Here is a 57,671-nt window from a genome sequence, read left to right as displayed (position 1 = left end):
GCAATGCCACGGAGCGTGTCCGTGGCTTGCTTGTAGAGCAGAGGGTTGGTGATGTAAGTCCAAAGATGGTAGATGCTCACACGGTTGTGGCTCAACACGTTAGAGATGGGATGTCGGTAATACTGCATCCGATGCTCGTGGAGTTGGTCAATGGTCATTGGCATGGTGTGCCTCCTTCCTTTGCTGGTTGCTCGACCTTTGGCATAACCTTGTCTTTTGGCATAGGCTTCACTCTGCTGTCTCTGTAGGATTCCTCCAAGAGTTGTTGCAGGTCGCTTTCCTTGTAGTAGCATCTTCCGCCCATCTTGGCGAAGGGCAGCTTGCCGTTGGAACGGAGCGTCTGCAAGGTACGCTGACTGATGTGAAACATCTCCATCACCTCATAGTTGTCGTGCCACTGGTCGAGTGGGGTGAGGGTAGGAGCTTGCACGGCTTGTGTAGACTGCACACTTTGCACGTTTTGCAAACCTTGCAAACTTTGCAAAGGCTGCAAGGTTAGTGTTGTGGCTGGTTGTGAGTCTTGTATGCCTGTGTCTTCTTTTTTGTACGTGCCATACTGTGCTTCAGGCATCATACTGTTTATTATGTCTTTTTTGTTCATTTTCCGAACCCTAACGATGTGACGTATGGATTCGGTTGCAAAAGAACTTGGTCTATCTTGGGCGACGAAGAAATGTATTCTGGTCTGTTTTGGCCTATTTTGGTCTGGTTGGTCTAAATAGGTCTAGCTCTAAGATTTTTACGGAAAACTAAAATTTTTAAAGAAATTCTCAAAAAAGTTTGGTAGATTCGAGAGAAAGTTGTATATTTGCAGCACAAGAACCCGCCAAGCCTCTTTTTAATGCTTAAATCGGCGGGTCGTTTTATTTTTGTATGTAAATTATGATATGCAGTACAATAAACAATATACAGCCCCATCAGAGCTATTAAGAATAATGGAAGGTAGAGGTTTGGATTGTTCGGATGTATCTGATGCCGAAGCTTTGCTAAAATCAATAGGTTATTACCGATTGAGTGGCTATTTGTACCCTTTTCTTAAAATTCCTAAGGAAGAGCATCTCTTTAAGGTAAAAAGCAGTTTGGGTAAGGCAATCCAACTTTATGACTTTGATAGGGATTTGCGTTTGTTGATATTTAACCAGATTGAGCGTATAGAGATAGCTGTAAGAAGTGCAATTGTTAATATATCGTGTGCAGAGACTAACGATGTGTTTTGGATGACTAACTCTTCTTGCTTTGCTCATCTTGACAAATTTTCTAAGACAAAATCACTGATAGATAAGGAACTACAGAATACACGTGAGGATTTTATAAATCATTTCAATCATGTTTACGACAATCCTTACCCTCCATCGTGGATGATTTCAGAAATCATTCCTTTAGTTGTATTGACGAGAATATATGAAAATATAGCTAGTAACCAGCTACGTAAGAAAATAGCAAGATATTTTGGCTTGACAGTTCCTGTTTTTATTTCTTGGATGACTATAATAACATTGACAAGAAATACTTGTTGCCATCATGCGCGCCTTTGGAACAGATATTTGTCTTTGCGTGCATTGGCAATGAATCGACCAAGCTTTCCGTGGGTGTCAAATGATGTCGTGCAAGGAAAGGTGTTCTTTACCCTTTGTATATTGAAGCATTTTATAGATGTGGTCTATCCTCGAAATTCTTTCAAGCAGGATTTAGTAGAGCTATTAAAGAAGTATCCAATTGTTGATACCAAAGCAATGGGGTTTCCTGAAAAGTGGCAAGAGCAACAGTTGTGGCAATAGCTGTACTATGTGTGAAACAAGTACGGCTATTGCACCTCATTTTTTATATTGGCATATTCTTGCTCTATGTCACCTGAGTATTGATACGGTTTCAGCGACTTGGAATTACGGTTTATTGCAAGTCTGTATTTCTTAAATGCTTCACCGTTTTGCCCCATGACAACCTTGGTGCAAAATTGGTCGTATGCAGTAAGTGTATATCCTGTCTCATATTTGTCCTTTATCCATGAGAAAAAGCCTAGATAGTCGAGCATGGCTGCGGCATGAGCAGGAGCATCAAGCATCTGCTCTATTAGCTTTATAGCTTTTTCTTTTCTTCGATTATCATTGTTGGAGTCAAGGGCGACAATCTTTGGCATTTTCAAGAATTCATATTGTGTAGTGTCCTCTAAGAATCTTTCTGCCTTGCTTAGAGGGCGTTTTTCTTTTTGTTTGTTCTCTTCTGTTGCCACAAGGGCGTCCTTGTGTCGTATGACGATATTCTCCTCTTGGATTTTATCTTTCTCATTTTGATATTTGTCAAATTCTTCTTCCGTTGGAAAGACTCCTTTCCATAGGAAAACGAAATCTCCAAAGTCATCGTCAAAGTCAAGGTTACCTTGGGTATATAACAGGGGAGAGAATGTTAGGATTAAACTGAAGTATAGTTCTGTGAGCATATTTTGTAGTAATACAGCGACGTTTTTATTCTTGCCAGCTTTACATGAATCTATCTCTTTGCTATAGTCTTTGATGGTGGTCATAAGGCTTTTTATCTCTGGTCGGACAAACCGATCGTCTTTCATAATGGAATGTAGTTCCACCAAAGCCCAAATGGTGCGTCGCTTTTCCAAGTCGAGAATGGTCTTGTACATTCTTAGTGTTGGAGTTGAAATTTCTGGGCATGTCATAATGTCTGACAATACAGCTTTATACACTCTCGTATATGAATCTATCTGTGTGGAGCGATTCAAGCAGCTTATAGTATTTCTCTGCTCTCGGTCTTTGTGATATATCTCCTTTACTTGGGTCAGACTATCAAGTGCGTTGATGATGTCTTTCTCCAGTTCTAGCAAATTGCCTCTTTCCTTAGTATGGCGCAAAAGGCGCATCAACAGAGACTGCTTCTCGAATGAAACAGTCTCTGTGATAAGGTTGGGGCGAAGCTCGCCCCTTAGTATTGATTCTGTGATGGGTAAAATCATAGCATCCAAAGATTATTTTTTCCAAACTCAGTTAATTGCCCATTCGGGAAATGTGGTACAAACTTAGCGACCAGTGCTGCATACGCAATGGTGATAGGCATACTTCGCATGGAAACAGATTTCCAGTTGATGCGAGTGGTCTGATAGGTCAAGGTGACAATCTCCTTGACGTCTTGTTCTGTCAATTCCTTTTTGTTCCGTCTTCCTGGCATGATGGAAATCTTGACAGGGAACGGTCTGAGAAACGGCATTTTTTCACCAAATCCACCATATCTCTCATTGTTGTATAAGAGGTATTCGTGGCAACCTTTACGAGTGCGGAGATGTATGTATGTGCCGCTTACTGGCATCAGCACGTTGGTGCACGATGTGTCGAAAGCCATTAAGTCCTCATTGTCCGTCTCTGTGACATGGATTACAATGACAGGACAACTAACTTGACAGGTTCGCAAGGCATCCTCTATGATGTCAGACTCTTCACGATTCAGCTTCTTGTGATAATAGATGATGAGGCGTGAGGGGTGCTTGAACTTTCCGTAGAAGTTCAATATAGCCTTGATAAGGGTGGCTCTCAACTCTTCGAAGTTGCCTTTGAGACAAGCATCAAAGTTGTGTAACTCTCCCTCTTTGTCGAGGCATACTGCTGATCCGATATATTGTTGGTTGATGCCATGCTCTCTGTAAGCACCGATTCCTACAATCATATCATTCTCTTGGCTAGGATAGGCTATCTTCCATGCTTTGCCCCCTTCTTTGCCGGCTATAGCTGCTGCGATGTTGGGCACCATATAATTGATAAAACTGTTCTCATCCACTCTCTTTTTGTGAATCACTTGTGAGCCAATGTTATATTTCATCAAGAGATACTTCATGTCGTAATAGAGGTGGTAATGAGGTGATGAGACATCATCTCTGTCTACGTCTGAAATGATGATAGCAAAGTATTTCTTGTCGTGCTCGAAGTTCATCGCCGTAAGATGGTTCTCTAGTTCCGCCAAAGCATGCTCGTCGTCAGAGAACATAAAGTTCATGCCATTTGCCCAGGCATGATTGCCCATCCATATCGTATGGTATAGATAATTGTTTGTGTCGATGTCATCTGGTGACAGGCGGTTTTTGGGAGCATTCTTGGAATCCTTTCCTTGTTGGAAAATGTAGTACAGACGCCAAAGGGTAAAATTCTGAGAACGTGGACAGATAAAGAAATGTCGATGTTCTGTAGGACGCTCTGCAGCTCCAAATCTCTTGAAGCAGTAGCCTGGACTAACATTTGTCTGGTTGTTGCCAAATCTCAGCATTTTGGCTTTTTCCTCGACGATGTTGATTTTCTCTTCAGCCAGTTGAATGAAGTGGGCGTTGTTGGGCAAATCCACTCCTACGCTTTCAGTGAAAGCTGGAATGTTTATCCATTTGGATATGAAATTTCTTATGCCGTTATATTTAGTAACATATTTGTTGCCATCTCGATGGTAGTGAGTAGGGATTTTGAGTCCGCTCTTGATGCTGTGGTTTACGATGGGGTATATTTTCCCATTTGTAGCCTCCATGTGGTGTTGTCCTATTTCTGATTTCTTCAGAATCATAGTTCCTGCGATGACACGAAATTGCTCATCTTGCAGGGACTGCAAGAGGTAAATAGGTGTTTTCCCGACAAGGGATTTGCTTCCTTGTGTAATATCTAGTTGCCAACCATCCTTTATCTGGTCATTGTATCTTATGGTCAAGCCATATCGCTGGTATGTCCAGTAATTGGTACCCTCGTCCGCTTCCTTGATGTAAACTTCTATGCCACCAATGAAATCCTTCTTGCAAGGACAACCATATTGTCGAAAGTAGCGAATGATTTTTCTATATAGGTATGCCTTGGTCAAGCGAATGTCTTCCTCCGTGTTGAGGTTGTCAAGAATTAGTTCTTTTAGGGAGTTTTTCGTATCCTTCAAGTTGGCTTCTAATTCATCTTCCCAGACAGGGAAGTATACCTCGTCTATGTTTTCAGGAGCATTGAGTTTTTTCCAAATAAGTGTGTCTCGCAATTTGCTGAAATGAACGCTCCCGCTCTTGATAGATTTTTGGAGGTTAGTGCATAGACCTCCTACACCAGCGAAAAGACTGATGGCTGTAGGCTCTTTCTTTACTTTTATAGCGAATGAATTGATTTCCATCCTTTTCTCTTTTTAAAATTTGATACTTGTCCTAGTTTGCCAGAGGCATCCTTAGACGTTTTTATTTTCGCAAAGTTACGGAAAATAGTTGAGATAAAAGCAATAATTGCAGAGAAAATGCAGAGAAAATTGAAAATTAATGAGTTATTCTAAATTTTATTATTAAATTTATTGCAAAATTTGGAATAAAGTACTTCTTTATTTGTAAATGTTTGCTTTTTCTTCGTTCTTTTCCATAAAATATTGTTGATTTTCAAATAATATTTGTATCTTTGCACTTGGATTTGGTTTTGGCCATTTCCAAGACATTTTAGTAAAAACAAAGCATTGACTATTATTTCGCGTTCACAAAGAAAAAGCCTGAGAAACTGATTTCTTTTCCGCAGAAGGAGTAATCGGAATGCTGTTTGCAGTGAAGCCTCTGTTTTAGAGGAAGTTTGCTCGTACACTCATGTGTATTGTTGATGTTCATACCTATACGGTGTGGACATCCGTTCCTACATGAGTGGCGGGTTTTCATTCTCAGGCTTCCCGTGAACGCGAAAGGAAAGGGGTCCGCACCTTTTTCTTTTCTCCATCCATGATGCTCTCTCCTTGCAGCAAGCCGTCTTGATAGTTGGATGCGACTTAAAATAACTATAAGATGGCAGCGATTAATGATTTAATTGCTCGAATACAAGATCCGGAACTTCGCCTTCATGTGGCAAAGGAGGTGAAAGAGCTGACCAAGCATAAAAAGTTTGGACTTGTGTTTGAGAATCATGTGCCAGAGATGACTTTGCTCTATGACTATCCTATCAGCCGTGGATGCAAGGTGATTCGCAAGGTGGATGATGACAAAAGGCTCACAGAGGATATTCTTTGGGAGGTGATGAGTGTGTGCCGTGGGATGGCTACTTGCCACCATTCTATAACAGGTGAGGAACTGCAAGTTTCTTGCCAAGACCTCATTTGTGTGGCAAAGAATGGTGAGCCTATTTACCCTTGCCTCAAATATGTGGACTCTGTTCAAAATGCTCCAGATAGCGGCCTTTGGCATACGTTGATAGAAGCGGACAATTTTTATGCTCTCCAGCTCTTGGCTTATCTTTATCCGCAACAGGTGGATTGTATCTATATAGACCCTCCTTACAATAGTGGTGCTACCGACTGGAAATACAACAACAATTATGTGGATGGAAACGATAGTTACCGTCATAGCAAGTGGTTGGCTATGATGGAGAGTCGGCTGTTGCTTACCAAGAAATTGCTGAATCCTAAGAATTCGGTGCTGATTGTAACTATTGATGAAAAGGAGTATTTGCATCTTGGATGCTTATTGGAGGAAATGTTTCCTGAGGCAAATATTCAGATGGTGAGTAGCGTAATAGCACAAAGTGGTGTGGCTAGAAGTAATTCCTTTTATCGAACAAACGAGTTTCTTTATATAGTACAATTTGGGGATAGTGCTGTTCAAAAATTACCTTTATCCGAAGAATGGGAGTTAGGGAAAAATAAAAGTCAAGGTGCTCAAGGTATAGTTTGGAATCAATTAAGAAGAACAGGAACTAATAGCTTAAGAACAGATAGGCAAAATTTGTTTTATCCTATCATTTTCAATGAAAATGCCTCTCAAATCTTGGACATAGGCGAAGCTATGCCTTTGTCAGAACATCCTTCTTCTGTAATGGAGAAAAAGGCTAATCGTTTGTATTTATGGCCAATTAGACCGAATGGAACAGAAGGAAACTGGCAATTAGGGAAAGATGAATTAAAGGAACGTTTGTCTAAAGGTTATATAAAATGGGGAAAAATTACGAATACGGGTATCTATGTTACTTTTTTAAAAAGGGGAAGCATACAAAAAATAGAAGATAAAGAAGTAAATGTTGTTGGTAGGGATGTTGTAAGTGGAACAGTACTTGTTGATAATTCCAATTATTCTAGGTCTTTTATTCCTGGAACACAATGGAATATTGCAAATCATGATGCTAGTTATAAAGGGACACAACTTTTGTCTAAATTTATCGGTAATCGTTTTCCATTCCCGAAATCCCTCTATGCCGTTCATGACGTCATCCGTTTCTTCGTTGCCAACAACCCAAACGCTCTCATCCTCGATTTCTTCTCGGGCAGTGGTACAACCCTTCATGCTGTTAATCTCTTGAATAAGGAGGATGGCGGACATCGCCGTTGCATCATGGTGACCAACAATGAGGTGAGTGCCGAGGAGGAAAAGGCATTCCGAGCCAAAGGTTTGCACAAGGGTGATGAGGAATGGGAGAAGTTTGGCATCGCTCGCTATGTGAACTGGCCTCGTACAAAATGCTCCATTCTTGGTGTGGATGTGAATGGAAACCCAATCCAGGGAGATTACATTACTTCCAATACGGAAGAGAAGGTGGTAAAAAGAAGTATCAAGCAAATTAGCCTTGACCTTCGTGATGATTCCTTGGGAACAAAATTGAAGAAACAAATCGTTGGCTTGATTGGCGACAAGAAAATGCCACAAAATGCGGTTAAGGCTGAATGCCCATATCTTGTGCCAGAGGATGCTAATAATGCAATCCTCTTCGACGTTACCAAGATAGACGGGTTTATGGAGGATATTCATGAGAGTATTGATACCATCTACGTGGTTACTTCTAATAATAAGGCATTCACCGCAGCCAAGAAGGAACTGGATGAGTTGCCCGAAAAGATAAAGACTGTACCTGTTACGATTCCGATGGCTGAAGGCTTTGTTGCAAATGCGGCTTACTATAAGTTGACTTTCCTTGATAAAGATAAGGTTTCGCTTGGCGCCCAGTTGAACGAACTGCTGCCTATCTTGTGGATGAAAGCAGGTGCCCATGGTGTGTGTCCTACTCATGTGGATGGTGAGTTTATGGTATTTCCCGAGAACAAGATGGCTGTCTTGAACGATGAGTTTGCCATAGACGAGCTGAAAGAGGCATTGCGGGACAAGCCAGAGGTGGAGACCGTTTACATCATCGAAGATAGTGAGGAGAATTATCGCACGTTGGCTGCAAGTCTGAATGTTAAGCAGACTTATCAGCTTTACCGTGACTATCTCGACAACTTTAAGATTAATATAGAAAGAAAACAATAAGGCACGTATGTTAGTAGATTTATTTGAATTTCAGAATAAAGCACTTGGCAGTCTGCGAGAGCGACAGGTGAAGGCACAGCGTCGCTATAAGCAAGATGGTGAGAAGAGCATCATACCTTTTACAGCCCCTACGGGTGCTGGCAAGACCATCATCATGTCTGCATTCATCGAGGCTCTCTATACTGGAGACACCTATCAAGGGACTCAGAATGATGCCATCGTGCTATGGATAAGCGATGCACCTGAACTGAACGAGCAGAGTAAGGACAAACTCTACAAAGTGGCAGACAAGTTGAGAAATCGCCAAGTTGTGACTATAGATGAGCAGAACTTCAAGGCCGACAAACTTCAGTTGGGTACCATTTATTATGTGAATACCCAGAAATTTGGGGTAAACAGCAATCTTGTGAAGTATAGCGATAGCCGTAACTATACAGGTTGGGACTTTATGCGCAACACGATAGAGGAGTATGGTGACAAACTTGTGGTTATCATTGATGAGGCTCATCGTGGTGCCAAGCCCAATGAGATTGGTACGCAGATGAGTATCATGCAGAAGTTTGTTCTCGGTTCGGAGGCAGACAATATGCCGTCCATGCCATTGATAATCGGCATGAGTGCCACCTTGGAACGATTCAATGAATTGGTGAAATCTGCTGATTCTACGCTGTTGCCTAAGGTGGAGGTTACTCCCGATGAGGTGCGTGCGTCAGGCTTGTTGAAGGATGAGATCAAAATACACCATCCTCAGACAGGAGAGGCTTTCGCCGAGATGACCTATCTGGCGGAAGCCGCAAAGGACTGGAAAAGTAAATGCCAGCATTGGGAGGCGTATCGTCAACATGAGGATGTAGAAGTGAGACCAGCCTTGGTGGTTCAGGTAAAGAACAAAAAGGATGATAAGTTGTCTGAGACCAACCTCGATGAGTGCTTGCGCATCATTGAGGCTCATACCGGGATTTCATTGAGAAGTGGTGAAGTGGTACATACTTTCGACACCAAGGAATCCATAACTGTCAATGGGCTTGAAGTGCGTTATCTCGACCCTTCACGAATATCGGAGTCCAAGGACGTAAAAGTCATCTTTTTCAAGGATAATCTTTCCACAGGTTGGGATTGTCCAAGGGCTGAGACGATGATGTCGTTCAAGGTGGCATCAGGTTACACCAACATCGCCCAACTGCTAGGAAGAATGGTGCGCACTCCTTTGCAGAAACGAATAGAGACTGATGATACTTTGAATGAAGTACAGCTTTTCCTTCCTAATTTTGATGCGGTTACCGTAGAACGGGTGAAGCGAGAATTGGAAGGTACGATTCCTACTCATGTGGAAACCAATCCTTCGCCTAAGCAGGTATTGAAACTTAGGGGCAACTTGCCTTGTGGACTTTCACGACAGGAAGTGTTCGAGGCTATCAATGCCGCTCGGATAGATAATTATGCGATACCGCAAAAAAGCGTTACGGATTATCGAAAAGCTCTTTTCAAACTTTGCCATTTGGTGGTTCGCACTCGATTGTGCAGAGATGCTGTCAATAAGCTGAAGAATGATATCGTCGGTCAGATAACTGATTTCGTCAAGGATTTGCAGGATGCTGGGACTTACCAGCAGACGATGGAGAAAATCCGCACCATGAACGATGTGGTGTTAGCTTTTGATGCCTTGGGCAAAAGCGCAAAAGAGGGCGAGGATGGCAAACTCATTCTTTCAGAGTCAGATATAGATACTTGGAGCGAGAATGTGGAAACACGTTTTGGAAAAGACGGCGTGCTGAATGCTTATCGCAAGGCTCGCCTGGATGAGTATGACAATACTGAACTGCGTTTGCAATTTATCCTCTACGCCTGCAATCAGTCGTGTATGGAACAACTTGATAAGTATTGCAAGGAAGCGTTTCATAAGTATGTCAATCAGTATCGTCAAAAATTAGAGACTTTTGGGGAGGGAGTGAAGCGTGAATATGAGAAAATAGTAAAGGTTCATGTTTCCACGTCGCCCTTCGATTTGACTCTACCAGACTTAATGGTTACGAGCAAGCATCCCGATGGAACTGTTTGTACAGACCATCTATATGCGGATGGAGATGGAAAGGCTGTATTTAAGTTGAACGAGTGGGAGCTAGAGGTTCTCGATGTCGAAAGACAGAAGAAAGGTTTTGTTTGTTGGGTTCGCAATATTCCCAACAAGGAAGGTTCTCTATGCTTTCAGTACCGTTTGGGCACAGAACTTAAGGCGCATTTCCCAGATTTTATCATAGTACGTCGTGTGAATGACAACTTTGAATTCATATTGCTTGAGCCACATTATACTGGTTATGCAGACTCAGTGCCGAAGTTGAAGGGAATGGTAGAGTATTCTGAACGTTGTACCACGGTAAGTCGCAATGAGATGGTGCGTATCGTGGATACTGCTACAGGTAAGAAAGTGGAATCGCTCGATGCTGCTTCTTCCTCGGTTCGTGACGACATCAAGTATTTGATTGGACTAGAAGATTTGAACAATTTGTTTAAAAAGTATAAAAATTAGAGAATCAGGAGGCAATGATAAAGTGAGAGTTTTTGCCTCCTGTTTTAGCTTTTTAGTTCTTCAAGCACCCAATAGGCACCACCGTATGCGGAACCGCATGTACGGTGGTGTGAGAGGTCGGTAAATGCGAAAATAGGAGACAAACGCCTACGATTAGTGTTTACCTCCTACTCGATTGTATAAAAAAAGTCCGGCTCTCTCTCGAAAGTCGGACTCTTAAATTTTTGAGTTATTTTTTGGGAAAAGTGGGTAGTGATGGATTCGAACCACCGAAGGCATAGCCAGCAGATTTACAGTCTGCCCCATTTGGCCACTCTGGTAACTACCCAAAAGCTTTATGTCTCAAAAGCGAGTGCAAAGGTAATGCTTTTATTTGATATTACCAAATTTTTTCGGCACTTTTTTCTCTTTTCCTTCAAAAAATGTTCATTTTCCCCTATAAAATAGGTTTTTCCCCTCTCTTTTACTTTTTTACCCTTTTACCTTTACCACATGTCTTCTGCGGTGTTTCCTCGACAGCCTTCTGTGCTTGTAATGCTCATACTTCTTGATGGCAACGAATACCGTGAGGGCAAGGACTACGGCTAACAGGAAGATAACGATGCCGCCGCCCAGATTGTCTCCCTTCACCTTCGACCACATATCCAATACCTCGGGAGTATGATCGCCGGCATCATGAATCATGGCGCATCGGGCTACTATGCTGCTGTCTGGATACATGATAGGGTTGAGATGGGCATTCTTGCCTTCCTCGCCAAAGAAGTAGGCCAGATTTACAGGTTTGGGATAAGCCTCAGTATCGCTCATAGCTTCTAATACCTTTTTGCCTGCCACGCTGCTCACATATCCTGTAGTCTCCATATTAGCGAGTGCCACGTCTTCCTGACAGAGATAGTTGATGAAATAGGCGGCAGCCTTCGGATTGCGGGAATATTTAGGGATTACCCAACCGTCGAACCATACATTGCTTCCTTCTTTCGGTACCTCATATCCCAGTTCTACACCCACTTTTCCGGCTTCTTCAATAGCCCAGACGGCATCACCGCTCCAGGTCATGTTGAGATAGGCTTTGCCTTTGGTCATGGTCTCCTTGCCGAAGTCGGCTTCCCATCCTTCTATGTTTGGTTTCAGAGCTTTCAACTCTTTCTCTACTGCGGCTATGGCAGCGGGTGAATAGTCGTTCATCAACTGTGGTACGGTCACCTTGCCTGCTTCCAGGTCTTTACGATGTGTCCAGATGAGTGCGGTGCCATAGGAGTCGCGGTAGGAATCCTTCATCAGGAGTTTGCCCTGATATTTTCTGTTCCATAAAGTTCCCCAGGTCTGTGCATCATTTATAGGTACGTGTACCTTATTATATAGGATGCCACAGGTTCCCCACATGTAAGGCACGGCATAATGGTGGGCGATGCGGCCATTGTTGGAGGTGGCATCTATCTGCTCAACAATGTATGGTGATACGTTGCTGATATAGTTGGGCGTCTTGCCGAAGGCTGTGTCGATAGGCAGGAGAAGGTCTTTGCGGAGCATGCGCTCGATGATATATTCTGACGGGCATACCACGTCGTAGTCTTCATGACCTCGCTCTATCTTGGTAAGCATCACCTCATTGATGTCGAAGGTCTGGTAGATGACTCGGATTTTCTTGCCGGTCTGCTGTTCATACCATTTCGGGAAGTTGGCAAGAACGTCTTCATCTATATAATCAGCCCAGTTGTAAACCTTCAGAATCTCCTCGCGGTTCTCTTTGTTGTAACAGGAAGAGAGCGGCAGAATCATCAGCAGGCAAAGAAAGGGAAAGACGATGGTCTTAACTCCTTTTACTCCACTGACTCCTAATAATATCTTGTTCTTCATTCTCATTTCTTCTTATTTTTCTCAGAACGTTTGTTGATGATAATCAGCATCACCAGTACCAGTACGAAGATGATGGTACTCAGCGGACGAAGTTCTGGGGTCAGTCCTCCCTTTCTGGCATCGGCATAGATGAATGTGGAGAGGGTTTCCAGACCTTCGTTACCTATCGTGAAGATGGTGACGGCGAAGTCATCGATACTCATCGTGATGGCAAGCATGAAACCGGAAATCATACCCGGCAATATCTCTGGGATGATGACCTTGCGAAGTGCCTGCATCGGAGAGGCGCCCAGATCGAGTGCCGCCTCATAGAGGTTCGGATTCATCTGCTTCAGTCTTGGCATCACACTCAGGATAACGTATGGCAGACAGAAGGTGATATGCGAGAGTACTACGGTAGTATAGCCCTGCGGAATGCCCAGCGTGATGAAGAGCAGGAAGAGCGAGATACCGATGATGATGTCGCCGTTGAGTATCGGAATGTTGTTGACAAACTGTATGGCGTTACGTGCATAGCGGTTGCGCAGGTTGTAGATGCCGATGGCTGTCAGGGTTCCGAAGAGCGTGGATACGGTTGCGGTAATCAGGGCGATGGTTACGGTATTGACCAGTGCCGCTGTGAGCGAATGGTGCGTGCCTTCTGCAAAGAGATTCTTGTAGAGCTGCAGCGAGAAACCCGTCCAGTTGCCCATCACCTTCGCTTCGGTAAACGAGAAGATAATGATGATGAAGATAGGGGAGTAGAGTAGCAGCAGGAGCAACCAGAGATATCCTTGGCAGAATACTTTCTTCATCATATCCTTACTGAATAATGACTGCATCATCTGATACCTCCTTCCTGTTTACTGCCATCACCTGCGATGAGGGTAGAGGCGCCGATGAGGAAGAGCATGATGAGCGAGAGGGCTGCACCGTAGTTCCACATCGAATTGTTGATGTTCTCCTGGATGGTGGTACCGAAGAGCTTGATGTTGTTCATCGTCAGCAGTTCGGAGATAGCGAAGGTAGAGATGGTTGGCATGAATACCATCAGAATGCCACTCGCTACGCCCGGCATGGAGAGGGGCAGGATGACCTTGAAGAACTGCTGCCAAGGCGATGCTCCCAGGTCTTCGGCTGCTTCGATATAGCTGCGGTCCATCTTCTGCAGGGTGTTGTAGATAGGGTAAATCATGAATGGGATGAAGTTGTAGACCATACCGAACAGGAGGGCACCCTCACCCAGCTGAAGGTCGGCAAAATCGAAGAGGGCCACGGTGGCAAGTGTGCGCACCAGGATGTTTACCCACATCGGCAGAATGAAGAGCATGACGATGGTGTTGGCATACTTCATTCTGGTTTGTGTCAGAATATAGGCGGCCGGATAGCCCAGCAGAATGCAGAGCAGGGTGTTGAGAAAGGCGATGCCTATCGAATACACAAAGGTGTTGATGGCTTCGGGGTGTGCCAGGAACTTCTGGAAGTTGTAGAGCGTCAGGGCTCCGTTCTCATCGGTAAATGCGAACACTACGATGAGAAGCAATGGCAGTACCACAAATATCGCTGCAAAGATGGCGTAAGGTATCGACCAGCTTTGTCGCGAAGAGATAAACTTGATAATGTTCAATTTATAATTGATAATTAGGAATTAATAATTTTTATTCAAACGAAATATTCTCCTGAGGAATGGTGATAGCCACATGATCGCCTAAATCCCATACATCCTGTGTATCTACATAGAGCTTCTCGCCCCAGTCGGTATCGATGGTGAGATGATAGTGGTCGCCCTTGTAGAGAATGAAGCTGATGTCGCCTGTAAAGGTTCCTTCGCTCTCGTTGTCGAAGAGTTCTATCTTGTTGAAAGGTACGTTCACCCGGATGGTTTCGTTTCCGTTTTCATCGGTCTGAATCTTGTCCTTTATTTCTTCCGGAATCTCCATCTGGTATTCGCAGCCCAGGAATTCTATCGTTCCGTCGCCGTTTACCTTTGCATCGAAGGTGTTGGTGATGCGCTCCTTCTTCATGATGTGAATATTGTCGGGTATCACGCTCATTCCTATCGTCTGACCTACTTCGAAATGCTTGTAGTTCTGGATGAGAAATTCGTTGCCCTTCTCGGTTTCTGCCAGCATCTCGTAGTGTACTCCCTTGAAGATGGAAGAGGTTATCTTGCCCACAAACTGGGCATGGGCGGTATCGGTGGAAACTTCGATATCCTCAGGACGTATCACGACATCCACTTCCTGGTTGCAGCCGAAGCCCTTGTCTACACAAGGCAGTTCAGTACCTGCCACATTCACCAGACAGTCGTGGACCATCGTTCCGCAGAGAATATTGCTCTCGCCGATAAAGTCAGCAACAAAAGCATTGGCTGGTTCGTTGTAGATATCGGTTGGTGTACCTATCTGCTGTATCTCTCCCTCGCTCATCACTACGATGGTGTCGCTCAGGGTGAGGGCCTCTTCCTGGTCGTGGGTAACGTATACGAAGGTAATGCCCAGGCGTTCGTGCATCTGCTTCAGCTCCAGCTGCATGTCTTTACGCATCTTGAGGTCGAGTGCTGCAAGCGGTTCATCCAGGAGAAGAACTTCCGGTTCGTTGACGATGGCACGGGCGATGGCAATACGCTGCTGTTGACCGCCCGAAAGCGAGTTGACATCACGATATTCATAATCACTCATGTTTACCATCTTCAGGGCACGTTTTACCTTCGGCAAAATCTCTTCCTTCGGTGTGTTCTTGAGCTTCAAACCGAAGGCGATATTGTCGTAAACGTTGAGATGAGGGAACAGAGCGTATTTCTGGAATACCGTGTTTACATTTCGCTTGTAAGGAGGAAGGTTAGTAATATCGTTGCCGGCGATGGTAATGATGCCTTCGCTGGCGGTTTCAAACCCTGCCAAAAGTCTTAATAATGTCGTTTTTCCGCATCCCGAAGGACCCAGAATGGTCATAAATTCGCCCTTTCTCACATAGAGATTGATGTTGTTGAGGGCTGTTTTCTCGCCAAATCTTTTCGACACATTCTTAATATCTATGATATGTTGTGCTGTCTTGTTCATTTTTGTTGTAAATTTGCGTGCAAAGTTACGCATTTTTCGATAAATATTGAAAGAAACAAAGAAAAAGTTGTATCTTTGCAAACGTTTTGTAGTATCTGATATACAGAACTGAATAATTATTGAATAAATATACATACATGATTGTTACAATAGAATGGATGGAGGAGTGGTTCAGTCGGTTCGACCAGGAATATTTCGGGGGAAAGCTGCCTGTTCCTGAACTCGGACTTACTCATGCCAAGACTCGGTTGGGGCAACTTGCCTATAAGCGGGCCTCCAGATGGGGACGCACCAAACTCTACGATTTCAAACTCTCCATGTCTACTTATTATGATATGACCGACAAGCAGGCAAAGAGTGTCTTGCTCCACGAGATGATACATTACATCATCGGTTATACGGGACTGAAAGATACCTCGGCTCACGGGGTTGTGTTCAAGGGGCTGATGGATAAGCTCAACAGCCAGTATGGCTGGGATATCAGAGTATCGACATCCACCAAGGGGTGGAAGGTAAGCGAAACCGTAAAAAGCAGAAAAGAGAAGAAGGGACCGCAAATTTATCTGATGCTTGCCATCGAGATGAATGATGGAAGACATTATCTCTCGAGAGTGAATCCGAGTTTTGCCCGTCGCATCGAAAATCAGCTGAAGACGGTCAGGGAAGTGGTTTCTCATCAGTGGTATACTACGATGGAGAACTATTTCGAAGACTATCCGCAGGTGCGCAGCTTGAGAGGAAGGCGCATCTCGAAGGCCGATTTCGGAAAGTTGCTCAATGTGCTCACTCCCTTTCAACTGTAATGTCGGGCGAATGTATAAGAAAAAGAATAACCAAAACTCATTAAAGATATAAAATGAAAGAAACCTGGAAAATGATAGCCCTGCTGGCAATAGCCATTGGAGGACTGCTGGCTTATGCCTTTATTCCAGAGCAAGTGGCTGAAAACATTCCGCTGAAACAGATTGGAATGGATGCGCTCACCGGTAAAAGCGAGGCAGAGCTTGCTGAAGAGGAAAAGGCTGACAGCATGATAAAGGAACCCGTGGATACGGCGGCGCAGCGAGTACTGATCTTCGGCGACTCGATGTCGGAATATCTAGGTCTGCGACTGGCTGATTATGCCAACAAGAACGGTCATAAACTCACCTGTATTACCTGGGTGAGTTCGGGCACCAGAAACTGGGCTGCTACCGATACCCTGCAGCATTATATCCAACGTATCAAACCTACCCATGTCTTTGTATGTCTGGGCAGCAACGAACTGTATACGGCTGATATGAAGGGATGTGAAAAACGCATCCGTGCCATCTTGAGCAAGATAGGTAATATTCCGACGATATGGATTGGTCCGCCAAACTGGTGTGAGGATAATGGATATAACAAACTCCTCCGTGAGGTGATGGGACCACGAGGCTATTATCCTAGTTACAAACTTACCTTCGAACGCCAGAAAGACGGCCGGCATCCGACTATGGCTTCATCTGCCATGTGGATGGATAAGATAGTTGAATGGATGAATAGCGGTCATTGTGTGCATCCGTTCCGTTTGGAAATGCCGGATAAGCGTGACCGCAGATACAGACAGATTACCATCTTGCCTCCTGGAACCAAACACAGGGCTGACAGTACGGCTGTGAAGAAGGATTCTCTTTCTAGGCCTGTAGAGGGAACTGTGCCTGAAACCACAGAAAGTCCTGCTGCAACCAAGGAACCTGCAACTGCAGGAAAAACGTCTCCGGCTGCTGCTGACAAGACGGTTCCAGCGGTAAAGCATGTAAACCATAAAGATTCCGTATAAGAAAGAGTTCAATAAATAATATCTTCAGAACAGACAAATGAATTATTCAACATTCGAAATAAGTGCCTTGTGGCATTGGATAGAGCGGCTGTTTGTTTATCAGGCAGATTCTCCGCTGATGATGGGCAGCATTCCGTTTGCGCTGCTCTTCATCTTCTTCCTTGCCATTTATATCCTGCTCAAGAGCTATTCGCGCACAGCTATGATGATGTATGTCATCTGCTTCAGCCTTTTCTTTGCCTATAAGGTGAACGGAATGGTGATGTGGATGCTGCCGCTTACGGCTTGCATCAATTATGCCGTAACCCAGGAAATGAGACTGCATGAGGGGAAGGCGCGCAAGGCGCTGCTCACCTTCGTAGTGCTTGTAGACCTGGCTCTGCTGTGCTATTTCAAATATACCAATTTCATCATTGGCGATGTAGTCAACGAGATGTTCAGCACCAACTTCTCCCTGCAGTCTATCGCTCTGCCTGTAGGTATCTCGTTCTATACCTTCCAGGCTATCAGCTATGCGGTAGATACCTATAAGCGCAAGTTTGACATGGAAGTAACGCTCCTGGAGTATTGCTTCTATCTCACCTTCTTTCCGCTGCTGATGGCGGGTCCTATCACCCGTGCCGCCAATCTGATACCCAGACTGAAACGAAACGAACAGGCTTCCAGCAGAATGCTGTGGACGGGACTCTTCCTCATCATGTTGGGACTGGTCAAGAAGAATATGCTGAGCGATTATATCGCACAGTTCAACAACTGGGTGTTTGATGCGCCGCAAACCTTCTCGGGTTTCGAGAATCTGGCAGCGCTCTTCGGCTATCCTGTACAGATTTTCCTCGATTTCTCGGGATACAGCGATATGAGTATCGGTGTGGCAGCCATTCTGGGTTTCTATCTGCCCGACAACTTCTATTTCCCTTACCGTTCACTCTCGGTTACCGAGTTCTGGCGTCGCTGGCACATCTCGCTTTCCTTCTGGTTCCGCGATTATGTGTATATTCCGCTGGGTGGAAACCGGAAGGGAAAGGTGCGCATGTATTTCAACAACTTCCTCACCATGCTGGTGGCAGGCTTATGGCATGGCTCTTCCTGGATGTTCGTCATCTGGGGTGCTCTTCATGGTTTCGGACTTGTGGTGCATAAGTTCTTCAGCCGTCAGTTGGGCATAAGCATTCCCCGTACGCTGGCTGGCAATTTTCTCAGCTGGCTCATCACCTATTTATATATATGCTTTGCGTGGTCTTTTTTCCGTGCCAAGGATTTGGGTGTGTTGGGGAAGATGTATGATAAGGTGGCAAATGATTTCAGCATCGATTATCTGGTGCCTTTCTTCCATGCCCGTCCTGCCTGGACGCTTTGCATCATAGGTGTCATGCTGAGCTATCTCTTTACCGAGCGCCAGTATCACCGTCTTCAGGCGCGGTTCATCCTTCTGCCTTGGGTGGCTAAACTGCTGCTCTTCATCATCTGTCTGCAGATGGTAGTTGAGGTTTCTCAGGAGAGTGTACAGCCGTTCATTTATTATCAGTTCTAGTCTCGATGGTTAATATTAATATATATATTTGAAGTAACAGACATAAACAGAAAAATTGTATGAAGAAACTATTATTCTTTTTGCTCCTGATGACGGCTGTCGTCGGTAGAGCACAGACATCGCTTGACTTGCTGCCTGTAGGCACCGAGGCTCCCGACTTCACGATTACTGACAGTAAGACGGGGAAGAAAATCTTCCAGCTTTCAGATAAGAAGACTCAGAGGGATAAAGACGGAAAGACGGTTCCAGGTGTCTGGACCATGCTCGATTTCTGGGCTTCCTGGTGTCCAGACTGCAGAAGAGACATGCCGATGGTGAAGGCTATCTGTGACAAATACAATACCAAGATCCAGGTAGTGGGTGTTTCTTTTGATACCGATGAGGCGAAGATGAAGAAATATCTGGGTGATAATCAGTATACCTGGTTGCAATACTGTGAGTTTAAGAAATGGAAGGAAACAAAGATTTCCAAGGATTATCACATCTTATGGATTCCTACCTCTTATCTGATCAATCCGGAAGGTAAGGTTGCATTCTCTACCGTGAAGGCGGAGGAGATGATGAAGAAACTGGATTCGCTCGACCAGGCAGGAGCATTGAAACCTGCTCAGGTGCAGACTGCTCTCAAGAAGGTGTATAATGAAAGCATCGATCCGATGGCTCAGATTGATGAGGCTTTGGCTAAAGCCAAGAAGAATGGCAAGTTTGTTATCTGTCAGGTAGGTGGTAACTGGTGCCCATGGTGCTTGAAGTTTGCCGATTTTGTAGAGAAGAATGCTGCGGTCAACAAGATGGTGAATGATCATTTCGAATATATTCATGTGAACTACAATCGCAGAAAAACTGCCGGTGATGCGGCGGTGAAGAAGGCTGAGCAGCTGATGAAGCGACTGAACAATCCTCAGCGTTTCGGATTCCCGGTCTTTGTGGTGCTCGATGAAACCGGAAAGGTTCTCCATATCCAGGATTCCAGTTTCCTGGAAGAAGGTAAGGGATATAACGAAGAAAAGGTGCTCAGATTCCTGAAGAGCTGGACACCTCAGGCTATTAAAGGATAAAGAAAGAGGGTGTGTCATTAACTTATGGCACACCCTCTACCTGTTTCATATCGTAATTTTATGCATTATAAACCTCTTGCTTTCAGGAATCCGGAAGCATCTGGCTTCTCCATACCTGTAAAGTCGGTAAACATTTCCATCTGGTCCTTGGTGTTGCCACGGCTCAGAATCTTATCGCGGAATGCCTGACCAACGGCTGGATCTAAGGCACCATGCTTTGCAAAGTAGTCGGCGATGTTCACAGCCAGCACCTCTGTCCAGAGATAGCTGTAATAGCCTGCAGCATAACCGCCGCCCCATACATGGTTGAAGTATGATGTGCTGTAGCGAGGAGGAATCTGGGTGTTGAGCAAACCGATGTTGTGGAGCTCTTCCTTCTCGAAGGCGCCTGCCATATAAGGTGAAGGCACCTCTTCTTCGCTAATCTTGTGCCAGGCAAGGTCAAGACAGGTAGCAGCCAGATTCTCGCCCAGTGAATAAGCGGTCTGGAAGCTGATGCTCTTCAGCATGCGCTCTTTCAGATCGGCTGGCATCGCAGCTCCGGTCTCGGTATGACGGGCGTAATGGTCGAATATCTCCGGAATAGAAGCAAACGATTCGTTAAACTGGGATGGCATCTCTACGAAATCGCGGGCAACGGCTGTTCCTGAAAGGGTATTGTATTTGCAGTCGGAAAGGATTCCGTGAAGTGCATGACCGAACTCATGGAACAGGGTAGTAACCTCATCCCATGTGATGAGAGATGGCTGACCCTCCGGTGCCTTGGCATTGTTGCATACATTATATATAATAGGCAACTGGCTGCGCTGCTTGCTCTGCTTGGCAAAGGCACTCATCCATGCACCGCCACGCTTGGTAGGACGGCGGAAGTAATCGCTGTAGAAGAGGGCGATTGGCTTGCCGTTCTTGTCGCTCACCTCGAATACCTTCATGTCTGGGTGATAGGTTGGGATATCCTTGCGCTGCTTGAAGTTCAGTCCGTAAACACGATGGGCGGCATAGAATACACCATTCACCTGTACGCTGTCGATGTTGAAGTATGGCTTGATCTCATCATCGGTAATGTTGAGCATCTCCTTCTTCATCTTCGCAGAATAATAGAAGCGGTCGTATGGCTGCAGCTTGAAGTCCTTGCCTTCAGTCTTCTGTGCATACGCTTCTATCGCCTTGGTTTCAGCATCAGCCTTAGGAGCATATTCCTTGATGAGCTGCTTCAGAAAATCATCCACATTCTTACTGTTCTTAGCCATCGTCTTTTCGAGCGAATAGTCGGCATAGTTGTCATATCCCATCAGTTTGCCCTTCTCGGCACGCAACTTGGCAATCTCGGTTACGATAGGGAAGGTGTTGAATTTTGGGTTGGTTCCGTCGGCACGGTGGATGCTTGCCATATACACCTTCTTGCGCAGTTCGCGGTTCTGGAGATTGGTGAGGATAGGCTGCTGGGTGGTGTTGATGATGACGATGCAGTAAGGCGCCTTGCCTCCGCGGCTCTCTGCATCTTTCTTGCATTGTGCAATGTCAGCATCGCTCAATCCGGCGAGCTCTTCCTTGCTGTTTACCCAAACCACGGCGTTGTTGGTAGCGGCAGGAAGAAGATTGCCCCATTCCTGCTGTAACTCAGAGATGCGGGAGTTGGTCTGCTTCATGCGCTCCATCTTCTCGGCAGAAAGAAGGGCACCTGAACGTACAAAACTCTTATAGATAACCTCAGTAAGGCGCTTGTCTTCGCCCTTGAGCTTCTTATATTCGTTGTCGTAAACATACTTGATGCGCTCGAAGAGTTTCTTGTTGAACGAAATTTCATTGTCGAGTTCGGTCAGCAATGGGGTAGCCTTCTTTTCGGTTTCGGCGATGCCCGGAGTTTTGTGGGCACTGGTGAGACCAAAGAAGATGTTAGTCACCTTTTCGAGCAGCGCACCGCTCTCCTCATAGGCGAGGATGGTGTTCTGGAAGTTAGGCTTCTTCTTGTTGTTTACAATCTTCTGGATGTTGGCACGCTGCTCTTTGATAGCCGCTTCGATGGCTGGCAGGTAATCGCTCTCCTGAATCTTGCTGAAGTCAGGAGCACCGAATGGAAGACTGCTCTTTGTTAAAAGAGGATTCTGACGGTTACCGCCCGCAGTCTGTGCGAACGATGAGGCTGGCATCTGCAGGAGTGCTGCGGCCAAGCCCAGGGTAAGGAAAGTCTTGTTAAGTTTCATCATGTTTCTTTGTTTATTTGAAATTCTTTTGCAAAGATAATCATTTATTTCGGATTATCGCATTTTTATTCATATTTCTTATGGAAAACCAGCAGACAGATGGCTCCTGCCAATGCCATCGGCACACCGATAAGGGCAGGGAAGTTGTATCCCAATCCCATCGCAACAGGAATACCACCGAGGAAAGCTCCCATGGCGTTACCCAGATTGAAGGCGCCCTGAATGCAGCAGCCGCCCAGCATTTCGCCACCCTTGGCATGCTTCACGATGAGGAATTGCTCAGGCGATCCGATGCCGAAAAGACAGGCGCAGCAGATGAACATCAGCACCACAGATACCCAGCCGAAAGGGGCGAGGAAGAAGGTGAACAGAAGTGCAGCTGCCGCCAGAAACTGGAGATAACAGGTAAAGCGACCCGGCTTGAAGCGGTCGGCAAGCAAGGCGCTCACCTGATTGCCTACTACCATTCCGCCGCCTGCAAGAATCATCAGCAGAGAGATGCTGGCTGCGCTGAATCCGCCCTCCATCTGAAGCAGCGGCGAGATATAACTGAACCAGCAGAGGATGCCGCCATTGCCCAGGAAGGTGGCTGCGATGATGAGCCAAGGAGCCTTGTTGCGGAGGAAATGGAACTGTGCCTTCATACCGTTGTTTGGCAGTGCTTCTACATCCGGAACCCATCTGTGAATCATGTATAAGGTGATGAATCCGAGCACGATACAGCTGACAAAAGGTACTCGCCAGCTGAACATGTGACTCAGGAAGGTTCCCACCGGCACCCCCAGTAGGTTGGCCACTGGCATACCTGCGCACATCATCGCCACGGCATTGGTTCCCTTACCCTCTTTGGCTATCTTCACCGCCACGATGGTACCCGTTCCGAAGTAGGCGCCATGAGGCAGACCTTCTATAAAGCGGGCGCAGAGTAAGAGCCAGTAGTTAGGTGCTACTGAGGCGATGACAGCTCCGAAGGTGATGAGCGAAGCCAGGAACATCAATATCTTCTTGGGATGATACTTGTGCATGAGTATCAGCGAGAAAGCTCCGGCGCAGACGCCGAGTGCATAGATGGAGATGAGATGTCCTGCTTCCGGGATGGAAACGTTCATGTTGTGAGCGATGTCTGTGATGATGCCCTCGATGATAAATTCAGCGATGCCCAAGGTAAAGGTACCCAGCGCGAGTGCAAATAGTCCTTTTTTCATTTGTTCTTATGAGTCAATATTATCCTTAAAAAATAGTTTCTCTCTTATTTTATGTCTTTGTAAGACAATAGTTTCAGAAATTCGTGTGCAAAGTTACTCATATTCCCTTTATCCTGCAAGTTTTCTCGCAGGAATATAGTAAAGATTAACAGAAAGTGTGGGGGCATTCATGCTCATTCAAGAGCTGTTAAAGGTTATTAAATTATAGGGGTATTAAGTTATTGTTTTGATGGAAATGCTTAATTTTGCAACTTGAGAAAAGAAAGGTGCAAAAAATAGGTATGAAACGTTCGCTCAACATATTGATGGCTTTGATGCTCTCGCTCATGGTGGTTTACTTGAGCGTGGGTACTACCGTCATGCACTGCCTTCACTATGACAAGGTGATGGTGGGTATGGTGACTGACTGTTGCGTGAAACGTAGCATGCACCATGATTGTTGCCTAGGCAAGCTGGGCGCACAGGTGAACAAACATTGCATGGAAGTGGAGCTGGTAAAACTATCGCCTACGGTCTCTATCCAGCACTTGGATTTCGATGCAGCACCAGTGTTTGCAGGCATCGTGCCAGCCCTTTGGCAGACGTTGCCTCGTCCTGTTATCTGTAGCATTCAAAAGGCAAGATATTGGAATCAAAACGTTCCGCATTCGCCTCCAAGGGCTTATCTTGCCCTCCTTAACATCCTGATTATTTGATTTTTCCATATTTGCAAATAGGTTGCAAAAGTTTTTCTGTACTTTTGCAGCCAAGATTGTCGTATGCCTATCCCTATCAGTAAAATCTTAGGGTTGCATACATATATAAAAATGGTAAAATCATCCGAAGCGAAGATTTAAGATTCGGATAAAAGGAAATATATTTATGTATTCAAGATATATATTGCTCAGTGCCTTGCTGGTTATTGGTGCTGAGACTTATGCAAAAAACAATAAGACAGAGGTTGTGTCTCTGTCATCATCATATAATAATTCTGTAGAAAATAACTCTGTAGATTCCTCCTCTCAGGATTCCATCTTCAAGGACGAGACCTTGCAGGAGGTGAAGGTGGTGGCTCGCAAGTCGGGCACTTCCCGATTGGCTGGTGCCGTGAATGGCATCGCCGTGAATAAGGATGAGCTCTTCAAGGCGGCTTGTTGCAACCTGGGCGAGAGTTTCACGACCAATCCATCGGTGGATGTGGCTTATAATGATGCCACGACGGGCGCAAGACAAATCAAACTCCTTGGTCTTTCGGGCACTTACGTACAGATGCTCACCGAGAATCTGCCGAATTTCCGTGGTGCAGCCATCCCATACGCCCTGGGCTATGTGCCGGGACCTTGGATGAAAGGCATTCAAGTATCCAAGGGTAGTGCTTCGGTGAAGAATGGCTATGAGTCGATTACAGGTCAAATCAATGTGGATTACTTGAAGCCAGAGGATGAGCAACAGGTGGAGGTGAACCTCTTTGGCGATACCAAGAGCCGAATCGAAGCAAACGCCGATGCCAACGTTCATCTGTCGGATAAGTGGGCAACGGAGATATTGTTGCATCATGAGAATATCCTCAAAAACCATGATGACAATGGCGATGGTTTCTATGATATGCCAGGCAGAGAACAATATAATGTACAGAACCGTTGGCTGTATAAAGGCAAGCACTACATCTTTCATGGTGGACTTGGGGCTTTAAAGGAGATTCGTACCAGTGGGCAGGATGAGGAACATGTTCATAGTGATGATATTTATCGAATCAAGCTCCATACCAACCGCTATGAGGGTTATATGAAACATGCCTTCATCCTCAATCACGAGCATGGCACCAATATTGCCTTCATGTCCTCGGCTTCGATGCACCAACTCGATGCCCAGTATGGCAACAGGTTCTACAACCTCAATGAGAAGAATCTCTATGGCTCGCTGATATTTGAGACCAATTTTACTCATCAGCACAATTTGTCGGTAGGTTTGAGCGTCAACCATGATTACCTGGGACAGCGCGCCAATGTGAATGTTTCTCCAAGACCGGCAGTAGGGCAAGAAGACTCTCCTTATCTTTTGTCGGAGATGCAGAGAATGAACGAGAAGGAGACGACTCCTGGAGCATACGCCCAATACACCTATACGTTAGGCACGAAGTTGACAGTGATGGCAGGTGTCCGTTTCGACCATAGCTCTATCTATGGCAATTTCTTCACCCCTCGGTTCCACGTGAAGTATTCGCCTGTCGATGCCATCAGCATCCGCTTGTCAGCAGGTAAGGGCTATCGCACGGTATTTGGCTTGGCAGAGTACAACTATCTCTTGGCGAGTGGCAGGCAGTTTCAGATTACGGGTGATGGACTTAAGCAAGAGGAGGCTTGGAACTATGGTATGAGTACCGCTTTCTACATCCCGATGTTTGGCAAGACACTGAAACTGAACGCTGAGTATTACTATACCGACTTCAAGAATCAAGCGGTGGTGGATTATGATGCCAACAAGGGGCTTATCTCCATCTGCAATTTGATGGGCAAGTCTTATTCGCACACCTTCCAGATAGATGCCTCTTATCCATTGCTGAAGGGCTTGGAGATAACAGCGGCTTATCGTCTGAACGATGTGAAGTGTACCTACGATTATGGCAAAACCTTGAAAGAAAAGCCATTGACCAGCAAGTATAAGGCGCTCTTCACGGCTTCCTATAAGACTCCACTTGGCCTATGGCAATTTGATGCCACCGTGCAGTTGAATGGTGGAGGCAGAAATCCTGAGCCTTACCAGTTGGCAGATGGAAGCCAGTCATGGTCTCCTCGTTTCCATAGCTTCGGGCAAGTGAGTGCGCAGGTTACGAGATGGTTCCGCCATTGGAGCATCTATGTGGGAGGCGAGAACCTGACTGGTTTCAAGCAGAAAACTCCTATCTATGGTGCCAGCAACCCATGGGGAAGCGATTTCGAGCCAACCTTGGTTTGGGGACCTGTAGAGGGCAGGATGTTCTACGCAGGAGTGAGAGTACACTTTTAAGGGAGAATGTTGAATGTTAAATGTTGAATGTTGAATTATTAAAGCAAATAGAAAAGTTATGAAGAAGATTTTAGTAATGTTCACAATGATGATGGTGGCAATGGTAACCTTTGCCAAGGACATCAAGACCGTAGTGTTCACCACAACCCCACAGATGCACTGTGAGGCTTGTGAGAATAAAATCAAGAGCAACCTTCGCTTTGAGAAGGGTATCAAGAGCATTGAAACTTCTGTGCCAGACCAGACAGTCACAGTACAGTATAATGCTGACAAGACAACCCCAGAGAAACTCCAGAAAGGTTTTGAGAAGTTTGGCTATAAGGCTCGCATCCTGAAAGATGGCGAGAAGGTCGAGAAGAACACTGGGGAGAAGTGTGACTTGATGTAATTCCTGCTGCTCATCATAAAACACATTCGTTCTACGTATGGCGCACAGGTAATAAGTATAAATAGGGAACGCAGCGCGTTCCCTATCTGTTAGCCCCACTCCTTCTTCACATCAAAGCAGGGGCAAGCTTTGTTGGCAAATTCATTATGACCATGAATCGTGGCTAATGGATATTCCTCCTTCAGCTGCTCGATGAGCGAGCGCATTGCTGCTTTCTGGTCTCGGGTTCTTGTATCCTTCGGCTTGCCTTTCTTTGATAAGCCGCCGATGTAGCAAATGCCTATACTGATGGAATTATGGCCCTTGCAATGGGCGCCAACCTCCTCTATCGCACGTCCTACATGAATGCTGCCGTCACGATAAATCACGAAATGATAACCTATGCAGCGCATTCCGCGCTCCCGGTGCCAGCGGTCAATATCCGCTACGGTGAAGTTGCGACCTTCCTTGGTCGCACTGCAATGAATAATGATTTCCTTTATCTTACGCATGATATTGCTATTTTAAATGAATGAATGTTAGGGTGGAAATCCTAAAATGCTATCGAGATTTCATCACTACCCCAATCTATGATACGTAACTTGATACATTCCATCTTTTTAGAAGCCTTCCTTAATCGTTCACAAAGTCGGTCGAAGTATTCCTGAGAATGAATCACCAGCCCAGAGGCTACAGCCTTACCCAGAATGATGCATCCATATTTCAGCGTCATCGGACCATTTCCGGGCTTGAGACAAGGAGAATTGATGCCCACTTCCCAAACAGCCTGTCCCTTCCTCAGGATAACAGGCATTTTCCTACTCTTATTAGCTATAGAAACAAAAGCTATCTCATAGTCTCCTGCAGGCAAATAACGCTCAGGATGTTCTATGGTATTACAAACTTTCGTACCCTTTATTACTAATGTGCCATCTACTCCCCATCGGGTAAAGCGACGGCGATAAATGATTATTTCCATAAATATCAAAAAATTAAATTGATTTATTGATAGGGCCATTAAGGATTTCCTTACTGAAAATCCTTAATGACCGAAAATGACCGTGACCGTTAATGACCGGATGTATTAATGGTCACTTACTTTAAACCACTATTATACTGCAGGTTGAACCTTCTGGTAACGCATATCGGGCAGCACACCTATCAATCCCTGCCGCTTCCAGTTTTTCAACATCTGTCTAACAACCTCACGAGTTACGTTTGCCCCCTTTACTGCTATACTTTGCTGTAATGCCTGTTCAAAGGAAAAAGTAACGTCAAGCCGCTCGAAGATGGAATCATTTTTGCCGCGTCGGGAACGATCATAAGTCGTCTGACCGCAATAACTCTTGGATGAGAATGCATCCTCTATGCGACTGCGGAAGAAGTAGAGTGCATTGTCCAACTGATAATCTGCCAGGATATTGAAGGCTTCGAGCATGGTTGGTGTCTGCGTCTTTACGATCATTTCCTTCCATAACAGCGGATTCTGTTTCAGCTGCTTCTCGGCACCCTGAAAACCATGTTTCTGAATCAGCGTCTCGGCCACCTTACAGAGCATGATGCAGGTCATCATTCTCATCGTGGTAGGACAGATACGGAAACGCTGGCGGGCTTTCACCTTGTCGTCATTTTTCATGGTCTCCAATCGTATCTGTTCCAGCCACTCCCTGCCCTTATTCTCCAACTTAGGCAGAACCACCTCGCCCTCCATCAGGGGCAAGAGATGAGCTATCTGCCGTATGTGCTCACGTTGAGTTTCGGTCAGCACAAAGAGATTGTCTGTAAGCGGAGTGAACGTGTTGTCCGGCGTTCGCGCCACGACAATATGGCTTTGGAAACCATCCGTATAATTGTTCACTACTCGATAGAGTGCATCTGGCGTTCCGCACATCACAACGTTCCACAAAAGATGTTCAATATGTACATTCACCGCATCTGCACTTCTTGCCTCGCGCTCATAGCTCGTTCCGTCGTAAGCCTGTCTTAACATGACAGAAAAATCGCTCATAGCCGATTTCCACTTCTGTGCTACAGTGTCAGCTTCCGGAGTGAACGAGAAGGCGTGCTTGCCTTCAGTATTAGCCAGTCGTTCTGCAAGGTTGGCCACCGTATTATTTAAAGTAAGACATCTTACAGGCAGCTTTGGTTCTTCCGGTTGCTCCTTCTTATTCTTGGCCGCACGCTTCTTGGCTCTCCATTCATCCTCCTGCTGCTGATACATTTTGTCCATCTGTTTCACTTCCGAAGTCCAGGTATCAACCACAGGGTCGATGCTTCCCTTGCCTGATGCAAAATCACCGGCGATGTAGGAGATAAGGTTCAGCGAGTTCATCTTGCCGTGAACGGAAACCTTCACGCCGGTAGCAAGCATTCCGATGGCAGGACAGATGGCTGTAATCACTGGCATTGCCAGAGCCGGTCCAACAGCACTGATGGAATCACGCACGCCTTGTGGCATCTTGGGTAAAGCATCGTAATAGAACAGATCATCCTTGGCGTTAGCTTCGTCCAAGGCATTCACCAGCGCCTCGCTGTCTTCATCTGCATTCCCGTTCGAAGCCCCCAGTTTCAGTTTCTCCTGTCTCAGCGCAGCCAGCACATCCTTCAGTCGCTTAGGCATTTGCGTGATTTTCTCGTTCAATGCCGAGTTGATGCAAGCCATCTTTTCCTGCTCGGGAAACCCATCGTAGCAGGGAATAATCTGAGCCAGCAGATTGCGGTCAAAACCACAGATGTGGCGCAGGTTCACAGCCAGTTCGAAGGTCAGCGTATTGCGGTTGGAGCGCATCGGTTCCTGCCCATCATTATACATCTGCCACCACTTCTTAATGATTTCCCCATAAGGAATCCCGAGATAATTGTCCTGAGCAGAAGAAGTAGTTGAAGTAGCAGAAGTTGACGCAGCAGAAGTAGAATTTCTCGAATTCTTAAATTCCTGACCCTTAAAAACCCCTGGAGAATCCTTCTTGAATTCTTCCTTCCAAGGCTCATAATGCTTGTTTGCCTTGTGCGCTCCTTCCGGCAGTTCCTCCTGTCCGTATCTTTCACGCTCTTCTAGAACTTTCCCTTCAGCAGCCACAGCAGCCTCATCGTAAGCATCCTTGAAGAGTCGTGGCGAAAGGAAGAGCAGATCTTCGCCATCCGATGTGGTAGTGAAGTAAACCCGATTAATATCGTGAGCCGAAGTATCCATTTCGCACTTGAGCATCGTAGCAATCCGCACCTGATTCTCCAGAACCGTCTTGCCCTTTTCACGCTCAAACACCGCATGTCCGCCTTGTCGTGCACTGCGTTCCAGCATCAGCAGTCCGTACTTGTCCGGTTCCTTCAGCAGCAGCTTGGCAGCCTTGGCAAAAGCCTCCGGCTCATCCATATCAAACCCGAAAGCACCGCTTGGCAGTTTCATTCCCTTCACCACGCCTTGCGGATAATGGCCGGAATAATTAAACTGCACCAGTCTTCTTTTCGCAGCATCGTTTCCGGCACGAGCCAGACGCAAATTCGCCTTCTGCTCGTTGCTTCCACGCAGCTGCTTATACTCCTTTTCCGAAGTGATGGAGCGGGCAACCTTGTGCCCATTCTCCACCTTTATTAAATAACAACTCATCTATCTTATTACTTATCGTTTTAATTGATAATCCACTAAAGCATCAGCCCCTTCTGCTGACTCAACAGTCAGCGTTTGGGCGATGTTGAGTCCCTCATGGCAGAACACCTTCAGCGTGAGCTGAATAGCCCCATCCTTGGTCTTGCTCAAACGACCATGCGCCAGTTTCTTAATCAGTTCCGACTGGCTTTTCGGCTTAGAAACTGCTACGAAATCAAATGTTCCGTCTTGCATTTGCTGAGCCACGCCATGACGGCGAAAAGCTTCTACAACACCCTGATTTACAGAATCAGGACTGAAGAGGAAATACTGCTTATCATCATAGTAAGCCATTCCACCGAGCTGCACATGCTGGCAGCCGTTATTATTCACCTGCTGGTTCTGAACATTGTTCTGAACCTTATTATTTTTCTTTGCACTCATAAAATCTTAAATTAAAATTGAAGATGAACGAAAGAAGTGTCGTAAGTTTCAGTTTGCGCAAATTATCCCGGGACAATTCTCACGCCACCTATTTCAATTCAAGATTAATTACTTGCCAAGTTTCTCAATGTCCGTAACCAGGATATCCTGATAAACCTGACCATTATACTCACGAGTCGTAAACCGGAGCGTTACCGCCACCAGTTCGCCCTGAGCATACTTACACTGGGCCATATTACCCAGCATTGCCGCAGCATACTGGTTCTCATACTTGCCGCCCATCTCCTGGAGAACGATGTTGCATTTCATCATCTGTCCGTTCTCACTTTTCTGACTCTGTACAGCGAAAGCCTCGCCCTGCTGCACCACTCTCATAAACATTCCGTTCATAATCTATAAACCGCAAGGTCTAACCTTCCTTTAAGGTTTTCTTTAATCCGCCCAACCTTGCTAAAGCTGGTGCAAAGATAGCAACACTTTCGATGCGGCGGAATAGTTGGTGAAAGAATGCCCCCTCATCTTTTCACCACTTTTTATTTCAGCTCTGCTTCAAGGATGTTTTTCATCACGATAAGCAGGCTGACGGCTCCGTCGCCCCCACAGGCCATTCGCCGTTCATATTCCTTATTAATAAGGTCGAAGAAGAGTTTCAGATAGAACCGCTCCGTAGCTTTCTTCATCTTCTTCCCGTCTCTGATATTCCTCAGCGTAGGATAGTTGATGCTGCTGTCGAGCCTTGCCAGTTTGCTGTGCGTATAGCCCAACTTGATGACGGCTTCATAGGCAATGCCCAGAGCCGTAAGCTGATGTTTTTTTTCTGCCATGATTCCTGATCGGTTTGCGAGAGAAGCCGTGGATTCCCGATGGCCATCTTCAATCACGTTGTGAGGTTCCCCGCCTCCGCTCAGGTTAATACTAAAATAAAAAAACTCGGAAATGAGAAACTGATTCCCAAATCCGAGCGCAAAGATAAGAATATTAGTCTGTAGATAAAAATACGCATAAAAAAATTAAGAGGCTATTTCTTATCAGCAACTTATCTGCTGGTAATCAGACAGAAAGCGGGCGCTGACAGAATTATTCCATCAACGCCCTCATTATCTTTATCTGTAACAGCTGCTTTTTATCCGATTGCAGATAATATGAATTGCTTTATTTTAGCATGCATTTCTTTGGTTAAAGTAGTATTACTGGATCCAAAATCGGCATGGTTTCCAATATAGGCTCTCACGTTCACTCCTACTGCATCGCTGATTGTTTGGATACTTCCTGCTAACACGAAACCATCACCATAAGGAGTAACATGCAATATGCCAAGAACATTCGCTACTAGCTTCAGATTATGACCCCATTTATTGTTTCGAGGTTGTTCCTTTTTGAGCAAAAGGGAAATTTCTTGTTCAGCACAAATATTCCTCCAAATATTTTTGTAAACATCCCAGTCTATATTCAGAAAGCCTCTGATTCCCCGTGTGAGTTTCTCTATCTCTTCTACCCATCTCTCCACCTTTACCTTAGCTTCTTCGTCCATCAATTCCAAAGGAGATTTCACATTCAAATAGTCTGTTACGGGTAAAATAATCTTATTTCCCTCGTTATCGTAGCGTCTGCTTTTATATGCCGCGATTAATTTCACAAAAAAAGGCTTATTCTTCAAACGACGAGCCAAGACCATACAGACAGCCCGGTTAGGATTACGCTCGGCAGCATCATCCTCTTCATCTGGTGCTGCATCACACATCTGGGTGAATAGAACCGTAAGAATGATTATGGCGGTGGACTCAGACTGGTGCCGTTTCACGAGATCTCCATAAAGAAATTCTACCTCATTATCACGATGTTCCTTGATTGCAGACAGCTTCTGGCGAATCATTTCCGTTTCACTCCATACTTCTACAGCATTTAGACCATTCAGTTGTTGCTCAAGCAAACAGAGAATCCATGTCCAGGTTCTAAACAAATCATCGCCCCTATAACGGGCACGTAAGGAGGTAAGTCTCTCCTCCGAAAAACGTTCAAACTTTTCCATCCCCTAATCAGCTTAATGAGTAAATGTATCCGGCATATCCTTCATAAAACTCTTCACCTTATCCATAGCAGATTGTCCCATGCCAGGAATCGGCTGTGCTCCGATTACCAGATTATTAAACACCTCAGAATCGAGTTCACGCACCACGAATTGGTTTTTGCCGCATAATATAGCCTTTCCTTTTTCACCATTTGGAAGCATCTTTATCCATGCTCCCGCTCCTGATGCGCCTGCAATAAGTGCAGTCTGGCGCGAATTTTCCGGATCGATTTTTACCGCACCACCTTCGTTTGCACCGAATGTAAAATCAAGATCACTATCCCAATCCTCACGGGCAGTTTTGAGATATTTATCCATCACTTTGGTCAGACGATCTAAATTGAGATGAGGGAAATGAAAAGTCACTTTACTGAAGCCATTAGGGTATTTTTTCAGCATATCCCAAAACACATTCGAACTGTAAACCGCAGATAGTTCAACCTTCAACAGTTTACTCTTCAGCAGTTTGCAGAAGGATGCTTCGAGAATATTAGCCACAGTTTTTGTATGGCTGAAAGCCGTAGATTTTCGCTCTATGGCGATGCGTTGGATTCCTGGGCGATTGTCGATGATGACCAGACAATTTCTATAATCAGCATATTTTTGAGACTTCAGGTGTTCGTCGGTAATCGTTACGTTTGTAACATTTGCCACACGCATTACATAGACATTATCTTGTGGTTTCACTATTTGTTTGTGCCAGTATGGTTTCTTTCTGGCATTCTCAAACGGGAATGGTTTCTCGAAATCAGTCAGCAAAAGCTCTTCAAGCAATTGCTGGCGATTTTCAAATGATTCTTGCACATTTACTTTTACCCAGTCGGGGAACTCAAGTTGATATTCTTCGTTAGGTCTTATGATGCGTAAGAAATTGTAGTTGTAAATTGCAAATCCAGACATGGTCTTCTATGTTTATTTATTTGTTTATAAGTTTATTCAAGTTTGAATTTTATATTTATAGCCTGCTTTTTATAGCAGAATTGCCTTCAAAGGTACAAAATAATTGCGAAACATCTACATTTTATTATAAATATTAACACAAAAATGTAGAAAAAGACTTACCTAGGGATTTTAACCTTTTATACAAGGAAATAAGTATAAAAGCTGATTATGTAAATAATGCTTACCGCCCAAAACAGAGCAATAGTAAAGGAAGAAACTATGCAAAGGATAATGATATAAAACATACTTATGATAGTTATGTTCGATATTTTTACTCTTCTATATAAAGAAGCAAAAGAACTGATATCAAAGTGGTTTTATAGATTTCCAAAGGGAAAAACGCAAAAATGCTCTTCCTCACATCAATTCATGCTCCAAAGAAAGGGCATTTATGGCAGAAATGAGAGCGAAGGGAAGGCGAAAAGTGGGGCAAAGAAGCAACAACATTGTAGGGAAAGGACGCTGACATATGTAGCTTATTCCTATACATTTATATACAGACAAAAATAAAAATGCTTTATTATAAATCATTAATGCAGAACAAATTACAAGTACAGTGCTAGCATTAAAAGAGTATTAATTAAAGCCTCAAAATCCGGTCATTAATGCCCGGTCATTTTCGGTCATTAAGGTTTTCGGGGGCGAAAAAGAGAGCTATAATATAATATTAAAATATTTAATATATATTATAGGGGCTAAATGACCGGAAGTGTTTTTTCTTAATGACCGATAATGACCGGTCACTAATGACCGGATGCAGCCCGTTGCCATGAATCTCTTCACCTACTCTCGAAAGGCTCCATTTCACAAGATTCCGGAAAACTGAATTCAAGTGGCCGGAAAAGTATTGCTTCCTACAGCGCTTTTTCGTACCTTTGCACCAGCAATCGAAAGAAAGCTATTTTGTACCTAAAGGCGGTCATCTATGAAGACCGAGACAGGGAACAAAAGATGACAGGCGCCGGTCATCAATGAAGACTCTGAAAAGGACAAGAAAAAGCATCTGGGAAATTGTGATTAAATAAACTCTTTAAAGCATAACATAGTATGATTAATTACAGCATCGTAATGCGTAGCGTGAACGCAAATCTTCTGGAAATCAACCAGGCTAAGTCACGCATCAACCAGGCAAAGAAGGAGGGTAAGACCCCTGACCCAAAGGACCTGGAACTCGTGAAGACCGAGAAGCAGAACGCTTTCGCCATCTCACAGTACACCGACATCATGACCATCGAGAAGTTTGCTAAGCACATCACCTCTCATGGTAGTGTTTATTCGAGAGCCGACATCAGCGCCATCCTCTACATTGCCGTAGACTGCATGCGTGAGATGTTGCTTGAGGGCAAGAAAATCCGTCTGGGCGACCTCGGTGATTTCTCTCTCCTTCTCACCTCAAAGGGTGCCGAGGATGCCGACAAGTTCACCGCACAGAACATCACCGGTGTGAAGGTTCAGTGGGAGCCAGGTCAGGAGTTCAAGAACCTTCGCGATGACGCCGAGTTCAACCTCGTAGCCAGCCGTAGTGCTCAGGCAGCCGTTATCAAGGCGATTAAGGAGGGTAAGACCAACGTTGACCTCAACGCGCCAACTACTCCGGATAATACGCCAGGCGGTTCTACCCCAGGTGGTTCAAACACCGGCCAGACCGGCAGCGAAGGCCAAGGCTCTGAATCTGGCGGCGGTACTACCGGCAAGGACGATACTGGCGACGGCCTTGAATAGTCCAAGGATAGACTGGCTAGGGTGCTAGCCCCTAGCCAAGCCTATCCACCCCCAAAAAAGTCAACATTCAACACTCAACATTCAACATTCAAAAAAAATGAAAGCGAACACTTGGAAAACAATTCTTCAGATAGCCATCAGCATACTGACCGCTATCGCTACTACGCTCGGAGTAACGAGCTGCATGGGATAAAAAACATGGAGTCCACCTTATTATAATAAGCAGACTCAATCATAAATGAAAAACGACCGCTCACTTCAATACGAGGAGAGCGGTCTTTTTCGTTCTACCGAGAATTCCGGTCATTAAGGTCACGGTCATTTTCGGTCATTAAGGATTTTTGGGGGTTCAAAATGCGAATACACTGTGTGCGCAATTGATTACCGTTGAGAGTGCCCCGAAGGTTATGGCAATGGCTATGTAATAGTTTTGCTCTATCGTTTTTATATTCCTTCTGTCAGGAATTTGCGAAGATGCAGGTGCGTGATGCCGTCATCATCATTTTTGGTGAGCAGAGGGGTCATGGAGATAACGTACTTCGGGTAGTTGTCCTTGATGGCACGGAGATTGCCAAACTCACGCTCTCTGGTTGCATCGTCGGCTATGATATAGGAAGCTTGCACGTAGATGCGTTCGCCTCCTGGCTTGGTACAAACAAAGTCGATTTCTCCAGCTTGCAGTTGTCCTACATAAACTTGATAGCCCAAGCGTATGAGGTTCTGATAGATGATATTCTCTATCACTTTCTCAATGTCTCCTTCACGTGTTCCCCCGGCAATGGCATTTCTAATGCCGTTGTCTTCAAAATAAAACTTATCGTTGGTTTCAAAGATACGTTTGCCGTGGATGTCATAGCGGTTCACCTTGTGCAGGATATAGGCTTCACAAAGGAAGGATATGTAATTGGTGATAGCTGCCGAAGCAATGGATTCTCCTTGAGATTTCATATATTTGGAGATACTGTTGGCTGAAATGAGTTTACCTGTATTATCAGCAAGGAAACGCACCAGGTTCTCTAAAAATGGCACGTTTCTTATCTGGTTGCGCATGATGACATCCTTAAGTAAGACGGTATGGTAAATATCCATTTGATATTCACGTGCATCATCCTCTTCAAGACCTATCTTTGCCAGACCAGGCAGACCACCATACTGAATGTACAGAGCAAGTGCTTCGTCATTATCTGATAGTTGATGAAATTCCAGAAACTCGTTATAGCTCAGCGATTGGATATAGATTTCCTTATATCTGCCACCGATAAGAGTGCTCAGTTCATTGCTCAGCATGCGAGCATTGCTACCTGTGATGATAATGTCGGTGTTGGGTTCTGTGCGATAACTTCGGATGGAGCGTTCAAATTCCCTGATGTCTTGTATCTCATCGATAAGGATATAGTTATGTTTATCGGATAAAAAGTGCTCTCCGATATAGTCGTTGAGATCCTGATAGGTCTGAATGTTGTCAAACTCTCTTTTCTCCTTATCTATAAAGATGATATTGTTGCAGTCATCTGCCTTCTTACGGTCACGAATCATCTTCATCATGTAGCTTTTTCCTACACGACGTTGACCTACTAATACGATGATAGTCTCCTTACCAAGATACCTTTCTATCTTGTCGATATATGATTGACGAATAATAGTTGCCATATTTTTATCACTTATAAATGAAATTTTCTGCAAATATACGAAAAGTTTCACTTATAAGTGATAAAAGTTATCTATTTTTAGTTTTTATAACTTATAGATGGTATCGTTTCAATGATATTAAATGCTCGTTGTAACAATTAATCTTCCTTCAGATACCAGTCTTTGATGTATCCGGAATAATGCTTGGCAAATTCTTCGGCTTGTCCGGGAGCGCAAGCTTTCACCTTCTTGGCTGGAATACCCGCCCAAATCTCATGTGCAGGAACCTTGGTGCCATGGGTAACTACAGCACCTGCAGCAATGATAGCTCCTTCGCCAATATCAGCCTTATCTAGCACGGTGGCATTCATACCGATGAGTGCGCCTTTTCTGACTGTGGCTCCGTGGACGATGGCACCATGTCCCACTGATACATCATCCTCCAGAATGCAAGGCATCGTACCGGTTTGATGGATGCAGGCGCAATCCTGCACATTTACCCTGTTTCCACATCTGATGGCATCCACGTCAGAGCGCAATACCGCACTATACCAGATGCTGCAGTCATCACCAAGAATACAGTCGCCGGTCAGTACTGCGTTCTCAGCGATAAAACAATTCTTTCCCCATTGAGGAGTCTTTCCCTCTACAGTCATTATAATAGCCATATTAATATGTATTTAAATTTGGGTGCAAAGGTAACAAAAATATTGGAATCACCTTATACTATTTCAGATACTTCTTCAGCCACAAATCGAAGAACTTGTCATATACCACGTAGGCATCATCCTGCTGGGTGATGAAATCCTTCTCCAGCAATCCCTTCAGGGCGGAATTTACAGAGCTTGGCGACGGGAGATGATATTTCTTGGCAAAGGCTCCGCTCTTTACGCTTCTGGCTTCGCCCTCTGCAGAGATGGCGATGAAGACATTGCGCTGCTTTTCCGGCATCTGGCGTAGAAGGGTCTCGTAGGTGTCTGATGCCATGTTGAGATTGTAGTTGATGGCGTCATCTACCATATCCAGAGTGCAGGTACCTTGTTCGGGAGTCTTGAGGAAGAGAACATTCATTACTCGCTGGATGTATGAAGTGACACCACCGAAACGGGCGAAGAGTTCTCCGATAATGGCAGTATCTAGATGTTTGTTGCGCTCCTCGAACTTGGCTGTGGCAAACTCCTTGTATTTCTCCACATCCAGAGGCTTCAGGTTCATCAGCGTCACGCTCTGATAGAATGGGCGGGCAGGAGATGTGAACATTTCTGCCATCAGATGGCGGTGAGAACCCGAGAAGATGAAGTGGGCATTGGTGCAACGCTGAATGTAGGTACGGAGTAAAGCTTCTATGCGGTTGTCGGCATAGTTGGTGATTTGCAGAAACTCGTCGATGGCAACAAGACATGGCTTGTCGGCTTGGTTGAGATAAGAGAATATCTCATCAAGCGTAATTTCGGGATTTACTATGTTGCCGATGCCTATTCCCCAAACAGGAGCCCCGTTGATATCGAAAGAGATTTCTGAACGGAGAGAAGAGAGTGCTATCAGGAATTTCTCCCAAGCGCTTCTGCCTTTAGGGCGAAGTTCATCAATAATGGCTTTGCCGAACATATTGACCAGATCGCTGACGGAATTGGTTGAATAGATGTCTATGATAAAAGTATAATAATCTTTTTGGATGACTGGCTGGGCAAAGCAATGGTGAATCAGCTCTGTCTTTCCGATGCGTCGAGGGGAAATCAGAGCCATGTTATTCTCATTGGTCAGCATCTCTGTGATGTGCTGGGTTTCTTCCACACGGTCGCAGAAGTATTCCGGACCGGCGTAACCATTTGTGACAAAAGGATTCTTCATTACCATATCTATACCTTATTATATATTCAACGGCTGCAAAGATAATGCAAACGAGCGCAATGTAAGCTTGCTTACAAATTGCCGAGTGCAGCTTATCTTCTGCAAAGATACAACTTTTATTCCGATTATCATAAAGTGATTATCATAAAATGATAATGAAATAAGGAATTTTATCATTTGATGATTATCATAAATTGATAATTATGATATGGAGACCCCTTTAATGTCAACAGAAAAAGGGCTGCAATCCTCGAAAAGATGGATTGCAACCCTTTATACCTTATTATATATAAGAGTTAAGATAACTCTATCATATATTCAAATGTGGAAGCTTATTACAGCTGAGCCAACTCTACAACCTTATCTACAGCAGCGCTCAAGCCGTCTTTGTTCTTACCGCCAGCCTGGGCATAGTGAGGCTGACCGCCACCGCCGCCCTGAATCAACTTGGCAGCTTCGCGAATCATCTTACCTGCGTTCAAGCCGTGATCCTTAACCATATCATCGCTGAACATTACGCTGAGCATAGGCTTATCGTTATAAACAGAACCTACCACGCAGATCATGTTCTCTGGCAATGCCTCGCGAACCTTGAATACCAAATCCTTGGCAGCTGCTGGCTCCATTGGCAATACGGCTGTAACAACCTTTACGCCGTTGATTTCTCTTGCATTCTCTACAAGCTTATCCTTGGCACGCTCTACAGCCTGAGCCTGGAACTTCTCAACATCCTTCTTCAAGGCATCGTGCTCGTCGATGTACTTTCTGATAACACCCTCGAGATCCTTGGCGTTGTTGAACAAGCCCTTCAACGCTACGATGGTATCCTGCAAACCGTAGATAGCCTCCTCGCAAGCCTTGCCTGTCAATGCTTCGATACGGCGGATGCCGGCTGCTACGCTGCTCTCAGAGATAATCTTGAAGAAACCAATCTTACCGGTGCTCTTGGCGTGAATACCACCACAGAACTCGGCTGATGGACCGAAGCGAACCACACGAACCTTGTCGCCATACTTCTCGCCGAAGAGGGCGATTGCGCCAAGCTCCTTAGCCTCCTCGATAGGAGTATCGCGGTGCTCATCCAATGGATAGTCGGCACGGATCATCTCGTTTACCATGTGCTCTACCTTGCGGAGCTCCTCATCAGTTACCTTCTGGAAGTGAGAGAAGTCGAAACGCAAGGTGTCCTTATCTACATAAGAACCCTTCTGCTCTACGTGGTCGCCCAAAACCTGCTTCAGGCAGTAGTCGAGCAAGTGGGTAGCTGTATGGTTGGCTGCACTTCCCTCGCGGTTCTCGATATCTACGCAAGCCATGAAATCAGCGTTTACATCCTTTGGCAACTCCTTTACGATGTGGATGCTCTGGTTGTTCTCGCGCTTGGTGTCGATAACCTGGATGGTCTCATCCTCGCTAACGAGTACACCCTTGTCGCCAACCTGTCCACCCATCTCACCATAGAATGGAGTGTTGTCGAGTACCAACTCATAGAAAGAGTTCTTCTTCTGAGTCACCTTGCGGTAGCGCAGGATGTGGCACTCATATTCTGTATAGTCGTAACCTACGAAGTTCTGGTCGCCTTCCTTCAAAACTTCCCAGTCACCGTTCTCTACGGCAGCAGCATTGCGGGCACGCTCTTTCTGCTTCTTCATCTCCTCGTCGAAGCCTGCAGCATCTACGGTGTAACCTTTCTCACGGCAGATAAGCTCTGTCAGGTCGAGAGGGAAACCATAGGTATCGAAGAGGCGGAATGCGCTCACGCCGTCGAGCTGAGTCTCGCCATGAGCCTTGAGCTCGTCCATATCGCCATTGAGGAGGTTGATACCCTTCTCCAAGGTGCGGAGGAATGAATCCTCTTCCTCTTTCATCACGCGGGTGATGAGTTCCTGCTGAGCTGGCAACTCTGGGAAGGCTGCACCCATCTGCTCTACCAATACATTGACGAGCTTGTACATGAATGCCTGCTTCTGGTCGAGGAATGTGTAAGCGTAACGTACGGCACGGCGCAAGATACGTCGGATTACGTAACCTGCCTTGGCGTTGCTTGGCAACTGACCATCGGCGATAGAGAAGGCTACGGCACGGAGGTGGTCGGCGCAGACACGCATAGCGATATCAATCTTCTCCTGCTCATCCTTGCCCTCGCCATTCTTACCTGTAGGAGTAGTGAAGCCATACTTCTTGCCAGAGATAGCCTCGATTTCCTTGATGATTGGCTGGAAGATATCAGTATCATAGTTAGAGTGCTTGTCCTGCAACATGCGAACCAAGCGCTCGAAGCCCATACCTGTATCGATAACGTGCATTGGGAGAGGTTCGAGAGAACCGTCAGCCTTGCGGTTGTACTGCATGAACACGATGTTCCAGATTTCGATGACCTGAGGGTTATCCTTGTTTACCAACTCACGGCCTGGCACCTGAGCCTTCTCCTCTGGAGTACGAGAATCCACGTGAATCTCTGAGCAAGGACCGCAAGGACCTGTTTCGCCCATCTCCCAGAAGTTGTCGTGCTTGTTACCGTTGATGATGTGGTCGGCTGGCACGTGCTTAGCCCAGTAACCTGCAGCCTCGTTGTCGCGTTCCAGACCTTCCTCCTTGCTACCCTCGAATACGGTAACGTAGAGATCGGCAGGGTTGAGTTTCAAAACTTCAGTAAGATACTCCCATGCCAAATCAATGGCACCCTCCTTAAAGTAGTCGCCGAAGCTCCAGTTACCGAGCATCTCGAACATGGTGTGGTGGTAAGTATCGTGACCCACCTCTTCGAGGTCGTTGTGCTTACCGCTTACACGGAGACATTTCTGAGTATCAACACGACGAACATCCTTGCCTGGGTCTTTCGTACCGAGGATGATGTCTTTCCACTGGTTCATACCAGCGTTTGTAAACATCAGCGTTGGGTCATCCTTGATAACCATAGGTGCTGATGGAACAATCTTGTGGCCTTTACCTTCGAAGAATTTCTTGAAGGATTCGCGCACTTCATTAGCTGTCATCATATCTTTTTTATATTTATCTTTAATTTCTTTTTCCTGTTTTGGAGAGGGGATTGAGAGTCCTCTCAGAAAATATTTTTGCCCTTTAGGGCATTTTCTTCCGAAAATCTTTGCAAAGATAAGAAGAATTGTTTAATTTTGCAACTAAATTAATTATTTTTGAAATTAAAGACGGAAAAAATGGCAATAATTCCAGATAAAACAACGAAATTGTACTATTCTATCAAGGAAGTAGGTGAAATGTTTGGTCTAAACGACTCAACGTTGAGATATTGGGAAAAGGAGTTTCCTTTTCTCAAGCCGAAGGTTGCTGGCAACAAAGTGCGTCAGTATACTGATAAGGATATTGAGCAGGTAAGGCTCATCTACAACCTTATCAAGGTGAAGGGATTGAAGATTGCGGCTGCCCGTAAGTATCTGAACCAAAACAGAACGGGTGCCGAGAAATCTTCTGAAGTTCTCGACACCCTTATTTCTGTAAGAGACCAGCTCAAAGAACTCAAAAAGCAGCTCGATGGACTGGTTTAAGACTTTGAGCTTTGAACTTTGAGCTTTGAACTTTGAACTTTATGATTAGCTAGGGTTACCACGCTTCTTCGCCGAAGACATTCTTGATGGTAACTTTAGCAGCTTCTTTCTTGGTGAGCTGACGGCTCCAGGCTACGCGTGCCTTGGTTGCAGCACCTGCACCGTGGTTGTTATATTCGCTGTAGCGGGCTGTCTGCTCGTTGCTCTGCTTGCCCCAGTTGTGCCATCCTTCTGGACGGATGTGGCTGCCCATTTCGCAATTCATGAAGAGGGTAGCTGCATATGAGCGCCATGGACGGCCCAGATAAACCTTGTCTACACCTGGCTCGGCGGTAAGCTTGCACTTGTTGAATACATAGCCATATTCCTGACCGGCAGGACTGGATGCAGCTGTGATGTAGCTGTTGGCCTTGCTGCGAATCTCACAATTCTCAAACCATGCTCTTCCCGGACCAAAGATGAAATCGGTGGTTCCTTCGATGTAGCAATCATAGAAGGCTGAACGGTTGTTGGCTATACCTGTATAAACGGTATCCTGATTGCCCAGCAGACGGCAGTTCTGAACCAGGATATGATCGCCTTCAAGATGCAGGGAGACAGCCTGACCCAGTTTGGCTGCATTGTTCTCGATGGTGATGTTCTTCAGGGTGATGTAACTGCCCTGTACCTTCAGGGTATAAGTGCGGAATGTGCCCATCGGTTTGCCCTTTACTGCAGCTTCTGAATCGAGTCCACCTACAGGCATCTTGATGTTGGCATGATCGTCCCATGTGATGATCGTGTTATCACGGTCTTCACCACAGATGGTGATGTTGGTGAGCCATGAAGGGAGGATGAGTTTCTCCTTGTACACGCCTTTCTTAACATAGATTACCTTGCTGTAATCCATGAAAGCACGACATACTTCGATGGCTTCGTCGATGGTACGGAATTCGCCGGTACCATCACGGGATACTACAATCGTGTCGGGGTTGTCATACTTGTTGGCTGCTGCCAGAGGCAACAGAGTCAACATCATTAAAAATGATAAGAATAATTTTTTCATATTGTTTTTAAGCTTGTTGTTTTGAATCTGTTTTTATAAGATGTTGAAATCTGTATGATTTCATAGAGAATCGCCAGATTTTAAATCCGGCGATTCTCTATTATTTATCTTTTCTTTATTATCATAAACTCCTAAGTTACAGGATTCTCTGTACTTCCTGCAGATCATCAATATTTCGGAGTTGGTTCATAATGGTCTTAACTTCTTCGCGGTCGTGAACACGGAGTTCGATGGTTCCGTCGAAGATGCCGTTATCACTACTGATTGTTATCTTGTGGATATTGATGCCTAACTGGTCACTAATCACCTTACTTACATCCAGCAGCATGCCCTTACGGTCGATACCCTTGATTTCGATGGTTGCATCGAAGAGTATCTGCTTGTGCATATCCCATTTGGCATCTACGATGCGGTTGCCGAAACTGGACTTCAGTTTGGCTGCTATGCTGCAAGAGCGCTTATGTATTTCGATGCGGTTCTTGTTGTCGATAAAGCCCATAACGTCATCACCAGGAATCGCATGGCAGCAGCTAGGGAAGATAAACTGGTTGATGTTCTCCTCGGTCAGGATGAGTGGCTTCTTCTTGTTGAAGTCTTTGCCCACCACGAAAAGATCCTGAGGCTTCACGATGCCTTTTTCTTGAGCCTTCTCCTTGCTCTTGCCCAGGAATGGGATATAATTGCGCCAGCTGCTGGCCTGCTGTTTTTTAGGCTTGCCCTGCAACTCATCGAAATCTTTATCGCCTAGGATAATCTGATGGTCTCCCAATGACTGGAAGAGGGTTTCAGGCTTCTGGATATTATGAAAATCGCATAGGCGGTCTACCACCGATGCACTCATCTCAATGCTGTTCTTCTTGAGCCATTCGGTGAGTATGTTTTCTCCCTTTTTCTGAACCTCTCGTGAATCGCGGCGCAGGATGGCCAGAATCTTGCTCTTTGCTTTGGCTGAACTGACGAAGTTTACCCATTCTTCCTGTACATGCTGGCTCTTGGAAGTAAGAATCTCAACCTGGTCGCCACTTTGCAGCTTATGGCTCAGCGGAACAAGCTTATGGTTTACCTTGGCTCCGATACAGTGGCTGCCCAGGAAGGTATGAATCTGGAAGGCGAAGTCGAGGGCAGTACAGCCTGCCGGCATCGTCTTGATTTCTCCCTTTGGTGTGAAGACGAAGATTTCTGAAGCATAGAGGTTCAACTTGATAGCATCGAGGAAGTCCATGGCATCCGGCTGCGGATCGTCCAGAATCTCCTTGATGGTGCTGAGCCAGTCGTTCAGTTCGTTCTCATCTTCTGTATATTCACCTTCGTTTCCTTCTTTGTATTTCCAGTGGGCAGCAAACCCCTTTTCTGCTACCTCGTCCATACGGTCGGAACGGATCTGCACTTCTATCCATCTTCCCTGCTTACTCATCAGGGTAACGTGGAGTGCCTGATAACCGTTTGCTTTCGGATGGTTCAACCAGTCGCGCAGACGGTCTGGATGGCTCTTGTAGATTTTGCTGATGGCTACGTAGATATTGAAGCATTCGTTTACTTCGTTTGCTCTCACCTTTGGCGTAAAGATGATGCGCACAGCAAGAATGTCGTAAATCTCATCGAAGGTAACGTGCTTGTTCTGCATCTTGTTCCAAATAGAATAAGGGCTCTTCACACGTGCTTTAATCTTGTATTCTACACCTAACTTGTCGAGTTCTTCGCGGATAGGTGCTGTAAAACTCTCGAAGAGGGTATCGCGCTGCGATTCGGTATCGGCAAGTTTATGCTCAATATTGGCATACTCCTGTGGATGGTCGTAGCGGAAACTGAGGTCTTCGAGTTCGGTCTTGATTTTGTTCAAGCCCAATCGGTTGGCGAGAGGTGCATAAATATACAAGGTTTCGCCCGCAATCTTGTATTGTTTGTTGGCCGGTTGCGATTCCAGCGTGCGCATGTTGTGCAGGCGGTCGCAAATCTTGATAAGGATAACACGGATGTCATCGCTCATAGTGAGCAACAGTTTTTTGAAGTTTTCTGCCTGGGCTGATGCCTTATCGCCGAAGATTCCACCACTGATTTTGGTGAGTCCATCAACGATTTGTGCCACCTTGGCTCCAAAGATGTTTGAGATATCTTCTACTGTGTAGTCGGTATCTTCTACCACATCATGAAGCAGTGCGGCACAGATGCTCGTTGAGCCGAGCCCCATCTCCTCGCAGGCTATCTGAGCCACGGCGATAGGGTGCATGATATATGGTTCGCCCGAAAGGCGGCGCACACCTTTGTGCGCCTGTCGGGCGAAGTTGAATGCCTTGGTCACTATATCTACCTTCTTGCGGTGTCGCGAACTCAGGTAGGTGTCAAGCAGGTGTTGAAAGGCATCGCCAATCAACTGGTTGTCAGCCTGCTCTCTTTCGAGGTCTTTCAAGTTCTGGTCATCCATAGTGGGTCCCTCCAATAATAATGTTCTTAATTAGACTGAAAAAACTACAGCGGACGTAGTTCTTTTATTTCACTTTGATTTTCTTTCCGGCACGGATACTGTTACCCTTGATGCCGTTCAGTTTGCGCAGTTTCTTAACGGTTGTTCCGTGGCGTGCTGCTATTTCAGAAAGGGTATCACCATTCTTGATGGTAACACTCTTGCTGCCTTGTTTTCTGTTTCTGCCTCGCTTGCTGCTCTTCTTGCTGCGTGAAGAAGCGCTGTGGCGACTGTAGCTGCTTCGTGGGCGGCTATAGGTAGGCTGTGCATCGTTGACATCTACTGTAGCGCGCTTCTGGAAGAGTTCATCGGCTCTGTAAGCACAGATGCTGTCCTGCTGGTCGATGAAACTACCGATGAGGGTAGATGGAAGACGCAATACCATCGGATGGTTCAATCCGTTGATGATATCATGACGATACTGTGGATTCAGATTGCGCAGGTGCTCGATGTTGATGTTCAGCACTTTGGAAATCTGCTCCAGGTGGATATCTTTTGATACTACGATAGTGTCTGTCTTTACTGGCAGTTCGCTTACCATAGGGCAGATGTTATGATCGCAGTAGTAGTTCATGATGTAGTTGGCAGCGATGAAAGCTGGTACATATCCACGTGTTTCCTTTGGTAGATATGGATAGATGTTCCAGTAGTCGGCGTTGCCTTTTGCACGATGGATGGCCTTGTTGATATTGGTTGGACCGCAGTTGTAAGCTGCAATCACGAGACTCCAATCGTCGAATATCTTGTACAGGTCGCTCAGATAGTGAGCGGCTGCATAGGATGCTTTTACCGGGTCGCGGCGTTCATCGATGAGTGAGTTTACTTCCAGTCCATATCGCTTGCCGGTAGGCAGCATAAACTGCCATAAACCTGTGGCACCAACGCGTGATACTGCTTTAGGGTTGAGTGCCGATTCGATAACTGGCAGATATTTCAATTCCAGTGGCAGGTTGTAAGCCTCTAATGCCTCTTCGAAAATAGGCATGTAGAAGTTACTTGCTCCCAACATAAAACTTACCGAACGGCGTAGTTTACCGCTGTAACGGTCTATGAATTTCTGTACTACCTCATTGTATGGCATTTCGATGATGGTAGGCATTCTCTTCAGACGGTCGATATACACTTCCTTCTCGAAGACAGGGTTTACATCGCGGTATTTGCAGGTTGTATCTGCCATCATGTAAGTCTGTGCATTGTAAAGGTGGAGCAGGCTGTCGAGGTTATCTTCCATTCCCTCAGGTACTTCGATTTCCTCCTGCTTTCCGTCTTTGTCGGTAACGGTGATGATATCATCGTTATCTGTTTCTTCTGTAACGTCGGTTTGGGCATGAATGCCTTGTAAGCTGAACAGCATCGCTGCTGCCATGACTAGTATTTTCTTCATATTGATGTTTTATCTCGTCTATGTTTCTAATTTCTATTTTGCGTTATAATATATATAGGTGTATTCTAACTCCTCACGCATTAAAATGTGAGTGAGCAACTTACGCCGAGGCTTCCAGACCGCAGCGGATTGGCAGTCTTGTTGCCGTTATTCAGCATGGTAGGCTCTATTCTGAGCGAGAGATCATCGGAGATGTCAAATTCCGAGAGCGATGCATCTACGTAGGCATCAATCACTGAGAAGGCATAGATGCCTATCATGACGAAGGTTCCCAAGTCTCTCCAACGGCGATATTTATCTTTTCGCTTGCGGAAGATTTCCTTATAGCGTTCTATGTTCGATTCGTTGATCTGGGCACCCAAGTGCAGAAATTGATTGTAGCTTTGGGTGTTTGGGTCATTGTCCATAATATCCATGTAGGCTTGCGAATAGTCGTGATACATCTGGTTGTTCCAGGTGATGGCGTATGTACAGCCTACGAAACCGCCATAGATGAAAGGCAGTTTCCAATATTTGCGATTGTATATCTGTCCGGCACCAGGTAATACAAGTGCCAACCACATGGCACGCTTGGTATCAGGTCGCCAGGTTGCCCAGTTGCGCTTTTTGCGTACAGGCTTTGCTGGTTGGTTGAGGCTTGCCAGTTTGCTGCTGTCTTGTGCGGTAAGCATCGAGTCTATGGCTATTTTTGCCGAGTCGGCTGATGCAATGGTTGGCACATCGGTCACTTGTTTTTTTTGTTTCGACTTCTGTGCCTGTGCGCCCATCGGTGCCAGAAGCAGCAGGGTTGCCAAACAGATTTGTGATATACTGAGTTTCACTTTTATTCTTGCTTTAACTGATCGAAAACATTCATGATGTGCTCCAGCTCCTCTTCGTTGGCGAATGGAATGCTGATTTTTCCCTTGCCCTTAGCAGAGCAGGTGAACTGCACTTTGGTATTGAGAAACTGTGACAGGCGTTTTTTGAGTTGTGTAAATTCCTCAGGCATCTGAGCCTTAGCCGTGATGGTTTTCTTACCGCTCTCGATGTCTTCTCCGCTCTTGAGTCGCTGTACCATCTCTTCAACCTTTCTTACTGAGTAGCCGTTCTTCTGTATCTCCTTGAACAACTTGATTTGCAGCGAAGGTGAGTCGAGGGCCAGTAGGGCACGGCAATGACCCATGTCGATTTCTTTCTTCTGTAGTGCCATCTGCACCTGGGCAGGAAGTTTGAGCAGTCGCAGATAGTTGGCGATGGCTGCACGGCTCTTGCCCACACGTTCTGAAATTTTCTCCTGTGTCATACCCTCGTTTTCCAGAAGGTGTTCGTAGGCGAGTGCTATTTCTATGGCGTTGAGGTCTTGGCGCTGGATATTCTCTACGAGCGCCATTTCCATTACGTTCTCATCGCTGATGGTGCGGATGTATGCAGGGATAGCTGTCAGCCCCGCAAGTTGTGAAGCGCGCCAGCGGCGTTCACCGGCGATAATCTGGAATCTGTTTTCTGAAACCTGTCTTAAGGTGATAGGCTGGATGATGCCTATGGCCTTGATGCTTTCGGCGAGCTCATGTAGGGCTTCGTCGTCAAACTCCCGGCGTGGCTGATTGGGATTCGCCTCAATCTGGTCGAGAGGAATTTCATTGATGGTACTGCTGCCCTGGGTGCGCACTCCCTCGGTAGAGATGAGGGCGTCGAGTCCGCGTCCTAAAGCGTTGCTCTTTGTACCGTTGTTGTATTTCTTGTGTACTGCCATTTTTTTACTTTTAATTTTGAACATTGAACTTTCTAAAAGGGTTCAATTTCCAAATCTTAACTATTCTTGTTGATAATCTCCTTTGCCAAGGCCAGATGGTTCTTGGCTCCATTGCTTTCTGCATCGTAAAGGATAACTGGGAGACCATGGCTCGGACTCTCGCTCAGCTTCACGTTGCGCTGGATTACGGTCTTGAACACCAATTCCTGGAAGTGGCGTTTCACCTCGTCGTATATCTGGTTGGCAAGGCGTAGACGACTATCATACATGGTGAGCAGGAAACCTTCTATCTCGAGTTTCGGATTCAGCTTGCTCTTGATGATCTTGATGGTGTTAAGCAATTTGCTGATACCTTCAAGAGCGAAATATTCACATTGAACTGGGATGATGACACTGTCGGCAGCCGTCAACGAATTGACGGTGATGAGGCCGAGCGAAGGCGAACAGTCTATCAGGATGTAGTCGTATTCGTCACGGATAGGCTGCAGCAATGTCTTAATCACCTTTTCGCGATTTTTGAGATTCAGCATCTCTATCTCGGCACCTACCAGGTCAATATGACTAGGAATGATGTCGAGTCCATCAATGTCGGTGGTGTAGATAGCATCGCGCACGTCTGCATGGTCGATGATGCATTCGTAGAGCGAGCAGTCTACCTCGCTGATGTCCACGCCCAATCCACTGGAAGCGTTTGCCTGTGGGTCGGCGTCCACTACGAGTACAGTTTTCTCTAGCGTGGCAAGCGATGCTGCCAAGTTAATGGTGGTAGTAGTCTTTCCTACACCGCCTTTTTGGTTAGCTAATGCGATGATTTTTCCCATTTTCTTAGTAAATTTTCGGCAAAGATACAAAAATATTGTGAGAAAGTCGCTATCTTTAAAGGTTTTTTCGTACTTTTGCACCAAAAAGAAAGATATTTTTATGGAAAATAAGAAACCGTTAGTATTAATTTCGAATGATGATGGCTATCATGCCAATGGAATCAAGACCCTGGTGAACTTTCTGAAAGACTGGTGCGACCTGCTGGTTGTAGCACCGGAAAGTGCCCGTTCGGGATTCGCCTGTGCCTTCTCGGCTACTACTCCCTTGCGCCTGAAGCGTCGCCACAATATGGGGAATGATGTGGAGGTTTGGTCATGTAGCGGCACACCGGTTGACTGTGTGAAACTGGCGTTGGATCAGTTTCTTGCAGATCGCAAGCCTGATCTGATTATCGGCGGTATCAATCATGGTGACAATTCGAGCGTGAATAATCATTATTCGGGAACTATGGGCGTAGCTAAGGAGGGTTGTATGCAGCATATTCCAAGCATAGCCTTCAGCAGTTGCAATTATGATGAAAATGCTGATCTCACTCCTTTGCACGATGGGGTACTGAAGGTTGTTAAGCTGGTGCTGGAGAAGGGATTGCCAGAATATACCTGTCTGAATGTCAACTTCCCGGCTTTGCCTCCGTTCAAGGGTTTCAAGGGCTGCCGGATGACTCATGGCTCCTGGATCAATGAGGTGGATCATCGCACTCATCCGCATGGATATGATTATTATTGGATGGTGGGTGAATACCGTAATGACGAACCGGAGGCAACGGATACCGACCAGTGGGCTGTGAATCATGGTTACATCGCTATTACCCCAACTAAGATTGATGTAACGGATTATGATTGGTTAAAGAATTTTGAATTATGAAGTATTACCTGATAGTAGGCGAGGCTAGTGGAGATTTGCATGCCAGCAGATTGATGCGCTCGTTGAAAAAAATAGACGAGTTTGCTGAATTCCGTTTCTTCGGCGGTGATTTGATGGCTGCTGAAGGTGGCACTCGCGTCAAGCATTTTAAGGAGTTGGCTTATATGGGTTTTGTGCCTGTACTGCTACATTTGGGTACCATCTTTTCGAACATGAAGAGATGCAAGGAAGATATTGTGAAATGGAAGCCGGATGTAGTGATACTGGTAGATTATCCGGGATTTAATCTCAAGATAGCTAAGTTCTTGAAAAAGAACACTAATATCCCTGCCTATTATTACATTTCTCCTAAGATATGGGCATGGAAGGAGTGGCGGATCCGCAGCATCAAACGTGATATCGCTGAACTCTTCTCAATCTTGCCATTCGAGGTGCCGTTCTTCGAAAAGAAGCACCGTTATCCTATTCACTATGTAGGTAATCCTACGGCTCAGGAAGTAGGGGAGTTCAAATCGGGATATCATCAGAGTTTTACGGAATTCTGTCAGGAGAATAATCTTGACACTTATCGCCCTGTTATCGCTTTGCTGGCAGGAAGCCGTCTGCAGGAAATCAAAGACAATCTGCCGGCGATGATTGAGGTGGCTGAGCGTTTTGAAGATTATCAGATGGTGCTTGCCGGTGCTCCTTCGATAGACGATGCATACTATGAGAAGTTTATCAAAGGTACACCGGTCAAACTGGTGCGTAACAAGACTTATCCGCTCTTGTCGCATGCTACGGCAGCTCTTGTTACCAGTGGTACTGCAACTTTAGAGACGGCTCTTTTCGATGTGCCTCAGGTGGTATGTTATGAAACGCCTGTACCTCATCTCATCCGTTTCGGTTTCAAGCATATCATCAAAGTGAAGTTTATCTCGCTGGTGAATCTTATCGCCAATAAGGAGATTGTGCCGGAGATGCTTGCCGACCGCTTTACGGTTGATGGTATTGCCAACGAACTTTATCAGATTCTTCCGGGAGAACCTGGCAGGGATAAGATGTTGGCAGAATATCAGGAAGTTCGAACTCAGTTAGGCGATAAGGTTGCGCCGGATGAGGCTGCGGGCATCATGTTTGATCTTCTGGTTAAGCGTAGGGAAATGCTTCTCCGTATGGCTCGTGAACGTGCTGAAGCTGAAGCCAAAGCTGCAGCTGAGGCTGCAGAACGTGCGCGACAGAAGGCGATAGCTGAAGCCGAGGCTGCTAAGAAACGTGCCGAAGAGGAAGCTTTGGCGGCGCAGAAACGGGCAGAAGAAGAGGCTGAACTGGCACGAATAAGAGCAGAAAAAGCCCGACTGGCGGCTGAGGCTAAAGCACGTGAGGCTCAGCAGCGTGCAGCTCAGGCACAGTATGAGGCGCAGGAAGCCCAAAAGGGTGAACACTTTGAAGAAGAACAGGAAAAAGGTGAAATGTTTTAATAAAAAGTAATCTCTTTCAGTTCTGTGGCGGATATCAATCCGCTGCAGAACTGCTGACTAAGGCAGATTTGTAATCTGCTACCTATGTAGGAGTATTAGCTATCCTAAAAAACAAACCCAAAAATATATATTTAATTTTAAACCCTAAAAAAAATGAAAAAACTAATGACCCTCATTTGTGCACTCTTTTGTATGGCACAAGTGTATGCAGCAAACCCTGTAAAGCAATGGGGACAGTTGCAGGTAAAAGGTGCGCAGCTTTGCGACCAGAGTGGTAACCCTGTAGTGTTGAGAGGCGTGAGTCTGGGATGGCACAACATCTGGCCTCGGTTCTACAACAAAAAAGCGGTGAAATGGCTTGTGCAAGACTGGTATGCCAACATCATCAGAGCTGCCATGGGAATTCAGATAGACGACAACTATCTGGAAAATCCAGACTTTGCTCTGAAATGCATTACCCAGGTGGTAGATGCCGCCATCAAGAATGATACCTACGTGATTATCGACTGGCATGCACACAAGATGCATACAGCCGAGGCTAAGGCCTTCTTCGGAAAGATGGCGCAGAAGTATGGTAAATATCCTCATGTGCTTTACGAACTCTACAATGAACCTGTTGAGGATAAATGGGAAGACTTGAAGGTATACGCTAAAACCATCATCACGGAAATCAGAAAGTATGATCCGGATAATATCATCCTGATGGGCTGTCCGCATTGGGACCAGGATATTGATATCGTGGCAAAGAGCCCTATCGAGGGTGTGGAGAATGTGATGTATACCCTTCATTTCTATGCAGCCACCCATAAAGATTATCTGCGTGATAAACTGGAGGCTGCCGTGAAGAGCGGTTTGCCGGTCTTTGTATCAGAATGTGCTGGTATGGAGGCTTCGGGTAATGGTCCTCTGGCTCCTGAAGAGTATCAGAAATGGCTCGATGTAATGGAGAAAAACAAGGTGAGTTGGGTAAACTGGTCGGTTTCGGATAAGGATGAAACCTGTTCCATGCTTTTGCCACGTGCCAAGGCTACCGGCAACTGGACAGATGATCTCATCAAGCCATGGGGCAAGATGGTGAAGCAGGCACTGAAGAAATATAACAGATAACAGCATAGTTTATCGCAAGTACTTTCGTGAGCCAACGAAGCTACTTGTGTTTTTTATGGTGATATGAAAAAAAAAGCAGGGGTTCTTTGAGGAATCCCTGCCTTTCTTTGTGCTTGACCAAACTAAAGTTTGGCCTTTATCTCATAAAAGATGTATTATCCAAACAACTGGATGGTGTATAGGTAGATTACTGCTGCCGGTATCGCCATGAGCGAAGAGTCGAAGCGGTCGAGCATGCCTCCATGTCCTGGCAGGATGTTGCCGCTATCCTTTACTCCGAGGGTACGCTTGAAGAGGCTTTCTACCAGATCGCCCCATGTGCCGAAGAATACCACAACCAGACCTAAACCTTCCCAACCGAGAATGCTGAGACGATGGGCTTCGCCATCGTTGGCAATATAGCCGATAATGCCTGCTGCTATCAGTACGAATATACCTCCGCCTATGCTGCCTTCCCAACTCTTGGCTGGACTGATGCGAGGAAAGAGCTTATGCTTGCCGAAAAGCGAACCGCTGCAATAGGCACCGGTATCATTGGTCCAGAGGAAAATGAAAATACTCAAAGGCAGCAGCATGTCGTAATGTATCTGGCCATCGAAAGCTGATGTCTCGAAACTCAATACATTGATCATCGAGAAAGGCAAGGCGATGTACAACTGAGAGAGCATAGTGTAAGCCCAATCGTTGATGGCATCCTTGTTGCCTGTATACAGTTCGCTGATGAAGAGATAGAGGATGGTGAGCAGATAAGGTACGAAAACCACGAAATTGCCCACAATGCCCATGCGGAAACCAGCCACGGCAAGGAAGAAGTAAACACCCGCCACGGTGCTGATGAAACGGTTTACCGTAACATTCTCCTTCTGGTTAACTAATCCGCAATACTCCCATATGCTCAATCCGGTAATGAGGGCGAACAGGATAACCATTGCCCTGGGATTGAGAAAGCAAGATACCATGCACACCACGAAAAATACGCCTGTGATGGATCTTATCACTAGATTCTTCTGTTTGTCAGTCATATCGGTTTGTTTTATTCGTTCTTGTTTTCTTCCGAACCTTCATCCTTCTTGGAAGTCTCTTCAGAATCTGCATTCTTCTTCTGGTTCTCTTCATGCTCCTTGATGGCAGCCTGAACTTCAGGAAGTTCCTTTACGGCGTCATCGTCTATCTTAGGCTGTTCGTCTTCCATGATTTCCTGCGAACGGCTCAACCAAGGGCGCTTGCCAAAGATATGTTCTACGTCTTCTGCCATAATCACCTCTTTCTTGATCAGAAGTTCTGCTAAGGCATTGTGGCCTTCCTTGTGCTCCATCAGAATGTTCTTGGCACGGGTATACTGCTCGTTGACAATCTTCAGAACTTCCTGGTCTATCTCGCGGGCTGTAGACTCAGAGTACGGACGCTGGAATGCATATTCGTTCCGGTTGTAAAAGCAGATGTTTGGCAACGTCTTGCTCATACCGAGATAAGCTACCATACCATAAGCACTCTTTGTGGCGCGCTCCAGGTCGTTCATGGCTCCTGACGAAATATGACCGGTGAAGAGTTCTTCTGCGGCACGTCCACCCATTAATGAACACATCTCGTCGAGCATCTGTTCCTTGGTGGTTATCTGGCGCTCTTCTGGCAGATACCATGCAGCACCGAGAGCCTGACCACGAGGCACGATGGTAACCTTGATGAGAGGGTTGGCATACTGGCAGAACCATGAGATGGTTGCGTGGCCTGCTTCGTGGAGAGCGATGCTACGCTTCTCGTCGGCAGTCATCACCTTAGTCTTCTTCTCCAGACCGCCTACAATACGGTCTACTGCATCGAGGAAATCCTGTTTGCACACAGCCTTCTTGTCGTGGCGTGCAGCAATGAGGGCTGCCTCGTTACAAACGTTGGCAATATCTGCACCCGAGAACCCTGGAGTCTGGCGTGCCAGGAGATCAACATCTACTGTTTCGTCTATCTTGATAGGTTTGAGATGAACCAGGAAGATAGCCTTACGTTCGTTCAAACCAGGGAGATCTACGTGAATTTCGCGGTCGAAACGTCCGGCACGGAGCAAGGCGCTGTCGAGCATGTCTACACGGTTGGTAGCTGCAAGGATGATGACACCACTGTTGGTACCGAAACCATCCATCTCTGTAAGGAGAGCGTTCAAGGTGTTCTCGCGCTCATCATTACCACCCATGGCTGGGTTCTTGCTGCGGGCACGGCCTACAGCATCAATCTCATCGATAAAGATGATACAAGGTGATTTCTCTTTAGCCTGGCGGAACAGGTCGCGTACACGTGAGGCACCTACACCTACGAACATTTCAACGAAGTCGGAACCGCTCATGGAGAAGAAAGGTACGCCAGCCTCGCCGGCAACAGCCTTAGCCAAGAGTGTCTTACCAGTTCCCGGAGGGCCTACGAGAAGGGCTCCCTTTGGAATCTTACCACCCAAGTCGGTATATTTTTGTGGGTTTTTCAGGAAGTCTACAATTTCCTTCACTTCCTGCTTGGCCCCTTCCTGTCCGGCCACATCCTTAAAGGTGATGCCGATGGCATTTCCCTTTTCGTACATCTTAGCTTTGCTTTTGCCCACGCTGAAGATGCCGCCGCCCATACCGCCGCTGCCCATACCGCCGCTGAATCTTCCAGACATCCAAAGGATGAAGAATACGAAGAAGAGCAGAGGTGCCAGATTGAAGAGCGTGCTTAAGAAGTCGTTATCCTTCTGGTTGTCGTAGCTGAAGGAGCGTATCTTCTTTTCCTTCAACATCTGGTTGGCATAGCGTTCCACTTCGTCAACCGAGCCGAACTGTACTTTTACGTATGGGTTAGGACCTACAGACTTTGCCGGCATATTGTATACATCGCGCGTATATTTCGGGTTGATGTATATTTTGAGGGTGCTTTCTGTTTTATTGGCCACAACACTGAGCACATAACCCTTGTCTACATACTGTTTGAACTGGGTGTATGTAGCTTCCTTGGCAGCGCTGCCTCCAATCGCATCGCCTCCTCCTGTAAAGAAGAGGATGATCATGGTGATGAGGCAGATGGTGAAAAGCCAGGTCATATTAAATCGTGGCATCTTTGGTCCGCCATTGCCACGAGGCTTCATATTATTGCTTTGTTCCATTTTATTTTATATGTATAACTTTTAGTCGAAAAACAATGTCTGATCCATCATGTAGAATGGGAGAGACTGACTAGTCGAGATCAGGTATATGGGTAAGCTTTGCATCCTCCCATAAATGTTCGAGGTCGTAATAAGCACGTACTTCCGGAAGGAAGATGTGTACTAATACGTCAACAAAGTCCATTGCCACCCACTGGTCGTTGCCGAGACCTGCTACATTTACAGGTTTTTCTTTCAGATTCTTGCGCACGATGTCTCCCACAGAACCTGCGATAGCTTCAACCTGAGTAGGGCTTCCTCCCTGGCAGATGATGAAGTACTTGGCAATGCTTCCATCGATTTCTGTCAGGTCGGCGATAACAATGTCTTGACCTTTCTTTTCTTGTATACCTTCTTTAATAGTCTCTACGAGTTGTTTAACTGTGTTCATTTATCTTTTCTTTCTTACTTAATTTATATTCTCTATTTTTCTGCAAAGATACATTATTATAATGGAAAATCGACTTAAAAGGCAAAAAAAATGTGGAAAATTAAAGAAATTGCGCTTTTTTTAGAAAAAAGTGCCGAAAAATTTTGTAGGTTCAAAAAAAACTAGTACCTTTGCACTCGCAATTGAGAAAAAGAACATCTCGTTTGCTGATATTGGGATATGGTGTAATGGTAACACTACAGATTCTGGTCCTGTCATTCCTGGTTCGAGTCCGGGTATCCCAACAATCAAAAAGTTCTATTTTAAGTTTGGGATATGGTGTAATGGTAACACTACAGATTCTGGTCCTGTCATTCCTGGTTCGAGTCCGGGTATCCCAACTCATACGGTAAGGCATCTTTCAGTAATGAAAGGTGTTTTTTTTGTTTATAGGAATTCTGTTTTATGGAGTATTCATAACAATAAACCCCAGAGCTTTCGCCCTGGGGTTTATTGTATTTATTTCTTCTCGGCATCAATGGCCTTGATTTTCTGCTTTACCATTTCGAGGTCAGCCTTGAGTTTCTCAATCTTACGGTTCATTTCTTCTACCAGGCTGTTGCCCTTCTTGCTGGCCGTATTGAAGAAACCGAGGTTGTTCTCGTAGGTAGTAATCTCGCTGCGCAACTGGTCGTAGCGGCGC

47 protein-coding genes, 3 tRNA genes and 1 pseudogene (2 of these 51 only partly in view) are annotated in these 57,671 nt (G+C 45.6%); 18 read left to right on the top strand and 33 right to left on the bottom strand.

What is annotated here, in order from left to right; all coding sequences use genetic code 11:
* Window positions 1–164, bottom strand: the start of a protein-coding gene (locus ONT19_RS08360) for a BT4734/BF3469 family protein (protein WP_167529920.1). Its footprint begins 424 nt before the window's first position; the window shows 164 of its 588 coding nt (coding positions 1–164); it begins with the start codon at window positions 162–164; its stop codon lies off the left edge, out of view.
* Window positions 155–448 carry a helix-turn-helix domain-containing protein gene (locus ONT19_RS08355; protein ID WP_264964877.1) on the bottom strand — a complete coding sequence of 98 codons (294 nt, stop codon included), beginning with the start codon at window positions 446–448 and terminating at the stop codon, window positions 155–157. The genes ONT19_RS08360 and ONT19_RS08355 overlap by 10 nt, the downstream gene beginning before the upstream one ends.
* Before the next feature lie 439 nt (window positions 449–887).
* Here ONT19_RS08355 and ONT19_RS08350 point away from each other — a divergent pair, with 439 nt between their 5' ends.
* Window positions 888–1,778, top strand: coding sequence for an Abi family protein (locus tag ONT19_RS08350; RefSeq protein WP_264952741.1), 891 nt, complete (start codon window positions 888–890; stop codon window positions 1,776–1,778).
* Between the two features lie 26 nt (window positions 1,779–1,804).
* On the opposite strand, the gene ONT19_RS08345 is transcribed toward ONT19_RS08350, so the two are convergent.
* Both ONT19_RS08345 and ONT19_RS08340 read right to left on the bottom strand, forming a co-directional pair.
* Window positions 1,805–2,971, bottom strand: a complete 1,167-nt coding sequence (locus ONT19_RS08345) for a hypothetical protein (protein WP_264952743.1) — start codon at window positions 2,969–2,971, stop codon at window positions 1,805–1,807.
* Window positions 2,959–5,124, bottom strand: coding sequence for a Piwi domain-containing protein (locus tag ONT19_RS08340; RefSeq protein WP_153092896.1), 2,166 nt, complete (start codon window positions 5,122–5,124; stop codon window positions 2,959–2,961). Before ONT19_RS08340 ends, ONT19_RS08345 begins: the two co-directional genes overlap by 13 nt.
* A 643-nt stretch (window positions 5,125–5,767) precedes the next feature.
* On the opposite strand from ONT19_RS08340, the gene ONT19_RS08335 reads away from it, so the two are divergent.
* Both ONT19_RS08335 and ONT19_RS08330 read left to right on the top strand, forming a co-directional pair.
* Window positions 5,768–8,215, top strand: coding sequence for a site-specific DNA-methyltransferase (locus ONT19_RS08335; RefSeq protein ID WP_264952745.1), 2,448 nt, complete (start codon window positions 5,768–5,770; stop codon window positions 8,213–8,215).
* A 7-nt stretch (window positions 8,216–8,222) separates the two neighbouring features.
* Complete coding sequence (locus ONT19_RS08330) at window positions 8,223–10,742, top strand: DEAD/DEAH box helicase (protein ID WP_264952747.1); 2,520 nt, start codon at window positions 8,223–8,225, stop codon at window positions 10,740–10,742.
* A 246-nt stretch (window positions 10,743–10,988) separates the two neighbouring features.
* Here the strand turns inward: ONT19_RS08330 and ONT19_RS08325 are convergent.
* The 5 genes from ONT19_RS08325 to potA form a co-directional block, all read right to left on the bottom strand.
* Window positions 10,989–11,070, bottom strand: a tRNA-Tyr gene (locus ONT19_RS08325).
* Between the two features lie 143 nt (window positions 11,071–11,213).
* Window positions 11,214–12,521, bottom strand: coding sequence for an ABC transporter substrate-binding protein (locus ONT19_RS08320; RefSeq protein ID WP_264953086.1), 1,308 nt, complete (start codon window positions 12,519–12,521; stop codon window positions 11,214–11,216).
* Window positions 12,522–12,601: 80 nt separating this feature from the next.
* Window positions 12,602–13,396, bottom strand: coding sequence for an ABC transporter permease (locus ONT19_RS08315; RefSeq protein ID WP_118201306.1), 795 nt, complete (start codon window positions 13,394–13,396; stop codon window positions 12,602–12,604).
* Between the two features lie 23 nt (window positions 13,397–13,419).
* Window positions 13,420–14,205 (bottom strand): ABC transporter permease, encoded by a 786-nt coding sequence (locus tag ONT19_RS08310; RefSeq protein WP_153092901.1) that lies wholly within the window; start codon window positions 14,203–14,205, stop codon window positions 13,420–13,422.
* Between the two features lie 31 nt (window positions 14,206–14,236).
* Window positions 14,237–15,640 (bottom strand): polyamine ABC transporter ATP-binding protein, encoded by a 1,404-nt coding sequence (potA, locus tag ONT19_RS08305; RefSeq protein WP_264952748.1) that lies wholly within the window; start codon window positions 15,638–15,640, stop codon window positions 14,237–14,239.
* A gap of 137 nt (window positions 15,641–15,777) precedes the next feature.
* On the opposite strand from potA, the gene ONT19_RS08300 reads away from it, so the two are divergent.
* From ONT19_RS08300 to ONT19_RS08285, 4 genes are read left to right on the top strand one after another with little or no spacing between them, the layout of a single operon-like run.
* On the top strand, window positions 15,778–16,443 hold the full coding sequence (locus ONT19_RS08300; protein WP_234563497.1) for a SprT-like domain-containing protein: 666 nt from the start codon (window positions 15,778–15,780) through the stop codon (window positions 16,441–16,443).
* Window positions 16,444–16,496: 53 nt separating this feature from the next.
* Entirely contained in the window at window positions 16,497–17,441 is a 945-nt protein-coding gene (locus tag ONT19_RS08295; RefSeq protein WP_264952749.1) for a hypothetical protein, read from the top strand.
* A gap of 37 nt (window positions 17,442–17,478) precedes the next feature.
* A complete protein-coding gene (locus tag ONT19_RS08290) occupies window positions 17,479–18,972 on the top strand; it encodes an MBOAT family O-acyltransferase (RefSeq protein WP_264952750.1) in 1,494 nt (497 codons plus the stop codon).
* 59 nt (window positions 18,973–19,031) lie between these two features.
* On the top strand, window positions 19,032–20,030 hold the full coding sequence (locus ONT19_RS08285; RefSeq protein WP_264952751.1) for a thioredoxin-like domain-containing protein: 999 nt from the start codon (window positions 19,032–19,034) through the stop codon (window positions 20,028–20,030).
* Window positions 20,031–20,095: 65 nt separating this feature from the next.
* Here the strand turns inward: ONT19_RS08285 and ONT19_RS08280 are convergent, their stop codons facing one another.
* On the bottom strand, window positions 20,096–22,237 hold the full coding sequence (locus ONT19_RS08280) for a M3 family metallopeptidase (protein ID WP_437183478.1): 2,142 nt from the start codon (window positions 22,235–22,237) through the stop codon (window positions 20,096–20,098).
* Window positions 22,238–22,299: 62 nt separating this feature from the next.
* Entirely contained in the window at window positions 22,300–23,439 is a 1,140-nt protein-coding gene (locus ONT19_RS08275) for an MFS transporter (RefSeq protein WP_264952752.1), read from the bottom strand.
* Between the two features lie 281 nt (window positions 23,440–23,720).
* Between ONT19_RS08275 and ONT19_RS08270 the strand changes: the two genes are divergently transcribed.
* The 3 genes from ONT19_RS08270 (at window position 23,721) to ONT19_RS08260 (ending at window position 26,812) form a co-directional block, all read left to right on the top strand.
* Window positions 23,721–24,134, top strand: coding sequence for a hypothetical protein (locus ONT19_RS08270; protein ID WP_117728931.1), 414 nt, complete (start codon window positions 23,721–23,723; stop codon window positions 24,132–24,134).
* Between the two features lie 166 nt (window positions 24,135–24,300).
* A complete protein-coding gene (locus tag ONT19_RS08265; RefSeq protein WP_264952753.1) occupies window positions 24,301–26,424 on the top strand; it encodes a TonB-dependent receptor plug domain-containing protein in 2,124 nt (707 codons plus the stop codon).
* Window positions 26,425–26,482: 58 nt separating this feature from the next.
* Entirely contained in the window at window positions 26,483–26,812 is a 330-nt protein-coding gene (locus tag ONT19_RS08260) for a heavy-metal-associated domain-containing protein (RefSeq protein WP_117693922.1), read from the top strand.
* Window positions 26,813–26,901: 89 nt separating this feature from the next.
* Here the strand turns inward: ONT19_RS08260 and ONT19_RS08255 are convergent, their stop codons facing one another.
* The 8 genes from ONT19_RS08255 to ONT19_RS08220 all read right to left on the bottom strand — a co-directional run bounded on the left by ONT19_RS08255 (window position 26,902) and on the right by ONT19_RS08220 (window position 33,789).
* Window positions 26,902–27,303 carry an N-acetylmuramoyl-L-alanine amidase gene (locus ONT19_RS08255; RefSeq protein WP_118064062.1) on the bottom strand — a complete coding sequence of 134 codons (402 nt, stop codon included), beginning with the start codon at window positions 27,301–27,303 and terminating at the stop codon, window positions 26,902–26,904.
* 41 nt (window positions 27,304–27,344) lie between these two features.
* Window positions 27,345–27,770 (bottom strand): DUF5675 family protein, encoded by a 426-nt coding sequence (locus ONT19_RS08250; RefSeq protein ID WP_264952754.1) that lies wholly within the window; start codon window positions 27,768–27,770, stop codon window positions 27,345–27,347.
* Window positions 27,771–27,902: 132 nt separating this feature from the next.
* A complete protein-coding gene (locus tag ONT19_RS08245) occupies window positions 27,903–30,398 on the bottom strand; it encodes a YfjI family protein (RefSeq protein WP_264952755.1) in 2,496 nt (831 codons plus the stop codon).
* Between the two features lie 12 nt (window positions 30,399–30,410).
* The gene (locus tag ONT19_RS08240; protein ID WP_118064065.1) at window positions 30,411–30,821 is read right to left on the bottom strand and encodes a hypothetical protein; all 411 of its coding nucleotides are present in this window, start codon (window positions 30,819–30,821) and stop codon (window positions 30,411–30,413) included.
* Between the two features lie 108 nt (window positions 30,822–30,929).
* Complete coding sequence (locus tag ONT19_RS08235) at window positions 30,930–31,211, bottom strand: DUF3127 domain-containing protein (RefSeq protein ID WP_118415287.1); 282 nt, start codon at window positions 31,209–31,211, stop codon at window positions 30,930–30,932.
* 143 nt (window positions 31,212–31,354) lie between these two features.
* A complete protein-coding gene (locus tag ONT19_RS08230; RefSeq protein WP_153083287.1) occupies window positions 31,355–31,645 on the bottom strand; it encodes a hypothetical protein in 291 nt (96 codons plus the stop codon).
* Between the two features lie 299 nt (window positions 31,646–31,944).
* Window positions 31,945–32,850: a hypothetical protein gene (locus ONT19_RS08225; RefSeq protein ID WP_118066034.1), complete on the bottom strand. Its 906-nt coding sequence runs from the start codon at window positions 32,848–32,850 to the stop codon at window positions 31,945–31,947.
* A gap of 12 nt (window positions 32,851–32,862) precedes the next feature.
* The gene (locus ONT19_RS08220; protein WP_118066036.1) at window positions 32,863–33,789 is read right to left on the bottom strand and encodes a hypothetical protein; all 927 of its coding nucleotides are present in this window, start codon (window positions 33,787–33,789) and stop codon (window positions 32,863–32,865) included.
* A 1,089-nt stretch (window positions 33,790–34,878) separates the two neighbouring features.
* Here ONT19_RS08220 and ONT19_RS08215 point away from each other — a divergent pair.
* Complete coding sequence (locus tag ONT19_RS08215; RefSeq protein WP_218434646.1) at window positions 34,879–35,553, top strand: HU family DNA-binding protein; 675 nt, start codon at window positions 34,879–34,881, stop codon at window positions 35,551–35,553.
* Window positions 35,554–35,650: 97 nt separating this feature from the next.
* On the top strand, window positions 35,651–35,746 hold the full coding sequence (locus ONT19_RS08210; RefSeq protein WP_153072405.1) for a smalltalk protein: 96 nt from the start codon (window positions 35,651–35,653) through the stop codon (window positions 35,744–35,746).
* Between the two features lie 251 nt (window positions 35,747–35,997).
* Here ONT19_RS08210 and ONT19_RS08205 read toward each other — a convergent pair whose 3' ends face one another.
* The 4 genes from ONT19_RS08205 to alaS all read right to left on the bottom strand — a co-directional run bounded on the left by ONT19_RS08205 (window position 35,998) and on the right by alaS (window position 42,032).
* The gene (locus ONT19_RS08205) at window positions 35,998–37,203 is read right to left on the bottom strand and encodes an ATP-binding protein (RefSeq protein WP_117727456.1); all 1,206 of its coding nucleotides are present in this window, start codon (window positions 37,201–37,203) and stop codon (window positions 35,998–36,000) included.
* Between the two features lie 137 nt (window positions 37,204–37,340).
* Window positions 37,341–37,850, bottom strand: a complete 510-nt coding sequence (locus tag ONT19_RS08200; protein WP_264952756.1) for a gamma carbonic anhydrase family protein — start codon at window positions 37,848–37,850, stop codon at window positions 37,341–37,343.
* A gap of 58 nt (window positions 37,851–37,908) precedes the next feature.
* The gene (locus ONT19_RS08195) at window positions 37,909–39,033 is read right to left on the bottom strand and encodes an AAA family ATPase (protein WP_264952757.1); all 1,125 of its coding nucleotides are present in this window, start codon (window positions 39,031–39,033) and stop codon (window positions 37,909–37,911) included.
* 335 nt (window positions 39,034–39,368) lie between these two features.
* Window positions 39,369–42,032 carry an alanine--tRNA ligase gene (gene alaS / locus ONT19_RS08190; protein ID WP_264952758.1) on the bottom strand — a complete coding sequence of 888 codons (2,664 nt, stop codon included), beginning with the start codon at window positions 42,030–42,032 and terminating at the stop codon, window positions 39,369–39,371.
* Window positions 42,033–42,209: 177 nt separating this feature from the next.
* On the opposite strand from alaS, the gene ONT19_RS08185 reads away from it, so the two are divergent.
* Window positions 42,210–42,557 (top strand): MerR family transcriptional regulator, encoded by a 348-nt coding sequence (locus ONT19_RS08185; protein ID WP_022121419.1) that lies wholly within the window; start codon window positions 42,210–42,212, stop codon window positions 42,555–42,557.
* Between the two features lie 55 nt (window positions 42,558–42,612).
* Here the strand turns inward: ONT19_RS08185 and ONT19_RS08180 are convergent, their stop codons facing one another.
* The 6 genes from ONT19_RS08180 to ONT19_RS08155 form a co-directional block, all read right to left on the bottom strand.
* Window positions 42,613–43,602: a pectinesterase family protein gene (locus ONT19_RS08180; protein ID WP_264952759.1), complete on the bottom strand. Its 990-nt coding sequence runs from the start codon at window positions 43,600–43,602 to the stop codon at window positions 42,613–42,615.
* 136 nt (window positions 43,603–43,738) lie between these two features.
* Complete coding sequence (locus ONT19_RS08175; RefSeq protein ID WP_118150974.1) at window positions 43,739–46,024, bottom strand: RelA/SpoT family protein; 2,286 nt, start codon at window positions 46,022–46,024, stop codon at window positions 43,739–43,741.
* Between the two features lie 64 nt (window positions 46,025–46,088).
* Window positions 46,089–47,447 carry a lytic transglycosylase domain-containing protein gene (locus ONT19_RS08170; protein WP_264952760.1) on the bottom strand — a complete coding sequence of 453 codons (1,359 nt, stop codon included), beginning with the start codon at window positions 47,445–47,447 and terminating at the stop codon, window positions 46,089–46,091.
* A gap of 80 nt (window positions 47,448–47,527) precedes the next feature.
* On the bottom strand, window positions 47,528–48,214 hold the full coding sequence (locus tag ONT19_RS08165) for a DUF5683 domain-containing protein (RefSeq protein ID WP_264953088.1): 687 nt from the start codon (window positions 48,212–48,214) through the stop codon (window positions 47,528–47,530).
* Between the two features lie 56 nt (window positions 48,215–48,270).
* Window positions 48,271–49,182, bottom strand: a complete 912-nt coding sequence (locus ONT19_RS08160) for a ParB/RepB/Spo0J family partition protein (RefSeq protein ID WP_264952761.1) — start codon at window positions 49,180–49,182, stop codon at window positions 48,271–48,273.
* Window positions 49,183–49,238: 56 nt separating this feature from the next.
* Window positions 49,239–50,003, bottom strand: a complete 765-nt coding sequence (locus tag ONT19_RS08155; RefSeq protein WP_117586026.1) for a ParA family protein — start codon at window positions 50,001–50,003, stop codon at window positions 49,239–49,241.
* A 100-nt stretch (window positions 50,004–50,103) separates the two neighbouring features.
* Here ONT19_RS08155 and surE point away from each other — a divergent pair, with 100 nt between their 5' ends.
* The 3 genes and pseudogenes from surE to ONT19_RS08140 all read left to right on the top strand — a co-directional run bounded on the left by surE (window position 50,104) and on the right by ONT19_RS08140 (window position 53,435).
* Window positions 50,104–50,868 carry a 5'/3'-nucleotidase SurE gene (gene surE / locus ONT19_RS08150; RefSeq protein ID WP_254970111.1) on the top strand — a complete coding sequence of 255 codons (765 nt, stop codon included), beginning with the start codon at window positions 50,104–50,106 and terminating at the stop codon, window positions 50,866–50,868.
* Window positions 50,865–52,004, top strand: a pseudogene (lpxB, locus tag ONT19_RS08145) (lipid-A-disaccharide synthase); the annotation flags it as partial. The gene surE and the pseudogene lpxB, both read left to right, overlap by 4 nt.
* Before the next feature lie 477 nt (window positions 52,005–52,481).
* Entirely contained in the window at window positions 52,482–53,435 is a 954-nt protein-coding gene (locus ONT19_RS08140; RefSeq protein ID WP_153091998.1) for a cellulase family glycosylhydrolase, read from the top strand.
* Window positions 53,436–53,590: 155 nt separating this feature from the next.
* On the opposite strand, the gene ONT19_RS08135 is transcribed toward ONT19_RS08140, so the two are convergent.
* The 3 genes from ONT19_RS08135 to rsfS form a co-directional block, all read right to left on the bottom strand.
* Window positions 53,591–54,457 carry a phosphatidate cytidylyltransferase gene (locus ONT19_RS08135; protein ID WP_022121429.1) on the bottom strand — a complete coding sequence of 289 codons (867 nt, stop codon included), beginning with the start codon at window positions 54,455–54,457 and terminating at the stop codon, window positions 53,591–53,593.
* Between the two features lie 11 nt (window positions 54,458–54,468).
* The gene (ftsH, locus tag ONT19_RS08130) at window positions 54,469–56,559 is read right to left on the bottom strand and encodes an ATP-dependent zinc metalloprotease FtsH (protein ID WP_118078742.1); all 2,091 of its coding nucleotides are present in this window, start codon (window positions 56,557–56,559) and stop codon (window positions 54,469–54,471) included.
* Window positions 56,560–56,629: 70 nt separating this feature from the next.
* Window positions 56,630–56,989, bottom strand: a complete 360-nt coding sequence (gene rsfS / locus ONT19_RS08125; protein ID WP_006847152.1) for a ribosome silencing factor — start codon at window positions 56,987–56,989, stop codon at window positions 56,630–56,632.
* A 213-nt stretch (window positions 56,990–57,202) separates the two neighbouring features.
* Here rsfS and ONT19_RS08120 point away from each other — a divergent pair.
* Window positions 57,203–57,273: transfer RNA gene (locus tag ONT19_RS08120), tRNA-Gln, on the top strand.
* Between the two features lie 25 nt (window positions 57,274–57,298).
* Window positions 57,299–57,369: transfer RNA gene (locus ONT19_RS08115), tRNA-Gln, on the top strand.
* Between the two features lie 118 nt (window positions 57,370–57,487).
* Here ONT19_RS08115 and ONT19_RS08110 read toward each other — a convergent pair.
* Window positions 57,488–57,671, bottom strand: partial view of a DUF349 domain-containing protein gene (locus tag ONT19_RS08110; RefSeq protein WP_118078741.1) — the final stretch only. 1,586 nt of this gene lie beyond the right edge of the window; 184 of the gene's 1,770 nt are visible here — the last part of the coding sequence; its start codon lies beyond the right edge, outside the window; its stop codon occupies window positions 57,488–57,490.

Source organism: Segatella copri (assembly GCF_026015625.1).
Taxonomy (GTDB): Bacteria; Bacteroidota; Bacteroidia; order Bacteroidales; family Bacteroidaceae; genus Prevotella; species Prevotella copri_H.
Note: the sequence above shows the minus strand (reverse complement) of the source record. Positions and strands in the feature narration are given on the sequence as shown.

Coding starts and splice junctions, on each gene's coding strand:
- ONT19_RS08340 (WP_153092896.1), bottom strand. CDS start 5,124: ATGGAAATCAATTCATTCGCTATAAAAGTAAAGAAAGAGCCTACAGCC.
- ONT19_RS08170 (WP_264952760.1), bottom strand. CDS start 47,447: ATGAAGAAAATACTAGTCATGGCAGCAGCGATGCTGTTCAGCTTACAA.
- ONT19_RS08240 (WP_118064065.1), bottom strand. CDS start 30,821: ATGAGTGCAAAGAAAAATAATAAGGTTCAGAACAATGTTCAGAACCAG.
- ONT19_RS08290 (WP_264952750.1), top strand. CDS start 17,479: ATGAATTATTCAACATTCGAAATAAGTGCCTTGTGGCATTGGATAGAG.
- ONT19_RS08175 (WP_118150974.1), bottom strand. CDS start 46,024: ATGGATGACCAGAACTTGAAAGACCTCGAAAGAGAGCAGGCTGACAAC.
- ONT19_RS08215 (WP_218434646.1), top strand. CDS start 34,879: ATGATTAATTACAGCATCGTAATGCGTAGCGTGAACGCAAATCTTCTG.
- ONT19_RS08260 (WP_117693922.1), top strand. CDS start 26,483: ATGAAGAAGATTTTAGTAATGTTCACAATGATGATGGTGGCAATGGTA.
- ONT19_RS08205 (WP_117727456.1), bottom strand. CDS start 37,203: ATGGCAACTATTATTCGTCAATCATATATCGACAAGATAGAAAGGTAT.
- ONT19_RS08350 (WP_264952741.1), top strand. CDS start 888: ATGCAGTACAATAAACAATATACAGCCCCATCAGAGCTATTAAGAATA.
- ONT19_RS08140 (WP_153091998.1), top strand. CDS start 52,482: ATGAAAAAACTAATGACCCTCATTTGTGCACTCTTTTGTATGGCACAA.
- ONT19_RS08280 (WP_437183478.1), bottom strand. CDS start 22,237: ATGATGAAACTTAACAAGACTTTCCTTACCCTGGGCTTGGCCGCAGCA.
- ONT19_RS08320 (WP_264953086.1), bottom strand. CDS start 12,521: ATGATTCTGCCGCTCTCTTCCTGTTACAACAAAGAGAACCGCGAGGAG.
- ONT19_RS08335 (WP_264952745.1), top strand. CDS start 5,768: ATGGCAGCGATTAATGATTTAATTGCTCGAATACAAGATCCGGAACTT.
- ONT19_RS08250 (WP_264952754.1), bottom strand. CDS start 27,770: ATGGAAATAATCATTTATCGCCGTCGCTTTACCCGATGGGGAGTAGAT.
- ONT19_RS08195 (WP_264952757.1), bottom strand. CDS start 39,033: ATGAAGAATCCTTTTGTCACAAATGGTTACGCCGGTCCGGAATACTTC.
- alaS (WP_264952758.1), bottom strand. CDS start 42,032: ATGATGACAGCTAATGAAGTGCGCGAATCCTTCAAGAAATTCTTCGAA.
- ONT19_RS08245 (WP_264952755.1), bottom strand. CDS start 30,398: ATGAGTTGTTATTTAATAAAGGTGGAGAATGGGCACAAGGTTGCCCGC.
- ONT19_RS08180 (WP_264952759.1), bottom strand. CDS start 43,602: ATGAAAAAATTATTCTTATCATTTTTAATGATGTTGACTCTGTTGCCT.
- ONT19_RS08330 (WP_264952747.1), top strand. CDS start 8,223: ATGTTAGTAGATTTATTTGAATTTCAGAATAAAGCACTTGGCAGTCTG.
- ONT19_RS08315 (WP_118201306.1), bottom strand. CDS start 13,396: ATGATGAAGAAAGTATTCTGCCAAGGATATCTCTGGTTGCTCCTGCTG.
- ONT19_RS08135 (WP_022121429.1), bottom strand. CDS start 54,457: ATGACTGACAAACAGAAGAATCTAGTGATAAGATCCATCACAGGCGTA.
- ONT19_RS08160 (WP_264952761.1), bottom strand. CDS start 49,182: ATGGCAGTACACAAGAAATACAACAACGGTACAAAGAGCAACGCTTTA.
- ONT19_RS08275 (WP_264952752.1), bottom strand. CDS start 23,439: ATGAAAAAAGGACTATTTGCACTCGCGCTGGGTACCTTTACCTTGGGC.
- ONT19_RS08225 (WP_118066034.1), bottom strand. CDS start 32,850: ATGGAAAAGTTTGAACGTTTTTCGGAGGAGAGACTTACCTCCTTACGT.
- ONT19_RS08185 (WP_022121419.1), top strand. CDS start 42,210: ATGGCAATAATTCCAGATAAAACAACGAAATTGTACTATTCTATCAAG.
- ONT19_RS08300 (WP_234563497.1), top strand. CDS start 15,778: ATGATTGTTACAATAGAATGGATGGAGGAGTGGTTCAGTCGGTTCGAC.
- ONT19_RS08255 (WP_118064062.1), bottom strand. CDS start 27,303: ATGCGTAAGATAAAGGAAATCATTATTCATTGCAGTGCGACCAAGGAA.
- ONT19_RS08270 (WP_117728931.1), top strand. CDS start 23,721: ATGAAACGTTCGCTCAACATATTGATGGCTTTGATGCTCTCGCTCATG.
- ONT19_RS08200 (WP_264952756.1), bottom strand. CDS start 37,850: ATGGCTATTATAATGACTGTAGAGGGAAAGACTCCTCAATGGGGAAAG.
- ftsH (WP_118078742.1), bottom strand. CDS start 56,559: ATGGAACAAAGCAATAATATGAAGCCTCGTGGCAATGGCGGACCAAAG.
- surE (WP_254970111.1), top strand. CDS start 50,104: ATGGAAAATAAGAAACCGTTAGTATTAATTTCGAATGATGATGGCTAT.
- ONT19_RS08210 (WP_153072405.1), top strand. CDS start 35,651: ATGAAAGCGAACACTTGGAAAACAATTCTTCAGATAGCCATCAGCATA.
- potA (WP_264952748.1), bottom strand. CDS start 15,640: ATGAACAAGACAGCACAACATATCATAGATATTAAGAATGTGTCGAAA.
- ONT19_RS08235 (WP_118415287.1), bottom strand. CDS start 31,211: ATGAACGGAATGTTTATGAGAGTGGTGCAGCAGGGCGAGGCTTTCGCT.
- ONT19_RS08230 (WP_153083287.1), bottom strand. CDS start 31,645: ATGGCAGAAAAAAAACATCAGCTTACGGCTCTGGGCATTGCCTATGAA.
- ONT19_RS08285 (WP_264952751.1), top strand. CDS start 19,032: ATGAAGAAACTATTATTCTTTTTGCTCCTGATGACGGCTGTCGTCGGT.
- ONT19_RS08165 (WP_264953088.1), bottom strand. CDS start 48,214: ATGGGCGCACAGGCACAGAAGTCGAAACAAAAAAAACAAGTGACCGAT.
- ONT19_RS08295 (WP_264952749.1), top strand. CDS start 16,497: ATGAAAGAAACCTGGAAAATGATAGCCCTGCTGGCAATAGCCATTGGA.
- ONT19_RS08220 (WP_118066036.1), bottom strand. CDS start 33,789: ATGTCTGGATTTGCAATTTACAACTACAATTTCTTACGCATCATAAGA.
- ONT19_RS08155 (WP_117586026.1), bottom strand. CDS start 50,003: ATGGGAAAAATCATCGCATTAGCTAACCAAAAAGGCGGTGTAGGAAAG.
- rsfS (WP_006847152.1), bottom strand. CDS start 56,989: ATGAACACAGTTAAACAACTCGTAGAGACTATTAAAGAAGGTATACAA.
- ONT19_RS08265 (WP_264952753.1), top strand. CDS start 24,301: ATGTATTCAAGATATATATTGCTCAGTGCCTTGCTGGTTATTGGTGCT.